This is a genomic window from Spirochaetota bacterium, from assembly GCA_034190085.1.
Taxonomy (GTDB): Bacteria; Spirochaetota; UBA4802; order UBA4802; family JAFGDQ01; genus JAXHTS01.
In genome coordinates this window covers 1-57,671 of record JAXHTS010000072.1, presented here as the reverse complement: position 1 = coordinate 57,671, position 57,671 = coordinate 1, and the positions used below count along the sequence as shown (strand labels likewise).

At 40.4% G+C, this 57,671-nt stretch carries 21 protein-coding genes and 2 tRNA genes; 15 read left to right on the top strand and 8 right to left on the bottom strand.

Features of this window, described 5'->3' with window-relative positions:
* Positions 1 to 74 precede the first annotated feature (74 nt).
* The 7 genes from SVZ03_14680 (at position 75) to ybeY (ending at position 7,825) form a co-directional block, all read left to right on the top strand.
* On the top strand, positions 75 to 1,382 hold the full coding sequence (locus SVZ03_14680) for an MFS transporter (GenBank protein ID MDY6935456.1): 1,308 nt from the start codon (positions 75 to 77) through the stop codon (positions 1,380 to 1,382).
* Positions 1,383 to 1,650: 268 nt separating this feature from the next.
* Positions 1,651 to 1,723, top strand: a tRNA-Met gene (locus SVZ03_14675).
* A gap of 11 nt (positions 1,724 to 1,734) precedes the next feature.
* Positions 1,735 to 1,808: transfer RNA gene (locus SVZ03_14670), tRNA-Met, on the top strand.
* 525 nt (positions 1,809 to 2,333) lie between these two features.
* Positions 2,334 to 4,109 (top strand): aspartate--tRNA ligase, encoded by a 1,776-nt coding sequence (aspS, locus tag SVZ03_14665; protein MDY6935455.1) that lies wholly within the window; start codon positions 2,334 to 2,336, stop codon positions 4,107 to 4,109.
* A 4-nt stretch (positions 4,110 to 4,113) separates the two neighbouring features.
* On the top strand, positions 4,114 to 5,076 hold the full coding sequence (locus tag SVZ03_14660) for a PhoH family protein (GenBank protein MDY6935454.1): 963 nt from the start codon (positions 4,114 to 4,116) through the stop codon (positions 5,074 to 5,076).
* 75 nt (positions 5,077 to 5,151) lie between these two features.
* Positions 5,152 to 7,386, top strand: coding sequence for an HDIG domain-containing protein (locus tag SVZ03_14655; protein MDY6935453.1), 2,235 nt, complete (start codon positions 5,152 to 5,154; stop codon positions 7,384 to 7,386).
* Positions 7,376 to 7,825 carry an rRNA maturation RNase YbeY gene (ybeY, locus tag SVZ03_14650; GenBank protein ID MDY6935452.1) on the top strand — a complete coding sequence of 150 codons (450 nt, stop codon included), beginning with the start codon at positions 7,376 to 7,378 and terminating at the stop codon, positions 7,823 to 7,825. The genes SVZ03_14655 and ybeY overlap by 11 nt, the downstream gene beginning before the upstream one ends.
* Before the next feature lie 27 nt (positions 7,826 to 7,852).
* On the opposite strand, the gene SVZ03_14645 is transcribed toward ybeY, so the two are convergent.
* Together SVZ03_14645 and SVZ03_14640 are read right to left on the bottom strand one after the other, a co-directional pair.
* Positions 7,853 to 9,607: a phospho-sugar mutase gene (locus SVZ03_14645; protein MDY6935451.1), complete on the bottom strand. Its 1,755-nt coding sequence runs from the start codon at positions 9,605 to 9,607 to the stop codon at positions 7,853 to 7,855.
* Positions 9,604 to 11,319, bottom strand: a complete 1,716-nt coding sequence (locus SVZ03_14640) for a long-chain fatty acid--CoA ligase (GenBank protein MDY6935450.1) — start codon at positions 11,317 to 11,319, stop codon at positions 9,604 to 9,606. Before SVZ03_14640 ends, SVZ03_14645 begins: the two co-directional genes overlap by 4 nt.
* Before the next feature lie 375 nt (positions 11,320 to 11,694).
* Here SVZ03_14640 and tilS point away from each other — a divergent pair, with 375 nt between their 5' ends.
* From tilS to SVZ03_14625, 3 genes are all read left to right on the top strand, one after another.
* Positions 11,695 to 13,128 carry a tRNA lysidine(34) synthetase TilS gene (gene tilS, locus SVZ03_14635; GenBank protein ID MDY6935449.1) on the top strand — a complete coding sequence of 478 codons (1,434 nt, stop codon included), beginning with the start codon at positions 11,695 to 11,697 and terminating at the stop codon, positions 13,126 to 13,128.
* Between the two features lie 245 nt (positions 13,129 to 13,373).
* Positions 13,374 to 15,281 carry an ATP-dependent zinc metalloprotease FtsH gene (gene ftsH, locus SVZ03_14630; protein MDY6935448.1) on the top strand — a complete coding sequence of 636 codons (1,908 nt, stop codon included), beginning with the start codon at positions 13,374 to 13,376 and terminating at the stop codon, positions 15,279 to 15,281.
* 23 nt (positions 15,282 to 15,304) lie between these two features.
* Positions 15,305 to 16,390: a hypothetical protein gene (locus SVZ03_14625; protein MDY6935447.1), complete on the top strand. Its 1,086-nt coding sequence runs from the start codon at positions 15,305 to 15,307 to the stop codon at positions 16,388 to 16,390.
* Positions 16,391 to 16,447: 57 nt separating this feature from the next.
* Here SVZ03_14625 and SVZ03_14620 read toward each other — a convergent pair whose 3' ends face one another.
* From SVZ03_14620 to SVZ03_14605, 4 genes are all read right to left on the bottom strand, one after another.
* On the bottom strand, positions 16,448 to 17,824 hold the full coding sequence (locus SVZ03_14620; protein ID MDY6935446.1) for a hypothetical protein: 1,377 nt from the start codon (positions 17,822 to 17,824) through the stop codon (positions 16,448 to 16,450).
* Positions 17,825 to 17,887: 63 nt separating this feature from the next.
* Entirely contained in the window at positions 17,888 to 25,954 is an 8,067-nt protein-coding gene (locus tag SVZ03_14615; GenBank protein MDY6935445.1) for a beta-ketoacyl synthase N-terminal-like domain-containing protein, read from the bottom strand.
* A gap of 27 nt (positions 25,955 to 25,981) precedes the next feature.
* Positions 25,982 to 32,701 carry an SDR family oxidoreductase gene (locus SVZ03_14610; GenBank protein ID MDY6935444.1) on the bottom strand — a complete coding sequence of 2,240 codons (6,720 nt, stop codon included), beginning with the start codon at positions 32,699 to 32,701 and terminating at the stop codon, positions 25,982 to 25,984.
* 27 nt (positions 32,702 to 32,728) lie between these two features.
* Positions 32,729 to 34,354: a PfaD family polyunsaturated fatty acid/polyketide biosynthesis protein gene (locus SVZ03_14605; protein MDY6935443.1), complete on the bottom strand. Its 1,626-nt coding sequence runs from the start codon at positions 34,352 to 34,354 to the stop codon at positions 32,729 to 32,731.
* A 1,183-nt stretch (positions 34,355 to 35,537) separates the two neighbouring features.
* On the opposite strand from SVZ03_14605, the gene SVZ03_14600 reads away from it, so the two are divergent.
* The gene (locus tag SVZ03_14600) at positions 35,538 to 36,275 is read left to right on the top strand and encodes a 4'-phosphopantetheinyl transferase superfamily protein (GenBank protein ID MDY6935442.1); all 738 of its coding nucleotides are present in this window, start codon (positions 35,538 to 35,540) and stop codon (positions 36,273 to 36,275) included.
* 41 nt (positions 36,276 to 36,316) lie between these two features.
* Here the strand turns inward: SVZ03_14600 and SVZ03_14595 are convergent, their stop codons facing one another.
* Positions 36,317 to 37,075, bottom strand: coding sequence for a metallophosphoesterase (locus tag SVZ03_14595; GenBank protein ID MDY6935441.1), 759 nt, complete (start codon positions 37,073 to 37,075; stop codon positions 36,317 to 36,319).
* A gap of 90 nt (positions 37,076 to 37,165) precedes the next feature.
* Complete coding sequence (locus tag SVZ03_14590) at positions 37,166 to 39,499, bottom strand: MMPL family transporter (GenBank protein ID MDY6935440.1); 2,334 nt, start codon at positions 39,497 to 39,499, stop codon at positions 37,166 to 37,168.
* 810 nt (positions 39,500 to 40,309) lie between these two features.
* On the opposite strand from SVZ03_14590, the gene SVZ03_14585 reads away from it, so the two are divergent.
* The 4 genes from SVZ03_14585 to SVZ03_14570 form a co-directional block, all read left to right on the top strand.
* Entirely contained in the window at positions 40,310 to 47,191 is a 6,882-nt protein-coding gene (locus tag SVZ03_14585; GenBank protein MDY6935439.1) for an amino acid adenylation domain-containing protein, read from the top strand.
* A 28-nt stretch (positions 47,192 to 47,219) separates the two neighbouring features.
* The gene (locus SVZ03_14580; protein ID MDY6935438.1) at positions 47,220 to 51,740 is read left to right on the top strand and encodes an amino acid adenylation domain-containing protein; all 4,521 of its coding nucleotides are present in this window, start codon (positions 47,220 to 47,222) and stop codon (positions 51,738 to 51,740) included.
* 18 nt (positions 51,741 to 51,758) lie between these two features.
* Positions 51,759 to 56,303, top strand: a complete 4,545-nt coding sequence (locus SVZ03_14575) for an amino acid adenylation domain-containing protein (protein MDY6935437.1) — start codon at positions 51,759 to 51,761, stop codon at positions 56,301 to 56,303.
* A 17-nt stretch (positions 56,304 to 56,320) separates the two neighbouring features.
* A partial coding sequence (locus tag SVZ03_14570) for a condensation domain-containing protein (protein MDY6935436.1) occupies positions 56,321 to 57,671 on the top strand: 1,351 nt, incomplete at its 3' end.

Sequence of the window (57,671 nt, the reverse complement as noted above, 5' to 3'; positions counted from 1 at the left end):
TTTGCATTGATGATCCCTATTTTGCAAGGAATGTATGAGATAGTAATGTGGATTTAGATTTGGAGGGTTGATTAATGTTGAAGAAAATAATAAAGGCTAACTTTTATGGCTGGATAAATGTGTCTCTTCTTTTTGTTATCTATGGGACAGCCATGGGCATAGTCTTTTACGGTTTTACTGTAATATTCCCGGTAATGATAAAGACTCAGGGATGGGGTCGTGGAGATGCTTCACTCGCCCATACCATTCGAGGTATTATTGTTGGTTTACTGGCTCCAATGGTTGCATTAACGATCAACCGATATGGAACTAGACTCACAATGTCAATTGGCCTTGGTATTATGACAGTGTCGATGTTGTTGCTGGGTCTGTTTGCCAGTCAACTTTGGCATTGGATTTTTCTTTGGGGCATTATAATGCCATTTGCCTTTGCCTTTTCTGGAATAATACCGATACAGACCACAATTATGTTTTGGTTTAATGTCAAGAGGGCTACTGTTTTGGGTATAGTTCTAACCGGTGCAGCAGTTGCAGGATTTATCATCACTCCATTACTAACATGGATAATGCAGATGGCTGGATCATGGGAATTGGGGTGGTTGATTATTGGTATTTTCTCGCTTATTGCTCTAATAGCCTCATATTGGATTATAGGGAAACCCTCCGACATTGGTCAACACATTGATGGCATTAACTCGGATGATAACAGAACAGTAACTGGATCTGGTGTGTTAAAATCTGCTAAAACTTTTCGAACGTCAGTTTCCTGGACTTTAAAAGAGACTTTACATACATGGGCTTTGTACTTGACAATGTTGGTCATGCTTGCTCAACTTTGGTCCCTGTATATAGTAACCGTTCATGGAGTATTGCACCTAACGGATGTAGGGTTTTCTGCATTGCAAGCATCCTCTATCATCAGCATCATTATTTTAAGCAGTGGTGTGGCTCGTTTCCCCATGGGGATTGCAGGGGACAGAATTGAGCCTCACTGGATTTTATCAGCGGCTATGGGGATAATGGCATTATCATTATTCGGTATTTGGAAAGCCCCTTTAAACATCTCTGCCATGCTTGTGATTGGTTCGATTTATGGATTTGCCTTTGGCACAACTGTTGTTATGCTTCCGGCCATGATCGGCAACTACTTTGGTCCCTCATCCTTTGCCAGCATCAATGGATTTATTCAACCCTTTCTAATCGGTCTGGGGGCGCCTGTGCCTGTGCTAGCCGGTTACATTGCTGATAAATACGGGAATTACGATCTTGCGTTTATAGGGGTGCTTATAATGTTACTGTTTGGGGCTGTATGCGCTTCTCTAGCATCACCTCCTCATAAATCTGATTTAGAGAAGGCTCCTCATATCGTTTTAAAAGCTTAAATACTCTATTTGTCTTTTGAGAATTACGATTTACTATTATTATATTTCTCATGCGTGTTTGGGGTGATATTGAATTTACTCAAAGGTAGATGCTATCTGTTTACTACTTAACTTTAGAACTTGATTTATATTATTCTCATGATGAATCATTTATTCTTTAAAATGAGAAACTCATGTATGAATAGCATTTTATGAGACAAAAAATTGTATTGATATGCTGGAAAATTAGTTGACAGTTTATTTTCATTATAATAGTGCTCTTAATGACCGCGCGGTGGAGCAGCTGGTAGCTCGTTGGGCTCATAACCCAAAGGTCGCAGGTTCAAATCCTGCCCGCGCTAATTTGAAATTTGGCGGAGTAGCTCAGTTGGTTAGAGCACACGGCTCATATCCGTGGTGTGGGGGGTTCGAGTCCCTCCTCCGCTAACAATACACATCATAATAAGTATAAAAATTCTCTCCTGTTGTATAATGTTCATTAAAATATAAATAAGTATAATATGATAGAATATTATTCTAATCCGAATATTCCCAACCCGTTTTTGCGCTTGACAAGATTATTCAACATCAATATTTAAACCTTCAATGAAATGGCGCATTCTTCATCGCAAATATTATTTGAAGATTTATTAGATTTGAGATATAATTCATCCATTATCAATTACTTATCCTTAAGCCTTTTTTTAGATACACCGAAATTAGGCAATATTATGCTTAATTGTTTTTAATTTAAGGATTTAGCTAATATATCAATAGAAGTTGTGCCTTATCACAAAAATGGAATCGTACTTTTAAGTACAATTGTAATTGAGTAGGTTAAAAGGTATATCGAATATAGATGTTAAGTTGAATGGCTCCATCTTCACTCTTATGGGGTGATAGTGGAGCCATTCCTTCTCATTGAACTATTTAATTTAATTATATTAATATCAAAGGTTGGGAAGCAAAAGAATGTTGAAAGAGAGATCCTATTGTGGAGAGTTGTCAATCTTAGATATTGGCAAGAGAGTGCTTCTTTGTGGATGGGTGGCGATGAAGAGAGATCTGGGAGGGATTATATTTATTCAACTTCGAGATGTGACAGGCATTATTCAGGTTTTGATTGATTCTTCCAATTCATCAGACATGTTTAGCATAGCTGAAGAGATTAAAAGTGAATACTGTATACTTGCAAGGGGGCTAGTTCGAAGAAGATTCGAGGATAACATCAATCCAGATTTAGTCACAGGGGAATTAGAGATTGTGGTTGATCACATTGAGATTTTAAATACATCCAATACCCCCCCAATTCCTCTAGAATTTAAGGTGTCAGTTAGCGAAGATATGAGGTTGAGGTATAGGTACCTGGATTTACGCAGGGAAGATATGAGGGAGGCTATAATAAAAAGGCATATATTGATGCAGAGCGTCAGAAAATATTTATCTCAGAACAGGTTTCTTGAGATTGAGACACCGATACTTAACAAATCAACCCCAGAGGGGGCAAGAGATTTTCTTGTTCCCAGTAGAATAAATAAGGGGATGTTTTATGCCCTTCCTCAGTCTCCCCAACTCTTTAAACAGATTTTAATGGTTTCCGGCTTTGACAGATATTTTCAGATTACCAAATGTTTTAGGGATGAGGATCTTCGTTATGACAGGCAACCGGAGTTTACCCAGATAGATATTGAGATGTCCTTTATTGTACCTGATGATATTATTGAGATAATTGAGGAATTATTGAGGGATATGGTCAAGGATGTTATAGGCAAGGAGATAAAGATTCCATTTCAGAGGATAAGCTATGATAACGCAATAGCAAGATTCGGCACTGATGCCCCTGATATGAGATTTGATATTGAGCTTATTGATTGCAGTGATATTTTTCAGAATACTGAGTTTAAGGTTTTTGAATCCGCCTTGTCAGGAGGAGGAATTGTCAAGGGTATTGCAATCTCAGATCAGGGGAAGATATCCAGAAAAACTATCGAAGAATATACAGAGTATGTTAGGGCTTTTAAGGCAAAGGGCCTTCCATGGATAAGATGTAAGGATGGTTCTTTTGTTGGTGGAATTTCGAAGTTTATTAACGAAGAGCAACGGGTTATCTTAATTGAAAGGTTTAATATTCAAGGGAATACAATAGTGTTCTTCTCTTCCGATTCTCAAATTATTGTCAATGATACCCTCGCTAACCTACGAAAAAGAATAGCAGATGATCTTGATTTAATTAATAAGGATGAGTTAAATTTTTTATGGGTAACTGATTTTCCACTTTTGGAATATAATAATGATGAAAAGAGATTTTTTGCTAAACATCACCCCTTTACCTCTCCAATGCCAGCGCATATAGATTTACTGGATAGTATTAATCCTGATAATGTAGAGAGAGTAAAGTCTCAGGCATATGATATTGTATTGAATGGTGTTGAGATAGGAGGAGGTTCGATTAGGATAAGTAACATCGAATTACAAAAGAAGATGTTCTCTATTCTTGGAATACCTGAAGAGGAGTATAAACAAAAGTTTTCATTTCTAATCGAGGCGCTTGGTTATGGAGCTCCTCCGCATGGAGGTATAGCCCTTGGATTAGACAGGATATTGATGCTACTAATTAATAGAGACTCAATTAGGGATGTTATTCCTTTTCCGAAGACTCATAGGGGACAATGCCTTATGAGTGAGGCCCCGGCACATGTATCTTTAGAGCAACTAAAAGAATTAGGCATAAGGGTGGTGGAAAGATAAAATTATGGAGAACAAGTTTGAGATAGATGATACCTCTCTTTATAAGAGGATTTGTGGTGTCAAGGATATCAATATTAAAATAATTGAGGATATATTAAAGGTTGGTATAATACCAAGAGGGAACATACTGATTATAAGCGATCAAAACGGAAATGCTGATAAGGCATTAAGGCTTCTCCATTTGATGGGAGACTATTTACATTTAAATGACGATAAATATGAATTTGATGAGTTTGACATTAAGTATTTAGCGACCCTAGTCGCTTCTGGGAAAAGTGTAGACATCAATGAGATTAAAAGATTAAAAATAACAATACCTGAAGCCAGCAAGACGATTGTTCCAAGAACAATTAATCAGGCTCATTATATTTCATCAATTCATAAAACACCAATAACCATCGCTTATGGACCGGCTGGTACAGGTAAAACCTATTTGGCTGTTGCGGTCGCTCTTTTATATTTTATTTCTGGACGAATGAAGAGGATAATTCTAACTAGGCCTGCTGTTGAGGCTGGAGAGAGTCTTGGTTTTTTGCCAGGAGATTTGATACAAAAGATTAATCCTTACCTGCGGCCCCTTTACGATGCGCTTTTTGATCTTTTACCCTTTGAGAGGATTTCTAAGCTCATAGAATCAAATAGCATTGAGATCGCGCCTTTAGCATATATGCGTGGTCGAACGTTAAACGATGCCTTTGTTATATTGGATGAAGCTCAGAATACATCCACATCTCAAATGAAAATGTTTTTAACTAGACTCGGTAATAATTCGAAGATCGTAATATCAGGGGATATTACTCAGATTGATCTTGAAAAACCAAAAAACTCCGGCCTTCTACAATCAATGAAAATATTAAAAAATATTGATGAAATATCTTTTATAGAATTAACCAAAGAGGATATCTGTAGACATCCCGTTGTAGAAAAGATTGTGGAGGCATATAATAATTATGCTAAGATGGGATAATTATTGGAGAAACCCAGAAACCAATTTTATATTGTTGGTTAAATGAGAAGAGTTCTAAGGAAATACTTGAAACCAATGGTAATGAAATCTGAAATCAGACTCATCTTTATTCTGACATTAATCATTATTTTGATTTCTACCGCATTATTATCAATAAATATAATTGGCACTACATATGAATTCAGTATCGGAGATATTGCAGAGGATGATATAAGAGTGCCGGGGGATATAAAATACAGGATTGATTCTGAGACTGAAATGGAGAAGCAGAGAGTATCACAGATAGTGCCACTAGTCTTTGATAGAGATCAGTCCGTCTTCATTGAGAGGATAAAAATAGTAGAAACTCTTTTTAATTATGTCTCAACAACATTATATGAAAGCCCACCAATAGGAAGAGATGACAGAACATACCAGCTAATAGCCCTCAAATCAAAGCTACCTAAACATATGATGTATAGTGACAGGGTATTATGGGAATTATTAAAACATGAAAATCCCAAGGGATTGAGAAGAATAATAAATAGAATAATGATATACATTTTTGATGGGGGTATTTTGAGGGAGCCTTATGATAATCCCTTGAAGATAAATAATAAGAATATTTCAATCCGGACTATAAATACATCTGAAGATACAAATGAGATCTCAATGACTATTGATGATTTGAAGACAATACAGGAGATCAAAAGCAAGCTCTACAAGATATGCTATTCCATTGCTCCGAATCTTACAAGAGAACAGCTAAGGGTTGTATATAGGATCGTAAGGAAAAATCTTAAACCGAATCTTAAGTTTAATACTGAAGAGAGTAGAAGGAGAATCGATGAGAAGATTAGATCTATTAAGCCCATTTATGGCATCCTAAAAAAGGGACAAACTCTGGTTAGGGATGGAGATGTGGTTACTACAGAGATATTAACCAAGATTGAGGTGCTTAACAAACATACAGCATCAACTAATATCAGTTATATTGCAGGAACATTATTGTTACAACTGATTATAGTTCTTATTTTTGGATATTTTCTTATGGGGTTTTATCATAGGTTGATTCAAAATGCAAAGTCTCCTATAATTATATTCTCTCTTGTTCTTTTTTTTATTCTCTATACCTTTTTTATTTCCAGAATTGAAAATATTCACGATTCTAATATGATCTTTACACTTTATTTGCCCATTCCCTTTGTAACGATGATCGTTTCTATATTATGCAACATATATGTTTCTATGATAGCGGGAGTATATATGGTCTTTTTTATCTTTATTATTGGAGGCGCTTCATTCCCAATTGTAGCTTTAGCCTTTAGTTCAGCAGTCCTAGGAGTGTTTATAATTGGTGATTTCAAAAGGCGAACAGATTTTCTCAAAGGGGGTCTCCTTTTGGGTTTTATAAACTCATTAGTAATTGTAGCCCTTGGTTTAATCGAAGAATCCAGTTTTTATCCTAATATTGTGAATAATGTGGGACTCTCCTTTGCTAATGGCATTATTAATTCTATCATTGTATTGGGAATATTTCCTATTTATGAGAATCTTTTTGGGGTTACAACAAAATTTAAGCTTCTTGAACTATCTGATCTCAATGCGCCAATTTTTAAGGATATGCTTATTCGAGCCCCAGGTACTTATAATCATTCCTTATTGGTCGCAAATATGGCTGAAGCAGCATGCGATGCTATTGGAGCGAATTCACTTTTAGCAAAGGTTGGCGGATACTATCATGATATTGGTAAGATTGAGGATGCTGAGATTTATATTGAAAATATGGTGGGCAATGGACCACCTAAGGATCTTACACCCTCCAAGTATTCGAAGCTTATTATTTCTCATGTACAGAAGGGGATTGCACTCGCAGAAAAGGAGGGACTCCCTGACTCCATTATTCAATTTATTGGAGAACATCATGGAGAATCAACAATGACTTTCTTCTATCATCAAGCATTAGAAGAGGCGCAAAATTCCAGCAATTTGCCTGAGATTGATAAAGCAGAGTTCCAGTATTATGGTCCAAAACCACATTCCAGAGAAGCCGCTGTTTTAATGCTTGCGGACTCTGTAGAAGCAGCATCAAGATCACTCAAAGATCCAACAGAAATAAAACTTGAGGGGCTTGTTAAAAAGATAATCTATAATAGGCTAAATGAAGGAGAACTAGAATATTCTGATCTTACCATGTCTGAGCTTAATAAGATACAGATGGCAATAATAAAGGTATTGCATGGAATATTTCATACAAGAATTGGATACCCTGAGGTGAGGGAGATTAAGAGGATTGAGAAGAGGGTATTGAAAAGGATAAATGAGGGTTGAGATTTTTCAAGAGGGGAAGGTATCTCTTTTAGCAAATAAATTAAAAGAGAGGGATGTTAAGTATATTTTAAAGAGAATATGCAAAGAATTGAATATTTCAAATATAGATCTAACATTGATTATTACTGATAATAATTATATCCAGGGTATCAATAGTGAATATAGAAATGAAGATAAACCAACCGATGTAATAACATTCGTTTATAATGACCCTCCCTTCCCTGAGATTGGTTTGAAGGATAGATATATTGGAGATATATTCTTATCCCTTGAGATGGCAGAACAGCAAGCAGAGGAGTATAATGTCAACCTTGAGGATGAATTAAAGAGATTGCTTGTACACGGGATTTTGCACTTAGTTGGATATGATCATGAAACATCCAAGGAAGATGAAAGAAAGATGAGGGAAAGGGAAGAGGCAATTTTGGATATTATTTGAGATTTCAGGTTCAATTTTTAAATAGTATCATACCTGCTTCACTTCTTCAATGAGGCTCTTCTTGACAAGTTCAATCCTCTTCCTGAGCTCCTCTTTCATCAGCTCAATGTTTTCCTTGTCCACCTTTTCACTAACGCTGAAATAGAATTTGATTTTTGGTTCTGTGCCTGATGGCCGCATCGTGATCTTTGATCCATCTTTTAGAAAGAACTGAAGCACATTTGATTTTGGAAGTCCTTCTATCGGTTCCATCTTTCCTGATTTCAGATTTTTGATCTGGAGATTCTGTATATCAGCTATTCTTGCCACCTCAACCCCTCCAAAGGCTGATGGGGGAGAGCCTCGAAAGGTCTTCATGATGATTTTAATTCGTTCAGTCCCTTCCATCCCCTTAAGGGTGAGGGAGTGAAGGTCTTCGAGGTATAATCTATATGTCGTGTATATTTCGTTTAGAAAATCATTCAGATTGCTCTTCCTCTCTAAGAGCCAATCCGTCATCTCAGAGAAGAAGTAGCAGGCGCTTATTCCATCCTTATCCCTTACAAAATCCACGGGAAGATACCCATAACTCTCCTCTCCACCAAAAATAAACCTGCGATTCCCCTCATCATCATATTGTTTTATCTTCATAGCAATCCATTTGAAACCTGTTAGAACGTTATCTAATGAGCAGTTGAAATCCTCCGCAATATCTTTCTGCAGGTCTGTTGTAACTATTGTTTTAACGATAGATCCGTTAGTTGGTAGCTTGTTCTCAATCTTCAATCTGGTTAGCAGATAATACTCCAACATCGTGCCGATTTGATTGCCATTTATCAATTGGTAATTCCCATCTTTATCCTTAAATCCAATGCCCATTCTATCAGCATCCGGATCAGTAGCCAATATTATGTCTGCATCAATTCTTTGGGCAAGTTCTAGGGAAAGTTGAAGAGCCTCCTTCTCTTCTGGATTAGGGTATCGCACAGTAGGGAAATCCCCATCAGGCTTTGCCTGCGCTTCAACAAGTGATAGATTGTTGAAACCGAAATGAGATAGGACCTTAGGGATTATCTTATATCCGGATCCATGAAGAGGTGTATAGACAATCTTAATATTAGATTCAGCTTTTGGCCTATGAGCTACTTTTTCAAGTTTTGCAATGTAGGACTTCCTTATCTCGTCGCCAATAGTTTTTATTATCCCTGATTCCATCCCTGAATTATAGTCTATTTTTTTTATCATGGTAATAGAGTCAATCTTCTTTACTTCTTCGATTATTTCATTATCAAAGGGGGAAATCACTTGTCCACCATCCTCCCAGTATACCTTATATCCATTATATTCAGGAGGATTATGGCTGGCAGTTATTACAATGCCCGATATAGCGCTAAGCTCTCTTATGGCAAAGGAGCATAGGGGTGTCGGAGTGATCTCATCAAAGATGTACACCTTAATACCGTTCGCTGCCAATATCGCAGCTGTCTCTCTAGAAAAGGTGTCTGACATCCTTCTTGAGTCATAGGCTATTACAACACCCTTATCCCTTCCTCCTTTATGTAATATGTAATTTGCCAGGCCCTGGGTAGCAATTCCTACAGTATAGATATTCATCCTGTTTGTGCCAGCGCCGATAATACCACGAAGCCCCCCTGTGCCGAATTCAAGTATTTTATAAAACCTGTCAGACAGTTCCTTCTCATCTTTCTGTCTCAATAGCTCATCTATTTCCTCAATCGTATTAGTATCGTATGGTGGATTTGTCCATTCCCCTATACGCCTGTTAATTATATCATTCATCATTTTTTTCCCTTCTTTGGTTTGGATTTTTCCAACTCCTCTTTCCTCAATTCCTTCCTTAGTATTTTGCCTATCGTACTTTTGGGGAGTTCATCCCTGAATTCAACAAATTTTGGCACTTTGTACCTAGCAAGGTTCTCCTTGCAGTATTTAAGAATCTCCTCCTCAGAAGCAGTTTTCCCTTCCTTTAATACTATAAAAACCTTTACTGTCTCTCCCCTGTATTTATCTGGAATGCCTATTGTGCAGGCTTCCTGTACCTTTGGATGTCTAAAAAGCACTTCATCAATATCCCTTGGATAGATGTTATATCCGCTGGCTATAATCATATCTTTTTTCCTGTCAACTATGTAGAAATAGCCATCCTCATCCATTTTTGCAATATCGCCAGTATAGAGCCAGCCTTTGCGAAGTGTATTTTTTGTTTCTTCAGGTTTGTTCCAGTATCCCTTCATGACTTGAGGGCCCTTGATTATAAGTTCGCCCTGTTCATTAACAGGCATTTCCTCCTTGCCATTGTCAATGTCCACTATTTTAGATTCTGTATCCGGAAATGGGATACCAATACTCTCCTCCTTCTCAAGAGTACCCTCTCCAAAGGGATTACAATGTGTGACAGGGCTGGACTCTGTCAGCCCAAAACCCTCAACAATTTGCATATTGGTAATCTCTTCAAATTTTTTCTTTATCTCTAATGGAAGGGGGGCGCTCCCAGAGAAACATCCCTTGAGTGAGCTTAGGTCGTATTTTGATAAATCAGAATGGTTTAGCATTCCAATAAACATGGTCGGCACAAGCGGAGCAAAGGTAGGTTTATATTTTGAAATTGACTCAAGCAGGGTCTGCGGTTCTGGTCTAGGAATTAGAATTTGTGTCCAACCATTCATTATTGAGAGATTCATAACTGTGGTAAGGCCAAAAACATGAAAATATGGTAGGGCGGCTATTCCCCTCTCTTCCCCTTCGATAAATTCAGAAAACCATTTTCTACATTGCTGGGCGTTTATGCTGATGTTAGCGTGAGACAACATCACACCCTTGGATACCCCTGTTGTCCCACCTGTATACTGTAGCATCGCAATATCATCGAAGCTCAAATCAATCCTTGGAGGATTTGGAGAATATTTTTTAATAATCTCTTTAAAGGGAAAAACACTTTGCGCTTCCTTTACATCTGCTTTTAAACCCTTTCTCTTTGCAACAAGCGGGAAGAGAATGTCCTTTGGAAATGGTAGATAATCGCCTATGCTGCATGTCACAATCTGTTTCACCTTTGTTTTGGGTCTTAAATCGATCATTCTGTTTGCAAGAAGATCAATACAGACAAGTATTTGAGATTTCGAATCATTAAGCTGGTGTTCAAGTTCCCTATCGCTGTATAATGGGTTATTCATAACAATAACAGCCCCAGCCTTAAGGCCAGCATAATATGCCACAACACACTGTATCGTATTGGGCAAGAGAATTGCGACCTTATCGTCTTTTTTGATTCCCCAGTCAGCAAAAGCTGTTGCTAACCTATCCACCATATCCCTGAATTCTTTAAAGCTCAATTTATAGCCTTGGAATATCAGGGCGGTTGAATCAGGATGTCTATTTGTCATTTCCTCTAAATAGTCTATAAGAGTCTTCTTCTCATAATCATATGTCAAAGCGACATTCTTTGAATAGTGTTTTGCCCATGTTTTAGATTTATAAATGCTTTTCTTTGGCATTGCAGGGTCCTCCTGAGAATTGAAATAATTTAACGACCAGCTTGTCTAATCCAGTAAGGATGTTGTGAGTTCTTAATTAGAGGCAAAGGTGTCTGGCGATTACCTCTTGTGAGGTTAGATCAATTTATATAATCTAAGGAAATTATAGAAAAAGAGTATAGAAAAGCAATGTAAAAAACAACAAAAAATTGAGAAAAATAGCTCAGAGGGATATTTCATGAATACTATTACCTAGGGATTGAGCAAGGAGTGGTAATCCGTAACGCGATGGCACAGCGCGAAGAGTACTTGCAATCATAGGGCTTTCTTATTAGATGTAATAATATTTAGTGGATTGTAATTGCATATTACTAATAGTTTAGATAGGTTGTTAGTATGGATAGCAACAGCATATATCATAGCGTAAGAGATTTTATTGATAGAAATAACCTATTGAATAAGGGTGATCGAATTCTACTTTCCCTCTCTGCTGGAAAGGACTCTATGGCTCTTCTCGACTGTATGCTATATTTGAGGGATGATCTATATTTAGAGATAGCCATATTCCATCTGAACCATCTAATGAGAGGGGAGGAATCTGATGAGGATGAGAGATTTCTATTGAGGATAGCGGAAGAGAAGGCATTGGAGATATTTATTGAGAGGTGTAACTTTTCAAGTGAAATATTAGGAGGGGCTTCATTTGAAGGCATTGCCAGGGAAAAGAGGTATGAGATAGCTGATTTGATATGCTCTAAGCGTGGATTCCAAAAGATAGCCACCGCACATAATAGAAATGATAACATCGAAACAATTGTTATGAGAATCTTTAAGGGAACAGGAATACATGGACTTGCTGGGATCAGTGTTAAAAGGGGCAATATTATAAGGCCTATTCTTTTCCTCACACCTGAAGAAATATACCGTCATCTGAGGGATGAGGGTCTTGCATGGAGGGAAGATTCGTCGAACATTGATAATACCTATTGCAGAAATCAAATCCGTAATACTCTTCTTCCACAGATAAGTGATAGGTTTAGGGGTGCGCCAAGGGCTATTAACCATCTTAGCGAGATATCAAAGGAGTATACATCATTGATTGATGATCTAATATATGAGAAATATGGCATCCTTTACGAAGAGAGGGGGAACTGTATATATATTGACATGGATAGATATATTGATGATAAGAGATTGTTGAAATATGTCATTTCAACGGCAATTAGAGATTATCTTAATGAATACGTTCATTGGGGTATGATGGAGGAAATATACAGGAGGGCTTGCGTTAAGAGAAGCAACATGGTTCTCTATGAAAACAGAAGCATACTAGTAAAGAAAACTTTTCGTAACCACAGGAATGAAATTCTTATTTCTATAAATAGTGATTTTGATTCTGCTGTTGATCCATGGGAATACAGAATTGATTTATATGATAATATGAAAGAACGATTATATATTAAAGAGATAGATGTAGCGATCCTTGTTAAATATGTAAATTATGATTATTTTCTAAAGAATTTTAATAGAAATAACAAAATGTTCATTACATTGAATGATATTAATGATTATGTTATTATCAGGAATAGGCGCAGGGGAGATAGAATCAGATTAGAGCAGGGCACTAAAAAGATTAAGGATTTGATGATTGAGAATAAACTTGACAGTTATTCCAAGGCTATTCTTCCCCTTTTAGTTGTTAATTCAAGGATTGCCGCATATATGTCTGGGATCGTTGACAATGTTCCAAACAGGGTTTCTGTTGATTTTTGGATTAGGCATAATTCTAAAAAAATACTTGCTATACAGAAGATAGGGAACTATAAATAAGGATAGGGTAAAATTTTCGTTGCTTTTCAGTGAACATCATATCAAATTTGTCATAAGACATCATCATTGTCCAGCAAATGAAGGTTCAGTTCTGGAAAACCTACCGAATAAAAAGCTGAAATGGGTTGTTTCGGAGATTCTCTATAGGTTGAGAAGTGATTGGATACCTCTTGCCTATTGTCATAATAACTAACTTCTAATCAATTCTAAAGATACAAGTATTATAGCATACATAGGAGTAATGGATGAATAAATCAGGGAAACAGATAGCATTAATATTGGTTGTAGTCATTCTAGCAATAGCGATTTATAGGATGAATAATATTTCTAAAACAAGTATCGATACATTGCAATATAGTGATTTCATTAAAAAGGTGTATGATGAAAAGGTGAAATCTATTACTATTATTGATGGCAAAAAGATTGAGGGTACTTATTTGAAAGGTGATAGAGCCTATTTGTTTAAGACGATAATACCCTATGATGACGCAGATCTGATGAAAACGCTAATAGAGCATCGGATTGAGATAAAGGGTGAGATGGATGATGATAATATCTTTGTTAAGGGATTGCTGAATTTTTTACCATGGCTTTTATTTTTGGGACTAATATGGTTTTTATTGGTAAGACAGATTCAGGCTACTGGCAATCGTGCCATGTCCTTTGGTCAGAGTAGAGCTAAGGTAAACCCTGATACAAAGAAAAAAGTAACCTTTTCTGATGTCGCAGGTGTTGAAGAGGCTAAGGAGGAGTTGAAAGAGGTTATCGATTTCTTAAAGGATCCCAAGAAATTTATCAATATTGGTGCTAAGATCCCTACAGGGGTGCTTTTAATGGGACCACCTGGCACAGGGAAGACGCTCCTTGCAAGAGCCATTGCCGGGGAGGCCGATGTCCCATTCTTTTTCATAAGCGGTTCGGACTTTGTTGAGATGTTTGTTGGTGTTGGAGCATCACGGGTGAGGGACCTCTTTGAACAGGGGAAAAAGAGCGCGCCATGCATAATTTTCATTGATGAAATAGATGCAGTTGGAAGGCTGAGGGGCGCTGGATTGGGTGGTGGACATGACGAAAGGGAACAGACCCTAAACCAGTTGCTGGTGGAGATGGATGGTTTTGAGACTAATGAGGGGGTTATTATTGTAGCAGCCACAAACAGACCTGATATACTTGACCCCGCTTTGATGCGCCCAGGGAGATTCGACAGACAAGTAGTTGTTGATATTCCGGACTTAAAGGGGCGTGAAAAGATATTAGCTGTACATTCTAGGAAAGTGCCGCTATTCAAGGATGTTGATTTAAAGATACTTGCCATGGGCACAATCGGTTTTACAGGTGCTGATCTATCGAATCTCATAAATGAGGGCGCCCTCCTCGCTGCAAGGAGGAATAAAAAGCGTGTGTCAATGCTGGAGTTAGAGGATGCAAAGGACAAGGTGCTTATGGGACCTGAGAGAAAGTCGGTTCTGATTTCTGAAGAGGAAAAGAAGATAATTGCGTTTCACGAGACAGGGCATGCGATCTTAGGGTTGGTTTTGCCAGGGGCTGATCCTATTCATAAGGTTACAATTATTCCACGTGGAAGATCTTTAGGTTTAACAATGCAGCTTCCAAAAGATGAAAAGCATCTTCAATCTCAAAAATATTGGTTAAATCAAATTACAATCCTCTATGGAGGGATCATAGCTGAAGAGATAAAGATGCAGGATATAACAACTGGATCAAGCAGTGATATTGAGAGGGCGACGGATATTGCTAGAAAGATGGTTTGTGAATGGGGTATGAGTGATAAATTGGGTACATTATCCTTTGGAAAGAGAAGGGAGCAGATATTTTTAGGTAGAGAGATCTCACAGCATAGGGATTATAGTGAGGTCACAGCGGAGCTAATAGATCAAGAGATCAAGATAATTATTGATACATGTAAAAAAAGAGCAAGAGATCTGATCATGACTAATATGGAAAAGTTTGATAAAATTGCAAATTATTTAATTGAGAGGGAGAGTTTGAACAGGGAAGAGATCGATATGATTAATCGAGGTGAAGAACTCCCACCAATTCAAATCGATAACTCAAAGATTAAAAAGAATGAAAAGGTCGATAGATCTAAGAACGAAAGTGAAAAAAAGGTGTTTCAACCTGTTGAATCTTAATATTATATTGAGGAAGTTTTTTCATGAATGTTGAAGATGATATTGATGATCTTCTATCTGATATTGAAGGTGAGTCAGACTTTGAGGATAAGGGAGAGGATATGCTTCAAGGCGGAAGCGTATTGACAGGTTCTCAAATCGCTTTAACACCTGATGGTAGTGTTGATGAACTCTTAGGTGAGGATATAGAGAACAAGGATAATGATACATCGCAACAGGAGGATTCAACTTCAACAGATACTGAAAATATGACTCTTTCCTTGGATGAAAGGGCGGTTAAAGAGTTAGCAGATAGTGATGAACTTCATGAAATATCTAAAGGAGAGAGGAAGCTATCTTCTTTAGAATCTGTTGAAGGCGAAAAATCATCATCGGAGGAGCGACCAGCTACAAGTTTTATTATTAAGGGGACTAGAAGCTGGAATACTAGAGAACCCTATATTGCAGTAATTGAAAAGGGGAAGTTAAGTAAGGATTATAAGGATCTTGGAATATCCGTTTATTTTTATCATGATATTAATCAAACAGTAATAATAAAAAGAGAAATAAATGAGGCAATAGTTCAATACATTAGGAGAGGCTCCAAGGGAATATCGGATCAATATGGCGAGTTTATATATAAGACATTGTTTTATTATGTTCAACAATTGTGTGATTTTTTTGATATTCCAAGGGAGAGGTTATTCTTATTTGCATTCCATATTGGCGTTTTAAACCTCTACAGAATATTGATTGAAGTTTTTAATAACTCTATGTTAGGTCATTGTTATAAATTGATTCCAGGCAAGAGGGTTGCTAGATACGTCCCATCAGAATTCATCAAGGAGAGGGTATTAAGCTGGCATGATGATAATATTAGCATACTCGATCTGCCCTTTGATGGTATACATGAATTCGAAGAGATAAAAAAGGGGGTTTCTAGAAAGTATTATTCTGAAGTAGATAGATTTAATGAGAAGATCAATAATGAGATAAAACAATTGAAACCTGAGCCAAGAAGACGATTTAACAGAGATGATTTCATGAAAAGCAGATGGATAGAATGGTTTGGTATAGATAAAATCGTTGTTTATAAAAGGTTTGTTGAAAGGACGATATTCAAATATTAACCATAATAGATCATCATGCTCACGTTGTTTCGTTTATTGGCTTTCAAAGGTGTTGATTTATAATTCCTTTATCCCCTGTTTCTCTTTCTTGCCAATCTGAGATAATACAAGAGGGGTTGGCATCCCAACATTTTCAATTTTGGTTAATTCCTGAACCTCCTGAACCTTCAAGTCCATTTCAGAGCCGAGTTGATCCTGATAGGCTCTTTGGATGATTTCCATAAGGTCAGAAAGGGAATCACCCTCCTTGTTCTTTTCTTCATTGCGAATTAGGCTAATTGTTATCTTATTGAGTTCGTGTTGAACGATCTGGTATTGGCGAATACGTTCATTGCTATATTCTCGTTGTATCTTCTCCATTGGTATGGTCATTGAAAATGCATGGTATACTCTACCGTCAGGCAGATGAATTGAGTCAACGGATCGTCCCTTTATTGGCCCCATAATGGGTGTATTCAAGCCACAGTCGCATTTATCCGGAAGGAGTTGACCTACATCTGAGCATCCACTATATCTTATGATAGGTGTTCCATATCCTCCGTCATAACAGGTTAGGAGGATGCTGCCATCTTCACCAGCAGGTAAGGGTGTGCCGTTTTGATCCACGACTTCCACCATCACATAGTCTGAATTTATATGCATCTTTTTGTTTTCACACTCTATTGCAATTGTTCCCCCTTCTGTGGAAATATATGAGCTATAGCAATAACAATCAAATGCATCCTCAATATATTCTCGGGTGTATTCATCCAGAAGCTCTCCAGTGAGGCCAACCTTTTTTAATTTTAGCTTTTTGCCCATACCATTTTTTCTTAGGGTAGCCAGTTCTCTCATAACGCCTGTATAGGTGGCGATGTAGTGCACATTTGCCTTTTCCAGGCGTTCCATGATCTCCACTACATCCAGTTCCACTGGAATTAGCATAGCCCTTTTGGTAAAGTATTTATAGAAATTTTTTGTCTTATTCTCAATGCTGGACATAGAGTTTATATCGAATATGAACGCTGCTTTAGGAAGACCCATTCTGTGCAGTTTCAACATCCGTAAACCAAAACCAAGGGAATGTGCCAGCCATGTGTAATCCTTATAAACCTGTAGCGGCTGACCCGTGGAACCGGAGGTCCCCATGAGAAAGGCCTTGTTCTTGTTTAATGATCTTGGAACAGCGGCATTGAAGTAATCTATTAACTCCTGTTTTGTAATAATCGGTAGCTTCGGTAAATCCTCTATTGTCTTTATCTCTGAAGGATGAATTCCATATTTATTATATTTTTCCAAATAAAAATCAGTATGGTGATATGCTATTGACACGGCTCGTTGCAATGCATTGTCTTGCAGTCTCTTCAATGATTCAGGGCTCTTCCATGCACGTCTCGAGTATCTGTAGCTCTTTAAGGCGGCTTTCCCAATGCCAAGCAATTGATTTATTTCCATTTTGTCCTCCTTGGATTTAAATTACCTCTCACATTCCACAGATCTTTAATGATTAAGATAGATTTAATGTTCTCCATCACTATAAGCTATTTTTAGCTTCCTGGGTTCAATAAGCCATTGAGCAAGATCTGAAATCCATTTGCCCTTCTCATTATTCTTTATCAACAGTTTGCCCTCACGGATAGCATTAATCAACGCCTGGGTTTCCTTATCTGTTGTGTCAGTGAGACCCTCCAGTACCTTAAAGAGCACTGCCTTTATCTCTGTTGATCCTGTTTTAGCCATCCATGCCTCTACTTCCTTTTTGAAACGAGTATTCGGTGGATTGGGTTTTTCAGTCTTGTTTGGATGTCCCAGATTATTGATGGATTTGATAACATATTTTCTGCGTTCAGCATAGGGCATAGCATTCAGCTCTTCAGGAAAGATCGGACTTCCAATGTAATAATCCTGTTTGCAGTAACCAACTGGGAAGTCCAAAGGGATTCCCATCTCCTCTACTGGGAGTCCTCCAATGAAACGAATTGGCACAATGGGGAGGTTTGAGCTGATGGCCATGTCAATAAAGACAGAACTTAATATCTTAACAGGGTTGCGGCAGCTTAATCCTAATTTCCCTTCCACATGGAGAAAAACAGATATTCCCTCCCTATCAATCATTGCCTTAAAACCCTCAATTATGTCAAACATTGATCTCCTATCGTTCTGATCAAAGAAGACTATATTTCTTGGATAGGTTACACCAGGATAGGAATAGGTGAACTCATTCAGCATGCCGATCCAGCCATTTTGATGATCAGAGTTTGCGATTGGCATTACTCGTTTCTCTGTCAGCACCTGCATCATCATTGGGAATAGCATCGATTCAACCTGAACCTGATGATTGGCAAGGTATAAAACGCTTCTTCCATGAATGCTCTTCAATATCGCTGGATCCTCCAAGATTAAAAACCGAGTAAACTGTTCGCAGAGTCCTTGGGTAATTTTTTCTCCAATCCATTGCCCCAATCCCCATATTTTACGTCCATAGGACAGCATTCTATCAAAGTCGAGGAAGGGCTCCCCTAACTTCACTAATGGGGCTTTGTTCTTTTTGTCTTTCATCTCAACTGGATATAGAGTAAGTGGCATGGCTTCACAAAGGGCTACGTTCCTATTCTCTATAAACCTGACAGTTGATGGATTAACATTAGCTTTATCCGCTACGGCTTCCTTTATCATATTCTCTATATTATTGGAATTATTTTTTTTATTATGCCTTGTGCCGCCTTCAGCTTTTGTCGGTGGATTTCCTGAGACGATGCGCATGCCTAAATCCTTAACATGGAATATTCTTAGCTCATCTACCCATAACCATGCCTCGGCCACGGAATAGGCCCCAGCCTCATCTCTGCCACGCTCAAGGATATTCATCTCAACAGAGATGCGTTTCTTGTTTGGCGTCACCTGCCCCCTGTACTTCCAGGTGGTTGGTCTGTTAAGGGCAAGGGGCTCAAAGCGTGGGTGTTCAATACCTTCCTCCATGTGCTCATGTAACATGTAAAACTGCAATAATTGCACCATTGACTCGACTCCAAGGGAGCCCGGCTGTATCGGATCGGACATGAAGTGTGCCTTGAAGAACCATTCGCTAACATTTACATCCTTTTCAGCCCTCAAGCGTCTGAGTCCGTTCCCTCCACCCTTAGGCCAGTAGCCTGTAATGCGGTCAAGCATAAGCAGCATCGGCCTCGGTAGACGTAATTTGCCATTAAAGTAGCGATCCGGCAATTCTGTAAGATCAACAAGAAAATCGCAGGATTCCTCAAGCCATCCCTTCTCATCTTCTGTGGATGGCAATCCAATCTGTTGATCCAGGGCCTCCTTGGGAAAGAATCCGAATCTTGTTTTCATATTATAAACTGGCGTCTCTTCAACAAAACATATCACATCAAAGTTAACCAGAATTAGATTCGACATGCGGGATATGCTGGTTAGCGTGGTGCGGGTGCGTATTGTCTCTGTGTTTGGAAGTATTTCAGCGGTTATTCTGCCTGTACCATCGATGTTTCTAAAATAGAGGTCATTTTCTGTGCTGGCTGGACAGCCCTCGAATACAGCCAGCCATCCGCATGGCTGCATTGCCACCTCCATCAAAACACAGAAGGGCATTGTAGGATTTCCATTCATGTCAAAATACCACGCGTCAGTTGGTACATCATACTCAACCTCAATGGATTCACCAGATTTCATGCTTCCCATTTCAGCCTCTAGCTTGGAAATCCGTGACATAAAGTGATAGGGCGGTCCAGGCAGTCTAGCGATGTGGCGCGGTCCGTCGAACGCTTTTCCATTCTCTCCAAAAGCATCAGAGGGTCTGCCCCATGCGCAGGCAAGCAGTGATTTATAATCAAAACGGAAATCGCCAACACTGGCTACAGGTCTTGTCTCCTCATGATTTTCTATAAGTTCGGGCCAACAATTAAGTGGCCAATCCGGTACAAGACGTATACCCAAGCGGCGTATATGCAATATCTTAAGGCCATCACATGTAGCAAGGATGTCAGCGTATACAGTAGGATAGGGGCTATCAATAACCTCTTCAACAAATGTCTCATAGATTATAGTATTACTCTTGGGTGTTACCTGCCCACGACAGATGATGTGATATATCTCGTCAGGCACAGGATCAAAGCGCCAGCCATCCTTATTCAGCGTAAAGCCCATGGCTGTGACATAAAAGGCAAGGGTCTGCAAACAGGCATCACTCATCAAGGTCCCTGGCATACAAGGATCATTCTTGAAATGACAGGTTAAGAACCATTCATCAGGAGAGATGTTATATTCTGATCGCAAATATCCCCTTCCCCATGGTCCGCCCTTGGGATTGAATTGACTCACATGGTGGAGCAGTAGCAGCCTCCCTGGTGGAAGCTTGGGGGTCTTTGTATGGGTCTCTGCTATCTCAAATCCAGGTCCAAAGCATTCATAGACTCGTCCTTGAGAAAATGCCCTAACCTGATCCACTGAAAATTTGCTTCTTGTGCAGTCAACTATAAGTGGATCAACGCGAGCATCCGCTTTATCCTTATGTTCCCCAGTTTCTGCTTCCCATAGCACACCTCCGGAATTAGCCAACTCTTCATCAGAGAAGAAACCTGCCTGGGCGTTTCGAACTGATAGGCGGATCTCCCCGTTTATTCTGCAATCATAATGAAAGAAGAAGATGCGAACATCGCCTACATTGGCATGTCCATCCACATAGATTTCATAACATAGTGTGTCTCCCACTTTTGGAGGGGAGCCATAGTACACCAGATCACAGCCTAACAGGCGGTAGACCCGCTCACCCATGTTCTTAAAGTCAGCTCCAAGCCATGAGATAAGCAACAGATCGCTCTGCCCAGCCTCTACTGTGACCCCCGCTGGCATATAGATATCGTTGATGTACCAGGCGTCCTTTTTGACATCCGTTTCTGTCCATATTATGCCCTTGCCCATGGATCCTGCTTCAGCATCCAATCCTGTGACCCTGTCTGTTAATAGCAATGGCGGTTTTGGTAGACGAACCTGGCGGTGATAGTGATCCTGTACCTCAAATAGTGGGCCAAAAACTTCTGAAATTTTGCCAGATGCCAGTATCTCAAGCTCTTTCCTGGAGAACCTTGGGCCTATGGGTTTCTTCGCTTCCGGTTTTGAGAACTGTCTAGCTATAGCTGATTGATATGTGGACGACTTCTTATTGAGTGAAGAATCCTTCAAATCCCTATCTGGGATTATTGGAGGTTTGTCAATTACTGAAGTATGGGATTTCATTAAGGTATCTTTTTTATCCGGTTCCATTGATGTAACATGAGATTCAGCATTATATTGTTCCTGGGTTGTCGGAGGAGTATTGAATGCTGGTTTCAAAGCTGTAACTAAAGTACTGTCTGTAAAATCAAACCCTTGGCTTGAAGCATTCATTAAGATGGATAAAGCATCTTGGCGCATTTTGAGGAAATGTTGATGAACCAGAGCCTGTTGATTCACAAAGTCCCGGTGAATGGATGATATAAGTGCATTTTGTTTTACCATATTATTAAATATATTTCCCATGGGAGAATCTGACCCAATGGGAAGGCTCTGATGATCAATTGAGTTGGCAGGCATAACGCTATTATCAATAATGATTTCCCGACCGTCTCCTCTCGTTTTAATTGGGATATCTTCTAATACGGGTGCTAACCATGGAGCTTGGGACATCTTTTGCTTCCCAGTTCCATTTTTCTCATCATTAGGCATTCTAATCAACCTCGTTTCAATATTATCAGGAGTTTTTGTTGATTTCACTTCCTGCACTGCGGCTATAGGGATTTCAGAGAATTGTATAATTGGTGGATGAACCTTATAGGTCTTAAGAGGATTCTTGGTGGAAAGGGTGTTTAAACTCATAGTTTTCTCTTTCCCCTTTAATGAGGTCAAAATCTCAGTAAAGTCAATATGATTGATGGATACTCCCGCGCATATTAGTTGAGCTATTACATGAATGACCTGAGTCATTGATGAAACCTCAGCTCTATCCATTGGTATGGTTACATGTTCTCTATTGCCAAGTATCTGAGATATCCACCTTGAACAGCTATCCCGCGGACCATGTTCAATAAAGATTCTAATCCCATCATTCCATGCGTTTTCCACCATTTTAGGAAAATTAAGCCTTTGCGATGCCATCCCCAAAAGCGCATCAGCGGCTAATTCAGCATTTGGTTGATAGTGACTGCATGTAGAACTGGAATAGAAGCGAATATCGGGCACTGGGAAGGTTGTGCGATGATGCAATTTGCGCCATTTATCTGCATATTTCTTCATCTCAGAACAGTGGACTGCTACATCGTATCCCAATTTGTATGCCCTTTCTCGTCCTAACCTCTCCACAACACCCTCGCAGGCCTCTGCTTGACCACCAATTACAATGTTACCAGGGGCATTGATTACAATGATATGAACAAGGGGTTCTGAATCAATAATTGATTGAGCCTCATCCTCAGGAACCAATAATCCATAGTTAATCCAATCTACATCGGAAATACCATAATCCTTCCATGCTCGTTTGATACAATTGAATTCACCACCTACCTCTTTAGTGAAAACCCCTGTATCTCGAAATTCTTGGAACATTTTGCTCAAGTCTCTCCAGGCTCCAGTGGCAAAAAGTGAATTGGACTCGCCTGAGGAAAATCCAATAACAGCATCAGGAATAATACCCAAATACTGTTGAGTAATTTTTGCATGGATTTGAGATAGAAGGGTGCTTGACCATAACATCCTCTCTGGAGATTTTTGCATATCAGTACTGATATCACTAGTTAGGTCAAGAACCTCCTCTAGGGTAAATCCTGTACAGATTTCATCGACTAATTCAGGGAAGGCCAGCATTAGTTCCCTACCCATACCAGGATAAACGCCAGCTGATCCGGTAAAGACAAAGGCAATCTCCCCACCAATAGGATTATCGCTATAGTAGATGCCTTTATCTAATATAATAGGATCCCTAGAAAACTCTCCTTTTTCAAGAAGGATTTGAGCCTTCTTTTGTAGCTCAATAAGTTCATCGTTATCTGATGCCGTGATTACTAAGCGGGCAGGTCCATCCTCTGATTCCTCTCCATTGATCAGACTATGAAGAACATCCTCGCTCGTATTGCCTGAATAGATATGTAGACGTGGAAATTGGGATAGAACAAAGTGTCCTGAAGGGGAATCAATGTCCTCTTTCAATCTTATAATGGAACGTTCTCCCCCTAAAGCGTTTACGGATATCTCTGCTGATCTGGGTTGCTGAGGTGTTAACCAGGGGAGGGATAGTTTCGCCTTCCCTGTTGGTAGAATTTTGTAATAACAGGCTAATGCCGATGCCGCAACATGAAGCAATCCTGATGCAGCATGAGCATGACCGAAAAGCGGGATTAGGCTCATTGAATCTTCTTCAAGGCCTAATCTCAATGTAGGATTATCTGCTTTATCAGAAATAATGGCATAGATTTTATCAGAGTTCTCACGAGCGTCTGTAAGTCGCTTCAGGATTAAGATAACTGAGGCATCACCTGGTGTATGACATTCTGCATTCAGGACATCCTTCGCTGCCCCTTTATGCACTGGTTCACAACATACATCAACAGCGCCAACTATTGCTGCGTCCAGTTCATTAGCCCGAAGAGCCCGAACAGCTATTTCTAAACATCTCATTCCTGAAATCTCTTCTGAGGATATTGTAAAGCTTGGCCCTCTTAGATCAAATTGGCTGCATAATCGGTTGGCTACTATATTCGGCATTGCCCCTACAATTGAAGGAGCCTTTCTGAAGGGATTGATGTGATCCCTTGCTCTTGATATCCAATCCTCAACATCTGAAAACTGGATAGATCCTTTCCAGCTATCTACCCATTGTGGAAGACGCCAGCAGGCGCTTGAGCGTGCTACCTCCCCATCGCATCCCATACCAATGAGCGCGCCCGTACGTTCTACAGGGAGACTCTCAACATCTGTAATTGCCTCGAATGTGCTTTTCAATACTAAGAGCTGTTGGGGTAGGGTCTGCTCTAGATCAGCAGGTGGAAAGCGCAAGCCCATCATGGGCAACTGATAAGATTCGGTAAATCCTGAGGGGTCGTCGCCATCGTGTTTCCGTAGACGCGATTCTCCAGTGAATAGTGCCTGAGCAAAATTTTCAGCACCTATTAGATCAGCAGCCATAACACCAATGCCGACTATAGCGATCTCTTCATTATTCGTTTTGGGTGTCCGCTTCCTTTTTTTCGGTTTATTATTAAGGGTTTTATCCCACTCCTCAATAATTATGTGCGCATTATTACCTCCAAATCCGAAATTGTTTACCACTGCTCTACGAGGGTTTTCGCTATCCCATGGCTCGGGTTCTGTAAGCAGCCTAAAGGGAGAATCGTTTATTATCTCCAAGGGCTCCTCCACATGTAGTGTTGGGGGTCGGATGCCATGCTTTAGGGCTCCCAAAATTTTTAAAATACCTGCGATTCCTGAAACAGTGATGGGATGGCCCATATTAGATTTAATTGAACCGATTGGGATCTGTTTAAGACCCTCAAAGGCTCTCATTATACTTCGTATCTCAACCCCATCGCCAATTGGAGTTCCTGTAGCATGACATTCTATGAGTGAGATGTCTTCAGGGGATAATCCGGATATATCATAGGCTTGTCGAATGGCCCGGAATTGACCCTCCTCAGAAGGAACCAGCAGACCATGACCCCGGCCGTCATTGGAGAGGCCTATTCCTCGAATAACGCCCAGTATGGTATCATCTGACGCAATCGCATCATCCAGTCGTTTGAGCACAATAAATCCAGCTCCCTCAGCCGGGACTAAACCATCAGCCTTTCGATGAAAGGGTCGGCTCTCGCCGCTATGACTCATCGCTTGTAATGCACAGAAACCGATGTGAATGATAAGATCATCTGCTCTGTTTACACCACCTGCCAGCATCAGATCCGCCTCTCTGTCGTGAAGTTTATCACATGCTAATTTAATGGCGTATAGGGAGGAAGCACAGGCAGCGTCAAGGGCAAAGGCGCCGGCTTTCAATTCCAGGGCGCGAGCTAACATATGAGCGGGAAGGCCTGACATAAAGCGGTTGAGAGGGTGAGGCCTGTCTATTCCAGCTATCTGTCGAGATTTGCCTCCAATGAAATTGTTAGCTTGAGCATCAAGCCATACTGATTCTGCAAACTGAGTCAACGAGTGAGATGGATAGGAGAGATTACCAAAAATTGCGCCAGCCTTGATATTGGAGGCGCTAGGATAACCAGAATCTTTAAGCGCTTCTCGTCCTGTATGAAAAATCCAATGAACAAGCGGATCGAAGAGTAATATCTCATCCTTTGAAATGGCAAAGCCCTCAGGATCAAATACTGAATCAAAGTCGCGCACATAGCCTCCACGATCAGTCCATGTGCGGTCTTCAGAATCTTTGTAAGATTGTGCGAATACCAGTTCTGTATCAGTACGCCAGTAGCCGTCTGGCACTTTGGCTAATACATCCTGGCCCTTTGCTAATATGTCCCATAACTCTTGAGGATTTAATGCTCCTGGGAGGACGCATGACTGTCCAATAATTGCAATCGGTTCAAAGTACATCCTTAAGAGCTCCTAACACTATGATTTCTAATTGGGCAGCATGTGCATCTCTACATCGCACATCTCTGCTACAAGCTTTTCCTCTTCATTGAAGAATAAAATATCTGATAAGGTATGGTCCTTCCCAATCACTTCACCCTTTAGCTCGCAACGTAAGGAACCCTTAACAAGACCATCGTGATAACTTATATAGGTGCCAATTTTTGTGGGTAAAGATTTTTTCCCCAGCTTATGAGCCCCCCATAAAAGGGCGAGCTGTAATCCGCCATCTAGTGCGGCAGCATCGGTCTTCCATAATTCACCTGGCCAACCCTTCTCTCTCGTCCCAACTATAATTGCTGTAGCAGCTTGGTCGGACACTCCTTCCAGGGATTGGATAACTTGAAAGTCAGGTCCATGGAAGAGTTGGTCATTGTATATCTCAGAGCAATTTAAGGACCAAGGCCTTAAATTGCTAGTCATGATTCTGGTTGAGGTTCTTCCATTTCCCTTGGCTGAATCAGTCATCTCAATTGTTGCAGTATAATGTGGGGGGCCCTCCATGCCATGAAGCTCCATTGATAGGACTGATTTCCCTCCATTGGCGTTAATATTACAGGATAGGATAAAATTATGAGCATCCTTTGGAAAGGAGTCCAATTTGATGCCTTTCATGACACGAAGATCCTTGCATAATACTATATTCATATCAGGATAAAAGAGATGAGCAGCGCGTGAAAACCATTCAAGTACCATCACTACTGGAATCACGGGAATATCCTCAATCTTGTGACTGTTGATAAAGGGGTAATTATAATTGCTCACAGTTAATCTCAGTTCCATCCTATTTGAAGTCTTAACGGAAAGACCACCCTTTGGTGGTGGAGGCCCAATAACGATCTCTGCTCTTTGAGGATCTCTCTCTCGGATTTCATCCACAAGCTTATGAGCGCCCACATCCATCGGGATAAGTGGGATTCCCAATTTAGTAAAATGAGACTTGAGTTGGGGTGACACCATGCCTCCATCCCAGGGTCCCCAGTTTATCGACTTTACTATACAGGTATTTTTGCGTCGGAGGGCTTCTTGATTGGCAATCTTGTTGAGAATTTCATTAGCCATGGCATAATCGCATTGACCCATGTTCCCAAAGCGGGCCGCAACAGAAGAGAATAAGCAGATCAATTCCAGGGGATCATTTTCTGTTGCTTTAAGCAGGGAACGAAGTCCATTAACCTTTGTGTTAAAAACAGTGTCGAATTGCTCTGAGGTCTTCTGGGCAATAAGCTTATCGTTAAGAACCCCTGCGCCATGGATAATGCCAGTTATTGGCCCCCATTCTTGTCGGATCGATTCTAACTCTTTTCCTAAAGCTGAAGCGTCCTGGACATCGAGAGCCATATATTTGGCATTGCTTCCTGCCTCTTCTAAGCGTTTTAGGGTATAGCTGATCTCCCTGTTTGCCAGGATTTGACGTGTGAGTGCGCCCAACTCACTAGGACTGATTGTGCGTCCTTCTGATTTTGCCTCATCCAATAGCGATCTTTTAATCTCACTATCCTTCATGGCGTCTCTGCAGCATGATGGCTCATCAATTAAGGGTGTCCTTCCCAAGAGCACAATACGAGGATGAAACTGGCAAGCCAATTCAATGAGTGTCCTAGCTGTAACACCCCTTGCACCACCCGAGGCCACAATTACAGATTGATCAGTGAGTGATGAATCTCCTATATTGGGCTTAACAGCATAGCTGTCGAGACGTGTTCGCTTCCCATCTGCATGAAGTCCTACCTCGATTTCCGGGCCTCCGTCAAATAATTCTTGTATTAGACTTTCAGCTATTTCTTCATCCGAATGGCTACCGCGTTCAATATCAATGGCCTTCACTGCGGCGTTATCCCACTCTAAGGCTGCTGTTTTCACAAGACCTGGTAGTCCCCCAAGGTAGACATTCTTCCCAGACTTACCAGAGAGACCAAAATCCCCTCCAGTATCCTGGACTGTGATAAAGATACCTCCTGAGGATGCAAATCGTTCAGCGACTCTTTGGGATGCAAGGAATGCCTCTTTATTCACTGCAATAATGGAGTCATCATCATCAATTTTTTTAAGACCTCCAAGAAAAATTAGAATATCGACATTGTCAGGGATATCATCTGTTATATTGGCCTTTAGCCCCCGTTCGTTGAGCTTGTGTATCATGGATTGAGCCACGCCATTACCATCATCAGTGACTGCCACGCTGCAATCAAAGGATAATCCCTTCATTGAAAATCCGGAATAAGGAGCAGGTACCTCTCGTAGGGCATATCTGCCGATTTCAGATTGTTGAGTATTGTTAATTCTTGTTCTGGCTGAGGATGTCTCCGAGGATTCATCCTTTAGTATAAACTCTGTTGGAGAGACATCTTTGTCTTTAGTATTGTCATTATTGCTTGAAAATTCTTCTATATAAGATAGGACATCTCCCAATGTCTTGATATTTGCCATCTCGCTTGGATCTATTTCCGGCAGCCATGGGGATTGATCCTTTACAGCTGATAGAATTTCTACTCGTTTTATGGAGTCTATACCTAGATCCGCCTCAAGCCCCATGTCTATTGTTAATATTTCCTTTGGGTATCCGGTCTTTTCAGCCACAACGTCCAGTAACATCTCTTTGAAATCAATATTATCGTTGACCGCCACGTCGGGTGGGGGTATTACGCTTGGTGCTGCTGATGCATATTCCTCTATAAATGACAGGACATCACCCAATGTCTTGATATTTGCCATCTCGCTTGGATCTACCTCCGGCAGCCATGGGGATTGATCCTTTATAGCTGATAGAATTTCTACTCGTTTTATGGAGTCTATACCTAGATCCGCCTCGAGCCCCATGTCTATTGTTAATATTTCCTTTGGGTATCCGGTCTTTTCAGCCACAACGTCCAGAAGCATCTCCTTGAAATCAACATTATCATTAACTGAGACGCTAGGCGAAGGTACTGAATTTGGTGCTGCGGAAGCATATTCCTCTATGAATGACAGGACATCACCCAATGTCTTGATATTTGCCATCTCGCTTGGATCTACCTCCGGCAGCCATGGGGATTGATCCTTTATAGCTGATAGAATTTCTACTCGTTTTATGGAGTCTATACCCAGATCCGCCTCAAGCCCCATGTCTATTGTTAATATTTCCTTTGGGTATCCGGTCTTTTCAGCCACAACGTCCAGTAACATCTCCTTGAAATCGATATCAACAGGTACAGGCTTTTTGACCTCAGATGTTGGGATTGCCATATCCTGAGTAATGGATTCAGATAATGGCTTCTGTGGTAAAGTATTACTAATAGAGGGATGCGGTTTGATTTCATGTTGATCTGGGATTTCCGGATATTTATTCCCTAGCCTTTCCTCCCTTGCAGGGATAGGATTACCAGTAATCATTGCGTTTAGGGTGATAGTTGAGGCTTCAGCAGCCTTTAGAAAGGCCATATGGCTTTCTGCCATCGTTTTTTGGAAAGCAGAATGCGTTTCAGCCGTCTGTCGCTGGATCTCTTGAAAGGCTGTAATCCATGAGCCATAATTGTTTTTCCCTGATCGATTAGATATGTCTGTATTCATAATAGATGGTTGCGGATTGCCTTGCGTATGATCCAACTGATTGGTTGTTGGAGTTGATTTGACAGTATTATTCATAGAGCCCTCTGGTTGTGAATATAGCGAAGTTGTGAGGTTCGCAGATGAATTTTCAATATTCCCTGATGATAGCTGTAAGTTGTCAGAGCTATTTGGGATATCAATATTAGCGTCCCTAACTGCATCGGGATTAGTCTTCAATGAAGTGGACGGCATATTGTTTTTTTGGATTGGTGAAATATTTGGTTTGGGGAGCGCATCTGATCCTCCTTCAGGAGGGTAGGGTCTATTATAATTGCAGCCCATAATAGGGATTGTAAGCTTCGGTTTTTCCTTCTCCCTTGGATCAATTTTAGGAGCATAGTCCTTCCATAAATATGAATAATCAATCTCAATTCCGTTTACTGCAAGCTGTCCCAATGCCTTCCATAGGCTTGTGATTCCATGCTCAGTTGCATTATCCATATTTACTGCCAGGTGAGGTCGTCCCTCAAGGCATTGTTTAACGAGTTTGGTAAGAACTGAGCCCGGTCCCACCTCAATAAAGGTTCGAGCTCCTGCGGCGTACATGGCTTCAATCTGTTCTAAAAATCGTACCGGATGATTTATTTGTTTCGTCAAAACTTCGCGTATATTATCCTCATTGTCAGGATATAGTGATGCTTCAGCGTTGGAGTAGATTTTTATTTTCGGTTTGTTAAAGGGAATATCCTTAAGGAATTCCAGAAAGGGTGCGCAGGAATTATTCATGATTGATGAGTGAAAAGCGGTCGAAACCTGAAGCCGTTTCGATTTAATTTTCTCTTTTGCTAAGGCTTCTTCTGCTACTTCGATGGATGATGTAGAACCGGAGAGAACAACCTGTTTAGGGCTGTTGTGATTAGCGATTATAACATCGCTCTCAAGATTATCAAGCAGGGGCTGAATTTTTTCCAAAGATTCAGGGACAGCGGTCATGCTCCCTGGTACACTTGAAGCGGATGCCATTAGTTCTCCTCTTTTTCTGGCTAAGGTAATGACATTCATCTCATCAAGCACACCAGCCTCGAATAGCGCGGTCACCTCGCCTAAACTGTGACCTCCAACGCAGACAGGTTGTAGGCCGAGAGATTTTATTAACGCCAGCATTGCAAGACTCATGGTGCTGATAGCTGGCTGTGCCCATTCAGTACTGGTTAGTCTTTTTATATTCTCCCTTTTCTTATCTTCAGAGAATACTGGACGCGGGAAGACGATCTCATGAAGAGAGTTTTCGCCATCCATTGGGATTGATGCGGATAGATCCCATATCTCCCTAACATCATCTATATACATAGCCAGCTCTGCTCCCATGCCAAGGTATTGGCTTCCCTGACCTGGGAAGAGAAAAGCAATGGGGCCTGGTTTGGTATCCTGCATATTATAGTATATTCCATTGGGTAAATATAAGGGATTGCTTCCATTTGTTGGGATGGCATCTATAGATTGGTTAATCTTTGCTTTAAGATCATTTTCATCGGTCGATATGATAGCCAGTTTCGCTGGTAGTTCATGTTTGAATTCTATCTGACTATTTTTGACAATGTATAGAAAGATGCCCTCTTCATCAAGATTCGTAATAGTGTCTTGACATTGTTTTATTAGGCTGCTCACGTCTTTTGCGCTTAAAAGAAATAACTCGTTTGGGAATGTGCGATGACGCCATGCGCGTTTACCTGATCCTCTGTATTCTTCCATTGTTACATGAAAATTGGTTCCTCCAAAACCGAATGAGCTAACGGATGCCCTTCTGGGATATGAATCATCCCTTATCCATGGGCGAGTCTCAGTATTGAGATAAAATGGCGAATTCTCTATATTTAATTTGGGATCAGGTTTCTTTACCTTTATGGTTGGTGGAAGGATCTTGTTGTGTAGAGCCATGATCGCTTTTATTATGCCTGCAGCCGCTGCCGCGCTCTTCGTATGTCCGATCTGAGACTTGACCGATCCAAGAGCGCACCATTGCCGGTCTTCTCGAGCAGTTTCATCAAAGATCATGCTAAGCGCCTCAACTTCAACCACATCACCTGCCAAAGTCCCTGTCCCATGTGCCTCTATCAATTCCACTGTTGATGGACTATATCCTGCTGCATCATAGCATCTCCGTAATGCCTTTGCTTGTCCCTTTGGTAAGGGGGAGTATATGCTTGTGCCACTCCCATCGGATGATGTTCCAATCCCTCTAATTATCGCATATATCCTATCCCCATCGCGTTCAGCGTCCTCTAGTCGTTTTAGCGCTATCATCCCAAGACCTTCACCAAGTACCATACCATCGGAATCTTCCGAAAAGGGGCGACAATCACCGGTGCGGGAGAGCGCTGGCGTTTTGCTGAAGCTGACATACAGGAAGGGATCATTCGTTGTATCAACGCCTCCGGTAATAACAAGGTCAGATTGTCTCATCCAGAGTTCATTAAGCGCCATAGAGAGTGCTGAAAATGAACTTGCACAAGCAGAGTCGGATGTGCAGTTAGTGCCTCCAATATCGAAGTGATTGGCGATGCGTCCTGCAACAACATTCCCCAGTAATCCAGGGAAGGTGCTCTCTTTCCATTCCTGATAATTGTCTGTAATTTTATTACAAATAATTTGAGCCTGATCCTCTGCGATACCCTCCTCCCTTAGTGCTTTTATCCAGATTGGTCTGCCTAACCTGCTTGCCATCTCTCCGAGTAGCTCCAGTCCAGCGGCTACTCCTATTATAACACTGATGCGATCGCGGTCCATTTTGCTGAATTGCCCCTGTGCTGCGTCTTCTAAAACCTGTTTTGCCACAATGAGAGCCAACAATTGGGAGGTGTCAGTGCTGGCAAGATTTGTGGGTGGAATGCCAAACTCAATAGGATCAAAATCTATTGGGGATAGGAATGCCCCAGTTTTACAGTATGTCTTATCTGGCGCAAGTGGATCTGGGTCATAGCAGTCATCTATGAGCCAGTGTGTCGGTGGTATTTCTGTTATCATATCCCTCCCAGTTAATATATCTCTCCAATAACCACAAGCATCTTTGGAGCCTGGGAAGAACGCGCCTATACCTACTATTGCAATTGGGGATATTTTTGGTTTTGCTGTTTTATTTTTTTTATTCAATCTGCCAGTAGTCTCTTTTCGTTTAGACATTAATATAATCTCCTAGTAATTCAATTTTCAATAGAGAGGTCTGGGTTGATAGTTAAATGATAATCCTGGAACAGGAACTCCATAGGTGCGGAGTTGTTGGGCCCTTGTAACAACCGCAGCCCCTTCCAGAAGATTTAAGGCGATATCGACAACCGTTCTATTTTCTGTCTCACTCAGAAAGGAGCCATTAACCCATGCATTGAATGCCCCCATAGATGGGCCGCAACATATCTGATAATCAACACGGTGTGCAGGATCACCATCAATGGCCCATTGACCTGTATTGCCAAGGTACCAGCGAAACACAAGGGCCATGCGATATTTGGGGTCCAGTTCCGCTTTTTCGATCTCCTTGGTATTCCTGCTCATAAAGAATCGATGTGTCTCTGACCAAATATCCTCTAAAGATGTTTTGAAAATCTCCTTCTCAAGGCGTAACTTTATAGATGAAGGAATAGCCTCAATGGAATCATAGGTACTATATATTTCATAAAGCTGTGCAGCCCGATTGCAAAACATGGTTCCACGCTTGAGTACCTGAACCTTTACCCCCAGTTCAAACATATCAGCGGCTGGCGCCATTGCCACATCCGCTACATCCGCCAGGGCCAGCATCTTCCTTCCTTCATGTGATAGGCCAGACTCGATTGCTGACTGATTGATAGAACCAGTTAATACATATGCCGCACCCATAGAAAATGCAGCCGCTATTGCAGATGGAGTGCCAATACCACCAGCAGCCCCTACTCTAATGGAACGAGTATATTCATTATGGATCATTACGTCATCTCTTATACCAAGAATTGTTGGGAAAATAGCAGTGAGGGGTCGGTTATCCGTATGACCACCTGAATCCGCTTCAACGGTAATATCTTCAGCTATAGGGATATGGCTGGCCAGCGAGGCCTCCATTGATGTTATTTTTCCCTTTGAAGCAAGGTGATCGAGTATATCCTTGGGCGCTGGTGACATAAACATTTTGGCAATTTCGGGACGCGAAAGTTTTGCAAAGATATAATTTTTTCGAAGTATTCGACCATTTTGGTCGGTTTGTAGACCAGCGCAAGCATAGCGAACAATGCTTGGTGATAAGGCCATGAATGCAGAGGCAGAAACCCTTTGAACGCCACGATTCAGATAAAGATCCACTAGTGCCTCTTCCAATTCCGGTTCCGTTGGCGAATAGATTAAATTGCTACCCCAGGATAGTCCAGAATCTCTAAGTGCTGACTGGATATCATTCAGAGACTTCTCAAGTTCAGGGAGAGACATGCCTGCAGCCCCAAAAAAACCTATCATTCCAGCGCGAGCCATTTGTATCACCATTTTTGATGAAGTGATGCCACGGAACATCGCTCCTGCGATGTAAGGGAAGCGGAGATGATGTACCTCTAAGAAGGATCGATCTCCTAACCATTCAGGATATAGTGCTGGGAGGGTAGACATTAGGGGGTAGGTAGAATTGTTGTGTTGGTTTATTGATAATATCTGTCCACGTCTCCCCAATCCTAAACGTCTGCTATAATTATCATATATAATATGAATGGGTTCTCGAATTTTTGGTATGACTGTAAGCAAGTCATTGGCTGTAAATGCAGGGGGTGCTGTGTCTGGCATCCATGCGCCTATTGGGAGAAGTTCCTTAGTTTGCACTATTCCTCATTCCTTTTGTATAAAAAATTGATAATTGTGACTAATTTGAATTTAAGTGATTTTTTTATAGCTTCAATAATCCAGAGAATCCCAACTTTAATGTTATATATATTTATTTTTATGATATATATTTAGATTAATCAAAATTTTCAATGACGTCAAGTCTTTGTATTAACTTAAACGCGATAAGATAATTATTTATTTTTTTTTTAAATATCCAAAGGAATACATTGTTAATAGAAGTATATGGCGCTTCGAGTAATTCTTCATTTCAACTGATAATTAGCTTATCCTATTATGCTCTTTTGTAGTAAAGACATACATATATAATGAATAAATTAATACTTCCCTTTCCCATTAAGAGTAAACTCGTAGTTAAATATTCTTAAAAGCAGAATAAAACAATAAAGAAAGAAGGTTACTTCATAATATATGAGGTTAAGAAAAAGGGCCTTTCTTTTATAAGAGATGTGGGAGAAAGATTATTCCTTAAATTATATATAACCCTATCAAGCATATTAAAGATTCATAATTGTCAAATGAGTATTATTGTATTATATTAAAATAAAGTATTTGATTATAATGAATCAGGTCAAATCCTTTTTTTTGTTTTTAAGATTATTGTTATTAGTATTCTATAATTTGCTTTCAAGGCAGTATCTTTTCATAATTTTGCATATAATTAAGATAATGTAGAGTGGAGAGGAATGATGAGTATGAGAATATTTGTGTTGTTGAACTATTGATTATTTGTAATTAGATTTCGACACTCTTATTAATATTTTAAGGGGAGTTGGAGTGAGATAGATATTAATATTGATAGAATATATAAAGTAAATGTTAGGATTTAATTTGACGACAATAATCATGAGGTAATTGGAATGAATACTATATTTTTGTTAAAGATATAATTTTTTATAATTAATTCAAGTTAGAAAATTTGACTATTTCATTGAGTTTGGTTATCTTATAGTTAATCAAACATTTTCAACCGACTGGTCGATCTGCTTGAGTGATGTTAATCCTAGTAACAAATCTGTAAGATAAGCTATCAAAACTGGTTGGAATGAGGGAGTAAGCCTGTGTAAATTTCAGATTCAATGCGTATACAGGATTCCCAGTTTAATTTAAATGAAAAATATTACAAACCATTGATCAAATCTAAAAAATCCTAAATAGTAAAATGAGTGAAATTAAGAAGAGAGTAATTTCATTAAATGTTAAAAGAAACGAAGAGCCTGTATCTGCCTATTTGGGATGTGTTTCCCAAAATGCATATTCCATGCTTGAGAATAATATCGAATCAATCTTAGAAAGCAATAAATTGCGATATTTTTCATCTTTAAGATTTGAAAAACGTAAAAAGGATTATCTTACAGGCAGGTATATGGCAAAATCTGTTGTGGCAGAATATCTACATGAAACCAATTTAGCTGCAATAGAAATTGCAAACGGTGTATTCAATCAACCCTTTGTGAAGTATAATGGGCCGGATATTCCGGGGGTGAGCTTAAGTCACAGTTATGATTGGTCAGTAGCGCTTTCATTTCCATATGGACATCCTATGGGAATTGATATTGAAAAGGTTGATTTAGAGGAACTAGATATTATTAAAGGCCAACTTACTGAAGATGAGATACGTCTTATACATGAGAGTGGGATAAAGGAGGAAATCACATATTTCCAAACCTGGACCATGAAGGAGGCCCTATCAAAGGTTTTAAAATGCGGATTAACCACCCCTTTTACAGTTTTGGAGATAGATAAACCTCATTTTCAATCCAATGGAGTAGCAACATGTCTATTTAAAAATTTTGGTCAATACAAATGCCACTCCTGGATAATAAAAGGATATGCATTATCAATTGTACTGCCCAAAAATTCAGAGATGAAGATGGATATACGCTCTCTTTTCCCCTAACTAAACTATGACTAGTCAAAATCAAGCAGCATTTATTTCCATTATAGTTCAAAAACACAGAGCAATTCCTTAGCTGTTATCCTGGTCTCTGATGGATATCCAAAGGCGTTATTGATATAAATCCTGTTGTCTTTATTGACATGCATATTAACATGACTATGTCCATATATATGGATTTGCGAATCCAACACATTTATCTGTTCTTCAAGCAGTGTAGTTCCAAGCACTGGATAGAGTAGCCTTTTTGAGGGTGGAATGTATATGGGCATGAGATCTATTCGAGGCAAGAAGTGGGAATAGGTAATAATAAAATCGTTTTTAGTTTGTAAAAATTCTTCATTGATTGAAATAAAATAATGGGTAATCTTGGTCTCATCAAAATCATATGGCCATTTACACGCTGTGAAATCCAACCAAATATGTAATAACTCCTTCGATGGTTGACCGAATGAAAAATCAAACCAGCCGTATAGAGGAATAATGGACACTGAATCAAATTTAGCTGGTTTCATATTAATGCCGTAATCATTGGCAATTTTTTTTATTATGTTAAATTTATCTATAGAGTTTTTAATATTATTTCTATAAGTCCATAGGTCATGATTTCCGGGAAGATACATTACTTCGTGAAATTTGAGTTTCAACGCCTCAAAGGCTTTTGATAGGGATGGAATAATATCTGTAATGTCACCGGCTAAAATTAGGATATCATCTTTATAATCATATTCAGAGAGGCTGTAGAGCCATTTATGATTTTCTTCATAATCAATGTGAATGTCTGATAGAGCGAATATCTTCAATTTACTATCCCCCAGATGGTGATTCTACTAGGCTAAGAAATAATAGTATTCATCATTGAGCAAATGAGTTCGGTTTTAATAAAATTGTGCTTAATCCTTCTTCTTAAACCTTGGCTTGAAGATAATAATAAGAGCTGGTAAAAAGAATAAATCCCCTATAAGCGCAAAGCACATCGATAGCGCAGTTAGTGTGCCAAATGCTTGTGTCGGCTTAATTGATCCTAAAACTAAAACAAAAAAACCCAAGATTAACACAAGGGTTGTAATGACTATTGGCTTGCCAACGTCTTTATAGGTTTTTAATATAGAGGATCGGTTATCCATACCAGAGGATCCGTTTCTTATGAACCATATAAGATAATGGATAGTATCATCAACAGCAATGCCGATTGTAACGCTAGCAATCATTATTGTTGTTACATCAAGAGGGATGTTTAGCCAGCCCATTATGCCAAGTGTTAGGATTATCGGGAACAGGTTAGGAATCATACTTATAATAGTAAGCTTAGCGTTTCTACAGACGAAAAACATCATAAAGAAGATGAATACAAAAGCGTAAAGAAAACTCTTTATCTGACTTGTCTGTAGATTATCTGCAATATTCAAGGATAGGGGAGAGAGTCCTGTAAAGTTATAGGAGTAGTTTTCACCGGTCTTCCTCTTCATATAATTATTAACAAACTTATAGTTTCTCTTAGCTATTATATTTGAGCTTCCCTTGGATTGAAAGGATATCCTTGCCTCTCTATAGTCAGGAGATATTATCCTATCCAAAACTTCTATATCTGCCAATTCATAATAATCGATTATATCAATCTGCTTTTCTGGAATTCTATAGTATTCTTCTTTATTATTATTAAAGGCCCTATGAATTTCCTTAAAATAATCAGCTATAGAAAAAGAAATGGAAAAATGTTTTATGTCTCTCATAAGATCATTCTGTATCTCCTCAATTAACTTTAGGCTATGGGGATGAGTAAAGTCAAATTCTTCAGATTTGGCTTTAACTAGAATCACATGCGGAATATTGCCACCAAGGTTTTCCTCAATGAATTTTATATCAGATTTTATCTTATTGCCATCCGGTAGGTATGTATCAATATTGGTCTCAAATCTTAACCTCGTTATACCTATTACAGCAATTATTAGAATTAAAACAAAGAATACTATTATAGCCTTATAGTTAGTTATTGTAAAACCGCCAAATTTGAGCAATATATTTGTAAATAAACTCTCCCTACTTGGTGGGTCCATCAATTGCTTCGATGAGGTTGACATCATTCTGTGATTAGTTTCATTTGAATTATTCTTTTCAAATCTTCTTTTGAATAGTATAAGTGTCGATGGTAGAAAGGTAAATGTCATGAAGAAGGCCATCATGATGCCTATAGAGGTGAAAATGCCGACAATTTTTACAGGTCTAACAGTTGCAGTGATAAATGATAAGAACCCGATACCAGTTGTAAGACTCGTAAATAGACATGGAAGCCAAATTGATTTTGCTGCATTGGTTACAGATGTAGTATAGTCATTACCCTTTATTACGTGCATCTCCCTATAATGAGATAAGAGATGAATTGCGTCAGCTACTGAAATAGCGAGGAGTACTGGGGCAATGATTGTGGTAACCATATTCATCGATTCATTGCACAAGGTGAAAAAACCAATTGCCCAGATACCTATTAATCCTAAATTTAACTGACAGAGTATTGAGAGTGATATTTTCTTTAGCATTAGAGCTATGATGCTAAATATAATAAGCAGGATGATAGGGGTGAAAATGATATAATCCCTCTCTGAAAGGGCATTAATACTATCCTCAACATAGGGCGGGCCTGAGAAGCGCAGATCAAAGCTATCCCCAGCGATATTATTAGCGCAATTTTTAATATTTTTTAATAACTCCCTTTTGCTCTTGCTGTCCTCTGTGGATTCAATTTCAATAATAATTGCCGTTGTTGTGCCGTCTATTGAGATTAGATTATGAACCAGTAATTTATTATCCAATACCCTCTGCCTTGCGGAGTTAAGCTTTTGCTTGTCCAGGCCATCCTCTGGTATAATCTTTGTGAATGATATGGTGTCCTCAATGCCAATTGACTCCTCGGCTTCGGTGATACTGAATAGCCTTTGAATACCCTTGATATCCTTAATCTCATTGGATATCATTCTGATTATCTCAATATTCTTTTTTGTGAAGATATCCCTATCCTTGAACACTATTACAACCTGTTCTTCGTTTCCATATATTTCCTGGAATTTCCTATAAGCGATTAGATCCGGATCATCCTGATTGAAGTAAATATCTACATGGTTACTAAATCTTTGCTTTGTATAAAAATAACCGAAGGGAATAGATATAAGTATAACAGAGATCAATACATATTTGGATTGTTTGATAATGAGATCTATTAACCTATTCATATAATATTATTATCCTTAACAGTTGAATTTTGTAGTTGTTGAGTTATTTCTTTAATTATAAATTTAATCCAGCATTCTGTTGAAAAGGTAGAAATGCATCATTTGATAAGTGTTTATGTGAACAGATATAATTCAATTTCATTTATGGAGGAGGTAAGGTGAAATTTGCCACTAGAAAAGATTGAAATAGAATTAACAAAGTCAATGAGTATGATGTTCTAAGCAGAATATCCGAGTTTTTTTATGGATGATCATCAGTAGTCATAATTGATCATTATTGCCTACCTCATATCTATAGGGAAAGGATATATCAGTTATCTTGAGTCAAGTATAATAATATATTATTCTCATATTTTCTTCATCTGAACGATCCTTCCGCCCATCAATTTTTTATCTTCATGGTAATTTATATATCCTAACATACTTCTTGACTTTTCTGGGCTTCTAATATGTAACTTCCCCGTAATTATTATTTGAAATAGTCTCTTTATCTTACCCTTCTAATATTGTTGTGGTTCGATCCATGATACTTCATTATTCAATTAAAGCAGGAAAGAGTTTCAAAGTAGTAATTGTAGATATTGAATTACATTATTTGTTGCCGATAGTTTTTTTTTTTATTATTTTAATAATATACTATCTTGATAAAGCTTAGTCAATTTTTATTAGTGTAATAATATAATATTATTAAATGAAAAAAGTCAGCTTGATAAATTATTATTGGTATTTTTACATGCCATTTCCCCAAAAATAAATAGTGGTTTTAGACAATACTTGGTTTATGCCTATTCAATGGGAGGATGAAAGTATATGATAAACAAAAGATCACTTGAATTGAAATATGTAGACTCGCCAGAAGAGGAGTATGGAGCTATAGACGCTAATGGGGATGGTTTAAGGCGATCGGATATTGTTGAGTATATCAATTCCTTGCCCTATGCAATTGCCAAGGGTGCGGTAGGTGGACATTGGCAAATTATCCCCTTGATTATTAAAACATTAGTTAATGTTTTAAGGGTAGCTTCTATTATAGCCCCTGATAAGGGAGTGTTGCATGTTGGTGAAGATGGTGCTGAAAGGAGACAGACCTATGCTGAGCTATTACAGAGCGCAAAGGCTGTTCTTGGGGGACTTCGAGATAGTGGTTTGAGGCCAGGTGATCAAGTGGTGCTTCAGGTTGATGATTCACCCTCCTTCCTCTCTGCATTTTGGGGATCACTGCTAGGGGGATTTGTGCCAGTCCCATTGCCAATCCCAGGAGGATTTCCCATAAGTGAGGGTATGGATCGAATTACAAGGGTATGTTCCATACTTGAAAGACCTTTCATCGTCACAGATCAAGAAATGGAGAATTATAAGGTCTTAGGGGATATAGAAATCAAGCAGGTAGATGAACTGCTTGAGCATGCTCCAGCAAGGGGTTATCATAGGGCAAAACCTGAAGATACAGCGATTTTAGTATTCTCATCCGGATCAACCGGTGACCCCAAGGGAGTGATGCTCAGTCACCGTAATATCCTTTCTGCCCTGGAAGCAGGTTCATTTAGTTTCATTGATGTTGGATCAGGCGATTATAGGCCTATTATTGGATTTATATTTCATGTCATTAAGCGCATGATTTGGAAGGATAAGAAGGCGGGATTCTTGAGAAGAGCTATATCATCTCTTTCTGAATCATCGGTTGGAAATTTTATTACAAGGACAAAACCTGGCAGAACAATTCTCGATACACTCCTAATATTAAGCGGATGTAAGGTCGCTCCCCTAGTGGCCCTCTCCTTTGATGATATCTGTTTAGCAAACTGGATGCCCTATTCACATGTATTGGGTTTAATTGGATTTCATTTGGGTCCAACAGGGAATGGGCTTCCACAGATTACTATTTCAACCAAAACCTTTGTTCAAAATCCAGCCCTATTTCTTAAATTAATTGAAAAATACAGGGTCACATATGTGCCATGCCCGAATTTTGCATGCCAGTGGCTTACTACACAGGTAAGCGATGAGGATATTGAGGGTCTTGATCTCTCATGCATAAAGATGTTGGGCAACGGATCGGAGCCAATATCTCCAAGTGTAACAAGAAGCTTTATTGATAAATTCAGCAAATACGGACTCGATCCTAAAGCCATGTGTATGAGTTATGGGATGTCTGAGGCCACAGTGGAGATCACCTTCCCTCATCTCTATGAGGAGGCTATATTTTATAGGGTAGATAAGAATCTTTTTTTTAAGGATAAGCTTATTTCCCCAACCACTATAGAAGAAGATAGCATAGAGATTGCAGATGTGGGCGCGCCTATTCAATGCATGATGGTCAGGATAGTGGATGATGATGATAGACTTCTTCATGAGAATATGGTCGGGCATATTCAGGTGAAGGGGCCAACCGTATCCAAGGGCTACTATAATTATCCTGATGCAAATGAAAATCTTTTCTGTGATGGTTGGATCAGAACCGGGGATATGGGCTTTATGATGAATGGAAGGGTGGCGATTACTGGGAGGCAGAAGGATATTATCTTTGTACATGGACAGAATCTATATGCCCATGATATTGAAGAGTATATCAAGAGAGTGCCTGGTATGGCCTACAGGGAGTTTGCAATTGCAGGCCTGAGGCATTATGAGTCAGATTCTGAGAAGATTATCCTCTTTATTAGAACAACAGAATCTAGGGATGCTATTGCTGGTTTGCTTTCACGTGTGAATAATGACTTAGTGGCTAACATGGGTATAACTATTGATTTTATAGTAACAGTAGATGAGATACCGAGGACACCTAGCGCAAAGGTGAAGAGATTCAAACTCAGAGAAGAGTTTGAGAATGATGAATTCACTAATGTCATATCATTGGATGATGTAACTGCTTTAGTTCATGAATCAATTGAGGGTGATGAGGGTGAACTCTCTGAGGTGGAGGAGGGTCTTATCAATATCTGGAAGGATGTTACTGGTGTAGAGGTTATAGGCAGGTTTGATAATTTTTTTGATCTTGGGGGAAATTCACTTAAGGCTACTAAGGTCGCTTCCAGAATACAGGAAGAATTTGCTGTTGATATTCCCATAAGGAGCCTTTTCGAGCATCAGAACATCGAGTCCCTTGCCAGCATAATAGATTCAATGATAGCAGTAGGCGCTGCCCGTAGGTTTCCACCTATTGTAGCATTGGAGTCAATGGATTACTACGAGGTGTCTCATGCTCAGAAGAGGTTGTGGTATCTTGATAAGGTTATTCCAAATAGCCCATTTTACAACATTCCTGCGGCTGTTCTCATAGAGAAGAGTCAGGTAGATATTGATATCCTCAAGAGGTCCATACATGCGGTGGTTGATAGGCACGAGAGCCTGCGGACTAGATTTGACACCATTGATGGCAAACCTGTACAGATAATTGCAGATACAATTGAAGCTGATATCAAAGAGATTGATATTTCTAATGAAAAGAGCCAGGAGAAGAGGCTTCAACATATCGTTGATGATGAGAAACTCAAGCCTTTTAACATCCAGGCTGGCCCCTTGTTCAGGGTGAGGATTGTCAAGATTTCCGATTACTCTCACGCAATTATTATTATTATGCATCACATCATATCAGACTTCTGGTCTATGGGGCTTCTGCTACAGGAGGTTCTGGGCAATTATTTTACCCTTCTCAACAACAATCCCTCTCCATTCCCAGAACTTAGGATTCAGTATAAGGAATTTGCGCATTGGCAGAATAGACTCATTGAAGGAGAAGGGATAGGGGATCAAGAGGAGTATTGGCTGCAGAATCTGCAAGGCGAACTCCCCCTTTTGGATCTTCCCACAGATAGGCCAAGGCCCGCAATACAGACACAGCGGGGGGAAACCCATAGGATGGTTATTGACATTGATAGCGCTAATAAAATAAAGGAATTTGCTAGGGATCAGGATGTTACCCCCTTTATGCTTACCCTGGCCATCTTCAAGGTTCTGCTACATAAACTTTCAGGTCAGGATGATATCATCATTGGCTCGCCCATTGCCAACAGAAATAATGCCAATATTGAGCCTCTCATCGGATTTTTTGTTAATGTGTTGCCAATGCGTTCTGATTTTTCCGATAACCCAATATTTTCCGATCTGCTCTTACAGATAAAGCGGACAGCCCTTGGAGCCTATGCCAACCAGGATTATCCCTTTGACAAACTTGTGGAGATACTCAATCCGGTGAGGGATATGAGCCGTTCCCCGGTCTTTGATGTGGTCTATGAGTATAGGGAGGGGCTTGATGTCTTTTTTGCTGGCCTTGACTCGGACGAGATATCCGTTAAGAATATCACGGGAGATGATCCCATGGCAAAATTCGATATCTTCGTCACGATCAATGATATCTCTGAAGAAATGATCATGCAGTTTGAGTACAATGCTGATCTCTTTAATAGACCGACCATTGAGCGTATAATGGGCTTTTTCCTCAATCTAATCAGGGAGATTCCAAAATCCCACAATAGGCCCATATCTGAGATTGACATGCTTTGCCCTAAGGAGAGGGCGGATATCCTATTTAAATTCAATAATACAGCAAGAGATTTTCCCAAGGATAAGTGCGTGCATGAACTCTTTGAGGAGCAGGTTAACATCTTTCCAGATAAGGATGCCTTAGTATTTGGCGATGACAGCATTAGCTATTCTCAACTAAACAAGATGTCCAACAGGATAGCCTGTCGCCTAAGGGAGCATGGGGTTGGCAGGGGAGAATACGTGGCTATTATTGTGGAGCGCTCCTTTGACATGATAGCTGGGGTGTTGGGCATTCTGAAGGCAGGCGGCGCATATGTTCCCATAGAATCGGAATATCCACTTTCACGGACAAAGTACATGTTGGATGAAATCCAAGCGCCGGTAGTGATTATCCATGAGCAATTCTTAGACACCTTGCCTGAATATGATGGTTATGTGATGTGCTTGGAGAGTTTTTGGAAGGAGGGCGAGACAATTGAGAGCGCTGATCTTAATAACATCAATAAACCCGATGATGTTGCCTATGTGATCTATACCTCAGGCTCCACTGGCAAGCCCAAGGGGGTTATGGTGCCCCATGTGGGAATATCAAGGCTTGTGAAAAATACGAATTTTGCGGATATCACACCTGAAGACAGATTTCTACAGATAGCCACCTTTGCCTTTGATGCAGCTACGCTGGAATTCTGGGGCCCGCTCTTAAATGGCGGCACCCTATTCTTGGCTAGGGGCAGTGATGTTACATCACCTGATGGGTTGGCTGACCTCCTTCTTTCTAACGATATCAGCATAATTTTTCTTACAGTTGTGCTGTACAATCAGCTTATTGATTTACGACCTGATGCAATATCGAAACTTAGAAGACTTCTTGTGGGAGGCGAGGCTTTATCTGTATCTCATATCAGGAAGGGATTGGGATTTGTCCTTCCTGGAGTTATATCCAATGGCTATGGCCCCACTGAGAACACAACATTCTCTTGCCATTATCCTGTAAAATCAGTTCCAGAGGGGGCTAACAGCATACCCATTGGATATCCCATTGCCAACTCTAGGGTATACATATTGGATAAATACCTGAAACCGGTTCCTATCGGGGTGCGCGGTGAGGTATTCCTTGGCGGTTACGGCCTTGCCAAGGGTTATCTTAATGATTCTGAAAAGACTGCCAATAGTTTTATCAAAAATCCCATTATGGATGTTGATGATCCTATACTTTATAGAACAGGGGATATAGGCAGATGGTTGCCTGATGGGAGTGTGGATTTTATGGGTCGTATTGACCATCAGGTAAAGGTTCGGGGGCATCGTATTGAACTGGGTGAGATAGAATCTGTAATGAGAGAGCATGGAAATATAAAGGACTGTGTGGTTGTGGTTAATGAGCTAGAGGGCGGGAATAAGGCGATTGTGGCCTATCATGTGTCTGAAGATGATGTGCCCATTGATGAATTGCGCTCTTTCATGAGGGATAGCCTGCCGGATTATATGCTTCCCAACCTATTTATGAGGCTCGATGAATTGCCTTTAAACCAGAACGGCAAGGTTGACAGATCAGCCCTTCCAGAGCCCCATGGCATGCGTCCGGAGATGTCAACGGATTTTGTTGCGCCATCCGATGAGATACAGTCTATCATTGTCAAAACATGGGAAGATGTACTCGGTATAGAGGGGATAGGCGTTTGCGATAATTTTTTTGATCTTGGGGGTGACTCCATCATCAGCCTTCAGGTTGTAAGCAGGCTAAATCAGAGAGGATTCCTTCTGCAGCCCAAGGATATACTTCTTTATCAGACAATAGCGGAACTCTCCACAATTGTAGAGATCGCCAAGGGCGTGGAGGCTGAACAGGGACCGGTAGTTGGCACTGCCCCCCCTACACCGATACAGAGATGGTTTTTTGACCAAGGATTAGCAAATGAGAATCATTATAATCAGGCTTTGACCTTTAAATCCTCTTTCCCAATAGATGAGAATGCATTAAGGGTGAGTTTGCAGGCTATTGTTGATCACCATGATGTTTTAAGGGCGCGGTTTGTGGATGGAATGCTGGAATATAGGCCATTGGGTGAGGACGCTTTTCTTGTTGTAAGGGAGATTGAGGATGAGGCAGATTTGGGGGTTGAGGCGTGGTCGCTTCAGGGTTCCTATAATTTAGCTGATGGCCCTCTCTTTGGTGCAGGTCTGTATAGAAAGGGTGATGAGGATTATCTGCTGTTGGCAGCGCATCATCTTGTGACAGATGGCGTCTCTTGGAGGATTATATTAGAGGATTTGCTTTCATGTTATATGACAGCATCGAAGGATGGCAATATTATGTTGCCGGCTAAGACTACTTCCTTTATGGAATGGTCAAATAAACTTCAGGAGTATGCTGTAAGCATTCTATCTCAGGAGGAGGCTGACTATTGGGAGGTTATCCTTTCGAAGATACGACAGAGGTTTAGAATTGATCATGATCTGGGGCCTGATGATGTTGGCTCATCTGAGTGTGTGAGCGTTGAGCTTAGCAGAGAGAATACAGGAAGCCTGTTGAAGGATGCGCACAGGGCCTATAATACGAACATGAATGATCTTCTGCTTACAGCATTGATGAAAACCCTTCAGGGGTGGCTTGGCCGTGATGATGTAGCCTTTGATCTTGAGGCTCATGGCAGGGAGGAGGTGATAGAGGGTGTGGATATCTCCCGGACCGTTGGGTGGTTTACTTCAATGTATCCTGTCCTCTTCCAGTCAGATCGGGATTTAGACTTGTCATCGCGGATCAAGTATGTAAAGGAGGTGCTTCACAATATTCCCTACAGGGGATTTAATTATTGTGTATTTAAGTACATGTTAGGTAAAGGGTGGCCCTTAAATACTGGTTTAAGCTTTAATTATCTTGGCCAGGCCCTGCTGCCAGAGTCCTATGATGCGATTTCTCTTATTGAACATGAAGTACCAGGCACTATTGCGGATGAAAACATAAGACCCAATCTAATTGATGTGAATTGCATAGTAGTGGAGGATCAGCTTAGGATTAATTTTTCCTATAGCCGCAACAGATATAATAAAAGGACAATTGAAGAACTTGCGGATTTGTACAAGAGGGAACTCTCTGCAGTGATCCTTCACTGCCTTGATCCAGAGAGTTTCGATATTACACCATCGGATTTTGATCTGGTAAAGCTGGATCAGGGGGAGTTGGATGATTTGGCTGCATTTGAATAAATCTATGATGATCAATGGGGATTAAATATTGTATTTAACAAAGAAGAATATTGCTGATATATATCCCATGTCGCCTATGCAGCAGGGAATGATGTTTCATGCCTTGTTCGATCCGGAGGAGTCAACATACTTTGAGCAGTTCTGTTGTATCATCAAGGGCTCAATTGATCTGAATACCCTTGAGGATGCTTGGAATCATCTTATAGATCAGCACCCTGTATTCAGAACCGTCTTTAACTGGAAGGACGCGGTCAAACCTGTACAGATCGTATTGAGGGAGCGTCCAATCAAGATTGTGGTGCATGATCTTAAGGGTTTCGATAGTGAATCACAGCAGGAGAGAATAAGCCAATTTATCATATCAGATAGATCTATTCCCTTTGATCTGGCAAGGGGGCCGCTCATGCGGCTGAATGTGCTTGAGATAGGATTAGGGCAATATTATTTTATTTGGAGTTATCATCATATCCTGCTAGATGGGGGGTGTCTTACCCTTGTAATGAAGGACTTTTTAAGCTCATACCGCGCTTTGAAGAAGGGGGATCAACCACCGAGATTATCCAGACCTTTATATAAGAATTATATATCCTGGCTTGCCACACAGGATAAGGAGAAGGCCAATCGTTTCTGGAGAGAGTATTTACTAGGATTTGATACGCCCACACCCCTTCCCTGGAAGAACAAATCGACAATAAAAAAGCGTACTGTAGGTGAAAAGGTGTTCATATTCTCTGAGGATGTCACTCAGCGACTCGAGTCCTTTGCTCGTAGGGAGAGAATTACGATGAGCACATTATTTCAGTCTGCCTGGGCAATCTTACTGGGGCGTTATAGCAACACCGAGGATGTGGTCTTCGGATCAACAATTTATGGCAGACCAACTGATCTTCCTGGTTCTGAGGAGATGATCGGTCTATTTATCAATACTCTGCCTGTTAGGGCAGATCTATCCTCAACAGTATCCCATTTTCTTCAAGCTATTCAGAAACAATCCTTGAAGATGCAGGAGTATGCCTACTCTTTCCTTCCAGATATAAAGGCTTCTAGCTCATTACCTCAGCAGTGCGACATCTTTGACAGCATAGTCGTCTTTGAAAATTATCCAATAGATACTTTTTCACTTACCACAGATGATGATTTTAGTTTATCTGATATTAAGGCCCTAAATAGAACAAATTTTGATATTGTGCTGCTTGTATTACCCAAGACTGAGATGGAGGTATCTTTAGCATATGTGGAGGAATTCTTTGATGAAGAGAACCTAGAGGGGATGCTGAATCATTTGAATAATATCCTTTTGGGAATGATTAGGGATGATTCGCTTCTGGTATCACATCTTGAGATTCTCAGTCCTGAAGAGAAGAAAATGATACTCAGGGATTTTAATGCCACTTCACTGGAATATCCTCGGGAGAGGACATTGATCGAAGAGTTTGAATCTAATCTTGAGAAATTTGGATCTCAAAATGCGGTAGTGTTTGAGGATGATGTTTTAACCTTTGATGAGTTAAATACTCGCGCAAACATGTTAGCACATTATCTGATATCCCGAGGGGAAGAGACTAAATCACCGGTTGGCATGATGGTTACAACACCCATTGATAGCATTGTAGCTATAGTTGGTATTCTAAAGGCTGGAAGCCCATACCTGCCGATTGATCCTGATTTGCCGGAGGCTAGGATCAAATATATGATTGAGGAGAGCGGGGCAGATGCTGTGATCTGTATGGATGAGTTTCCCAATATCATCCCTGATGGGATAAAGATTGTGTCCTTAAATAGGGATTGGGATGCTATCAGCGAATTCAGTATCGAAAATCCGCGTCATATTGCCAACGCTGATGATATTGCATATATCATATACACTTCAGGTTCTACAGGAAAACCTAAGGGTATTCCTATACCTAATCGAGGTGTAGTTAATCTTGTCCATGCGCTTAATGACAGGATATATTCGAGCTACTATTCATCCTTGCGTATAGCGCAGTTGGCATCATTCAGCTTTGATGCATCAGTTCAGCAGATATTCGCGAGTCTACTCCTGGGACATGCCCTATATCCCATTCCCGGATACATGAAGAGGGATATGGAAACATTGATCCCCTATATATTGGAATATGAAATAGAGATTATTGATGGAACTCCCTCCTTATGGGAGTTGATGATATCCGCTGATATTATGAATAGGAAGGAACTTCGGTTAAAGCATATAATCATTGGCGGAGAGCCTTTATCTGTGGATATGGTTGAAAGGTTTCAAGCTGGGACATATGGCGATTCAGTTCTTTGGACCAATGTTTATGGGGTAACTGAGTGCAGTGTAGATTCAACCTCATTTTTAGTAGATATTGATGCTTGTCGCGGCTGTAGTAATATACCCATAGGCTCTCCTATTGCGAATACTCAAGTTTATATCCTTGATAGAAACATGATGCCGCTTCCCATTGGGGTGCCTGGGGAATTGTATATAGGCGGCGATGGTTTGGCAATGGGTTATTTAGAGAATCCGGATTTGACCAATGAACGGTTTATAGCCAATCCCTTCTGTGATACAGGCAAGCTATTCAAGACTGGGGACATGGGACAGTGGCTTCCTAATGGAGGGATCGAGTTTTTGGGGCGTATTGATTATCAGGTAAAGGTGCGGGGTTATAGGGTAGAGTTGGGCGAGGTGGAGCATATACTCCGTTCTCATTCTGGAGTGAATGATTGTGTGGTGGTGGATAGGGAGGACAAATCTGCCAGCAGATATTTGATTGCCTATTATGTTTCGGATAAGGATATTCCTATAGCTGATTTAAGGAGATTTTTGGGTAATTCCCTTCCGGATTACATGATACCCTTGAGATTTATTCGGTTAGAGGCATTGCCGTTAAATCGTAGCGGCAAGGTGGATAGGAGCACTTTACCTGAGATTGATATGGCGGTGCAGGGGAAGTGTGCCGACTATGTTGAGCCTCAGAATGAGTTGGAGAGTCTGCTGGCTGAGGTGTGGATGGAAGTCCTGAATATGGAGAGGATTGGTATATATGAGAATTTTTTTGATATTGGAGCAGATTCGATTATCAGCCTGCAGGTAGCGGGTAGGCTTAGGAAGCGAGGATATGAAATACGCCCAAGGGATATATTTGAGCATCAGAACATCAATCAGCTTGCCTCTGTAGCAAAGCGATCTGTTGCAGTTGATGATGAACAGGGGGTTGTTGTGGGAGAGGCTCCCCTTACTCCGATTCAGAGGTGGTTATTTGGCTTGGAACTTAAGAATGTGGATCATTTCAATCAAGCCTTATTGTTCAAGACTACTATTAATATAGATGAGGTTGCATTCAGGAATAGCGCCCAGGCCTTGCTAAATCATCATGATGCCTTGAGGATGCGTTTCCCCAATGGAATGCAGGATAACATGCCCCTGGGAGAGGTGATATATTTCGTAGTGAAAGACGTGGCAGATGAAGATGAACTACTGAAAGAGGTGAGCACTCTTCAAACCTCCTTTGATATATCAGATGGCCCGATTTTCGGGATTGGATTATATAGAAGGGACGGAGATAATTATCTATTATTAGCCGTTCATCATCTTGTGGTGGATGGCGTTTCTTGGAGGATATTGCTGGAGGATCTTTTCGCCCTTTACGATGGGGCTATTAATGGAGGAGCACCCATATTGCCTAAGAAGACTACTTCCTATAGGGAATGGGCGATTCGTTTAAAGGAGCATGTTCTTCAGCTTGATGCTACGGATGAGATATCCTTCTGGAGGGATGAATTAGCGGATGTGATAACCGATATACCCATTGATCATGATTTGGGAAAGAATGATATGGAATCAGCAGATGTTGTGATGATCGAAATCGGAGTGGAGAATACATCGAATCTCCTGAGGGATGCTCACAGGGCCTATAATACTGAAGTGAATGATCTTTTACTGGCAGCATTGATGAAGGCTCTGTCGGAATGGATGGGCAGGGATGATATAGTGATCGATCTTGAGGGTCATGGGCGCGAGGATGTGATGGATGGGATTGATTTATCTCGGACAGTGGGGTGGTTCACCACAATATTTCCTGTTGCCCTGCATGCGGAAATGAATACAGATATTGCAGAGCGGATCAAGTATGTTAAGGAGAAGCTTCGTTCTATTCCTCATAGGGGATTCAACTATTGTATTCTAAAGTACATAAAGGATTTTGACCTTCCCTTAAATACCGGTATCAGCTTTAATTACCTTGGTCAGGTGACGATTGAGGGGATTGATGGATCCTTTGAGTTGGCAAGAACGGATGTGCCGGGGATTATCGATTCAGAGAATATGAGGCCTAATCTCATAGATGTGATATGCATAGTGAAGGATTCCCTTCTCAGTATAAACATATTGTATAGCGCCAATAAGCATAAGAGAGAAACAATAGAGAATATTGCAGTAGCTTTCAGAGATGAGTTGTCAGCTGTTATTGCTCATTGCCTTTCTCCTGAGAGTTTCGATATAACCCCTTCGGATTTTAGTTTAGCAAATCTTAATCAGGAGGAACTGGATAGTCTCTATGAGTAGAGTCAGTGGAGGGAATTGATGCCTTTTGTTACTAAGGAAAATACACAGGATATTTATCCATTATCACCGACGCAGAAGGGGATACTCTTTCATTCTCTCTATGATGATAGTACTCCTGTATATTTTCAGCAACTAGCCTTTACAATCAATGGCCCTCTGGATATCGAGGCATTCAAAAGGGCTTGGAATCATATAATATCGATTACGCCTGTATTCAGAACAGTGTTCAAGTGGGCGAATCTAAAAGAACCCCTACAGATTGTACTAAAATCTTTTCCAATAGGGATTGATGTGCATGACATAGTTGATTGTGACTCACTTGAGCAGGGGCAGAGGATAGAGGATTTTCTTCAAAAGGACAGGGTAATGCCCTTTGATATGGAGAATGGCCCTCTCATCAGATTGAATCTATTCATGCTGGGAAATGAAAGACATCACTTTGTATGGAGTCATAATCACATCATTATTGATGGTTGGTGTCTGCCCATTGTGTTGAGGGATCTCTTTGATGCCTATATATCACAGAAATCTGGGAAACCACTGCCAAGACCCATGCGACGACCATATAAGGATTATATCGAATGGCTGCAAAATCAGGGGAGGGATGCTGTTTTTTCTTTCTGGAAGAATCATTTGGGCGACCTTGATACAGTAACACCCCTGCCGGTTGATAGGAGATTGAATCAATCACTAATAACAGATATTGCTGAAGAGGAACTGGAATTATCCGAAGAGATGACAGCCAAGGCGCTGGGGCTGACAAGGGTTGAGCATGTTACGCAGAATACCCTCCTACAGGCTGTTTGGGCGATTCTTCTATCATATTATAGTAATCGGGATGAGGTCGTCTTTGGCGCAACCTCTTCTGGAAGGCCTGCGGAACTCAATGGCTCTGATGAAATGTTGGGCCTTTTCATAAACACCCTTCCTCTCAGGATTCGGCTAAACCAGGATATGACCATACATGATCTACTTCACTACATCCAGAGACTCTCCCTTTCCATTCGGGAGTTTGAGCACTCATTCTTGCCAGATGTAAGGGCATGTAGCGCCCTTCCGCGATCACAGAATCTCTTTGAAAGCATAGTTGTCTTTGAAAATTATCCCCTTGAGTCCCTGGACGTCAGTCAGGATTTTGGATTTAGCATATCGGATATCAATACCTTTGAGATGACGAACTTTCCGCTGGTCTTGATCATAATACCCGGCTCGCGCATTAGAATCAGCATGCGCTACTATAAGGCTTTATTTAACAGGGATACAATACAACGCATGATAGGACATCTGCATCAGGTTCTCTCTTCAATATTGGATAATCCTGGAGTGAGGCTCTCTGATTTGACGATACTCACCCCGGGGGAGAGGGAAGGGATGCTGGTATCCTTTAATGATACTGCTAGTCCCTATCCAGAGGATATATGCGCACACCAGCTAATTGAGGAACAGGCAGGGAAGACGCCGGATGCCATTGCGGTGATATTCGAAGATGAAGCTGTCACCTATAGTGAGTTGAATGAGAGGGCCAACAGGCTTGCACACTATCTGAGGGAAAGGGGCATAAGGGAGGAGGCTAGGGTGGGCCTAATGATGTTTAGGTCTATTGATATGATTGTGGGAATACTAGGAATTTTAAAGGCAGGGGGCGCTTATGTGCCATTGGATCCTGAGTATCCCAAGTCAAGGCTTTCATATATGCTGAGTGATTGTTCTGCTGGAATAATATTATCGCATTTTGATTTGTTGGATAGGATTCCCTTTGGTAATGCCGAGATTCTTTGTTTGAATAGGGATTGGAATGATATAGCCAGAATGCCAGAGAGCACACCTGATATGGTTAATTCAAGCGATAATCTCGCTTATATAGTATATACATCCGGTTCCACGGGAGAGCCAAAGGGGATAGAGATAGAGCATAAAGGTCTGGTTAACTATATCACCTGGGCAGTGCGGTATTATGATATTGAAGGCCATGGGAATTTTCCTCTTTTCACATCTATCTCCTTTGACCTTACAGTGACCTCTATCTTTGTGCCTCTTGCTTCTGGTGGGAGTATAGATATTCAACCTGGAGAGATTGATCCTGTTGCGTTAGTAGAGCGAGTGATCTGCAGTGATAGGTGTGATATTGCGAAGTTGACTCCATCCCATTTGGAGATTGCAGATCGTCTAACAGATAGCAATCCAACGAATTTCACGAGATTAAATCGATTAATAATCGGAGGTGACGCTCTTTCAGCAGCAATCTCTAAATCAATGCTGAAGAAAAATCCAGATTTAACAATATATAATGAGTATGGACCAGCTGAGACCGTTGTCGGGTGTATTGTATACAGTTTCAATAAACTTGATCCTAATTGCGCCAATGTTCCCATTGGCAAGCCTATTGCAAACACAAGGATATATATTTTGGATAGACAGATGCGTTTGATGCCAATAGGCATGGCCGGTGAAATCTATATATCCAGTCCGGGTGTAGCCAGAGGGTATTTGAATAAGCCTGATATCACATCAACATGCTTTGTTAATAACCCCTTTATCAAGGGTGAAAGGATCTATCGTACAGGTGATATTGGTAGATGGTTGCCTGATGGAAATGTTGAATTTTTGGGTAGAATAGATCATCAGATAAAGATCAGGGGTAATCGGGTTGAGCTTGGAGAGGTGGAGGCTGTACTATCAAATTATAATGCTATATCAGATTGTGTTGTTGTGGATCGTGATGATAGGTCGGATGGCAAGTGTCTAGTTGCCTACTATGTGTCTGAGGATGAATTGTCAACGTCTGAACTCAGGTTGCATATTATGGAGAGTTTGCCTGAGTTTATGGTCCCCTCGAGGTTTGTCCATATTGAGAACCTACCCTTGACACCCAACGGCAAGATCGATCGTGATGCCCTGCCTGATGTTGGCAGTATTCGTCCCCTTGTTGATGTTGAGTTTGTGGCCCCGAGGAATGATATGGAAGGTGTGCTTGTTCGGGTTTGGCAGAGCGTATTGGGACTTGAGAGGGTGGGCGTGTATGATAATTTTTTTGAACTTGGTGGCGATTCCATAATCAGCCTTCAGGTTGTCGGGGGTTTGAAGAGGGATGGCTATGATATAAGGCCTAGAGATATATTTGAGCGTCAGACTATTGCGGAGCTTGCCCCTGTTGTAGAAGAGTCCATGGATATAAAGAAGGATAATGAATTTATTCCGGGAGTGTCATCTCTCATTCCAATACAGAGGTGGTTTTTTTCTTTAGGGCTTTCAAATGAGAATTATTACAATCAGTCCTTGGTGTTTAGATCCAATACAGCTATAGATGAGATTGCATTAAAAAAAAGCCTGCAAGCTATTCTTGATCATCATGATGCCCTTAGGATGAGATTTATGGATCACAACCAAGAATGCCTGCAGCCGGGTGAAGTCATTCATTGTATAGTCAAGAATATAGAAGATCAGGATGAACTTGAAGAAATGATTAATGGTCTGCAGTGTACCCTTAATATAACCGATGGGCCTATATTTGGAGCGGGACTCTGCAGAATGCATGGAACGGATTACCTTGTATTGATATGTCATCACCTTGTGATGGATGGAGTATCTTGGCGGATATTGCTGGAGGATCTTCTCGAATGTTATATGATGGCCCTAAAGGGATTGGATCTCCTATTGCCAGCCAAGACAATGTCATTCAGGGAATGGGCTATCAGGCTTGATGATTATGCCGCTGCCTTTAATGTGCTGGATGAAGTCGAATATTGGAAGAAAGAGCTTTCTGCTCTTATACCTGAATTTCCAATAGATCATGATTTTGGCAGCAATGATATGGCATCAACAGAGGTTATAAGGATGGAGTTTTGTGAAGAGATGACATCTTTTCTTTTGAGAGATGCTCACAGTTCCTATAATACTGATATTAATGATCTGTTGCTTACCGCTTTGATGAGGGCACTGCAACAATGGACAGGCCATGATGCAGTATTGATTGATCTTGAGGGTCATGGCAGGGAGGATGTGATTGTGGGTGTAGATGTTTCGAGAACCGTGGGGTGGTTTACTTCACTCTTTCCTGTAGTGCTGAATGTTTGTCGTGATGAGCATATAGGGACTCAGATTAAGTATGTGAAGGAGCACATTCGTTCCATCCCGCATAAGGGATTCAACTATGGTGTGCTTAAGCACATGAGGGATGATAATTTGATACCGGATAGCACTTCTCAGGTCCTCTTTAATTATCTGGGACAGCTAAATATCGCTGGACTCCAAGGCTCACTTGAGCTTTCCGATGAAACCAACAAGGTGATGGCCAGTGATCTGAATAATATCAGAACGCATCTAATTGATATCAGTTGCAGGATTGAAAATGGGAGACTGTTGTTATTTGTGGCTTGCAGCAGGAATAAATATAGATATGAGACAATACATGGGTTTATTCAGGAGCTGAAAGGAGAGATCGAGAATGTAGTTCAACATTGTATGGAAACAGATCGTGAAGGCTACACTCCTTCTGATTTTTCCCTTGCTGATATATCTCAGGAGCAATTGGATGACCTCATTGATGAATTACAGGAAGCATGATATGAGGAAGATAGTGTATGGCTGTGAATCGGGTAAGTAGCAATATTGAAGATATTTATTCCTTATCGCCTATGCAGAAGGGGATGCTTTTCCATTGCCTTTATGCGCCAGATTCCTATATCTACTCAGAGCGTAGCACCCTCACCATTGAAGGGGGTCTTGATATCGATGCCCTTAAGAGGGCCTGGGAACACCTCTGCCAGAGCCATCCCTTATTTAGAACTGTATTCAAATGGGAAAATGTTAATGATCTCATCCAGATTGTATTAAAGAAAAAGAGTCCAGGCTTTGAAATATACGATTTATCCTCATTTGATGAGGATGAACGCAGTAAAAGAAAAAAGGACCTTCTTGATGCTGACAAACGTAAGAACTTTGACCTCGCTAAGGGGCCGCTTATGAGGTTGAATGTCCTTATTTTGGGCAACAATAAATTTTTTATTTCATGGTCCTATCATCACATCCTAATTGATGGCTGGTGTCAGTCGTTGGTGATGAGAGACCTCTTCGTCTCCTATATCGCGATTAAGGGTGGAGAACCTTTACCGGATATTAGGCGTCCACAATATAAGCACTATATCAATTGGTTGAAAAAACAGGATACAGGGGCCTCGAATAGGTATTGGGCAGAATTGCTTCAGGATTTTAATCAACCAACTTCAATATCTATAGAGAATAGGTCTAAGGATCCCATTAACGTTGAAATCGCAAAGCATACCATATTATTATCAGAGGATGTAACCACGGCTCTTCAGGAGTGCGGGCGATTGATGCATGTAACGCTTAACACCCTAATACAGGGGGCTTGGGCAATTCTACTTAGCAGATATAGCATGCAGGAAGATGTAGTCTTTGGCGTGACCATTTCCGGAAGACCTTCTTCTCTTCCAGGTTCAGATGAGATGATAGGTCTATTTATAAATACTCTTCCAGTAAGGGCTAGGATCGATCGTTTTGATACACTTCAGGATCTGTTGACGGATCTCCAATCGCAATCTCTGAGGATACAGGAATTCGGCTATTCTCTTTTAACTGATGTAAAGGCTTGCAGCGCAGTGCCGGGCGATGTTGATCTCTTTAAAAGCATTATTGTGTATGAGAATTATCCAACTGACTTCAAGGATATAGTAGATGATGGGTCAATGCGCATTATTGATAATAGTATTGAAGAGATGACCAGTTTTGATTTGGCTCTTCTTGTCATACCTGGATCACAGCTTGAAATGACTCTGCAATATGCTACGGATCTTTTTGATTCAGCTATGATAAGCCGGGTACTTTTTCACCTTGAGCAGATATTGCGGGTGTTAGTTTCTGATCCTGGGTTAAGTGTTAGCGATGTTGATATGCTGACTTCTGATGAGCGTT

Coding starts and splice junctions, on each gene's coding strand:
- SVZ03_14620 (MDY6935446.1), bottom strand. CDS start 17,824: ATGGAAATAAATCAATTGCTTGGCATTGGGAAAGCCGCCTTAAAGAGC.
- SVZ03_14615 (MDY6935445.1), bottom strand. CDS start 25,954: ATGTACTTTGAACCGATTGCAATTATTGGACAGTCATGCGTCCTCCCA.
- ybeY (MDY6935452.1), top strand. CDS start 7,376: ATGAGGGTTGAGATTTTTCAAGAGGGGAAGGTATCTCTTTTAGCAAAT.
- aspS (MDY6935455.1), top strand. CDS start 2,334: ATGTTGAAAGAGAGATCCTATTGTGGAGAGTTGTCAATCTTAGATATT.
- SVZ03_14610 (MDY6935444.1), bottom strand. CDS start 32,701: ATGTCTAAACGAAAAGAGACTACTGGCAGATTGAATAAAAAAAATAAA.
- tilS (MDY6935449.1), top strand. CDS start 11,695: ATGGATAGCAACAGCATATATCATAGCGTAAGAGATTTTATTGATAGA.
- ftsH (MDY6935448.1), top strand. CDS start 13,374: ATGAATAAATCAGGGAAACAGATAGCATTAATATTGGTTGTAGTCATT.
- SVZ03_14575 (MDY6935437.1), top strand. CDS start 51,759: ATGCCTTTTGTTACTAAGGAAAATACACAGGATATTTATCCATTATCA.
- SVZ03_14600 (MDY6935442.1), top strand. CDS start 35,538: ATGAGTGAAATTAAGAAGAGAGTAATTTCATTAAATGTTAAAAGAAAC.
- SVZ03_14655 (MDY6935453.1), top strand. CDS start 5,152: ATGGTAATGAAATCTGAAATCAGACTCATCTTTATTCTGACATTAATC.
- SVZ03_14625 (MDY6935447.1), top strand. CDS start 15,305: ATGAATGTTGAAGATGATATTGATGATCTTCTATCTGATATTGAAGGT.
- SVZ03_14590 (MDY6935440.1), bottom strand. CDS start 39,499: ATGAATAGGTTAATAGATCTCATTATCAAACAATCCAAATATGTATTG.
- SVZ03_14645 (MDY6935451.1), bottom strand. CDS start 9,607: ATGATGAATGATATAATTAACAGGCGTATAGGGGAATGGACAAATCCA.
- SVZ03_14680 (MDY6935456.1), top strand. CDS start 75: ATGTTGAAGAAAATAATAAAGGCTAACTTTTATGGCTGGATAAATGTG.
- SVZ03_14640 (MDY6935450.1), bottom strand. CDS start 11,319: ATGCCAAAGAAAAGCATTTATAAATCTAAAACATGGGCAAAACACTAT.
- SVZ03_14585 (MDY6935439.1), top strand. CDS start 40,310: ATGATAAACAAAAGATCACTTGAATTGAAATATGTAGACTCGCCAGAA.
- SVZ03_14660 (MDY6935454.1), top strand. CDS start 4,114: ATGGAGAACAAGTTTGAGATAGATGATACCTCTCTTTATAAGAGGATT.